The following is a 54,859-nucleotide window of genomic DNA, read 5'->3' as shown; positions in this document are numbered from 1 at the left end:
TGCCGGGCGTCCTGCTCGGGGTGGCCATCGGCGCCGCCTGCGGCCTGCTGAACGGGCTGCTGGTCAGCTTCTGCCGGGTGCCCGCCCTGGTCGTGACGCTCGGCACGCTGTACGTGATCCAGGGCGTCGGCCACTATCTGGCCCACGGCCGCCAGATCAACGCCGTGGACCTGCCGCCCGGGCTGCTCTCCCTGGGCAACGGCGCCGTGCTCGGCATCCCGTACCTGCCGCTCATCACGCTCGTGATCATGCTGGCGATCGGCTACTACCTGCGCTCCTACCCCAGCGGCAGGGAGTTCTACGCGATCGGCTCCAGCCCCGAGGCGGCCCGTCTGGCGGGCGTGCCGGTCAGGCGCCGCATCCTGGTGGCCTACCTGGTCAGCGGCTGTCTCGCCGGCCTGGCGGGGGTGCTCTGGCTGGCCAGGTTCGGCACCGTCATCGCCGACTCCGCCAACGGCTGGGAGCTGCTCGTGATCAGCGCCGTGGTGGTCGGCGGGGTCGCCATCACCGGCGGCGTCGGCAGCGTGTACGGGGCCGCCCTCGGCGCGCTCCTGCTCACCACCATCGGCAGCGCGCTGGTCGTGCTCCGGGTCAACCCGTTCTGGCAGCAGGCCATCACCGGGGCGCTGCTCCTGCTGGCCATCAGCGTCGACCGGGTGCTGGCCCTGCGGGTCGCCCGGCTGCTCAGGAGGAGGAGCCGCCATGGCTAGAGTGCTGCGCTGGGACGTGCTGGTCGGCGTGCTGCTGGTCGCCGTGTTCGCCGGCGGCTCGCTCACCTCGCCCGGGTTCGCCACCGTCGGCAACCTGTCGTTCGCGCTCGGCGACCTCGGCGAGATCGCGCTCATCGCGCTGACCATGACCATGCTGGTGGTCGCCGCCGAGGTGGACCTGTCGGTCGCCTCCGTGCTGGGCCTGTCCAGCGCCCTGGTCGGCGCCCTGTGGGACGGCGGCCTGGCCATCGAGACCATCATCCCGCTGGTCGTGCTCGTCGGCGCGGTGTGCGGGCTGGTCAACGGCCTCCTGGTGACCCGGCTCGGGCTGCCCTCGCTGGCCGTGACGATCGGCACCCTCGCCCTCTACCGGGGGCTGGCGTACGTGGTGCTCGGCGACAAGGCCGTGGCCCAGTTCCCGCCGCAGTACGCCGCGCTGGCGGTGGGCGACGTGCCGGGGACGTTCATCCCGTACCCGGTCGCGCTGTTCGTGCTGCTCGCCGTGGTCGTCGCGGTCGTGCTGCACGCCACCGGCTTCGGCCGGGCGCTGTACGCGATCGGCGCGCAGGAGCAGGCCGCGTTCTTCGCCGGGATCCGGGTCAAGCGGATCAAGCTCGTGCTCTTCGTCCTGTCCGGCACGGTCGCCGCCTTCGCCGGTGTCGTCTTCACCCTCAGGTACGGCTCCGCCCGCGCCGACAACGGCCTCGGGATCGAGCTCGCGGTCATCGCCGCCGTGCTTCTCGGCGGCGTCGACTTCGACGGCGGCAAGGGCACGCTCGGCGGCGTCATCGCCGGCGTGCTGCTCATCGGCCTGCTGCGCAACCTGCTCATGCTCAACGACGTCTCGACCGAGATCCAGTCGATCGTCACCGGGCTCCTGCTCATCATCTCGGTGCTCACCCCCCGACTCGTCACCCTCCTCAAACCGGCGCTCAGCCGAGCCCGAACCGGCACAGGCCGGCCGGCACTGAAAGGATCCCCATGAGACCGATGCGCCTCGCCGCCCTGACCGCGCTCCTCGCCCTCGGCGTCGCAGCCTGCGGCGGCACCACCAAGTCGACCGTCACCTCGGCGCCCCCGCAGGCCCCCGCCTCCTCCGCGGCGGCCAAAGCCGACCCGAACGCGCCCATCAAGCAGGGCCTGAAGCTGGCGTTCCTGCCCAAGCAGATCAACAACCCGTACGAGACCATCGTCGACAAGGCGGGCATCGAGGCGGCGGCGGAGTTCCAGGGCGAGGCCAAGGAGGTCGGCCCGTCCGACGCGTCGGCGTCGTCGCAGATCTCCTACATCAACACGCTCACCCAGCAGGGCCACGACGCGATCCTCATCGCCGCCAACGACGCCAACGCGGTCTGCGGCCCCCTGCAGCAGGCCCGCGCCAAGGGCATCAAGATCGTCTCGTACGACTCCGACGCCGCTCCTGAGTGCCGCGACATCTTCATCAACCAGGCCAGCTCCGAAGAGGTCGGCCGCAGCCAGGTCAAGCTGCTCGCCGACATGATCGGCAGCAAGGGCGAGATCGCGATCCTGTCGGCCACGGCCAACGCGACCAACCAGAACACCTGGATCGAGTTCATGAAGGACGAGCTCGCCAAGCCCGAATACAAGGACATGAAGCTGGTCAAGGTCGCCTACGGCGACGACGACGACCAGAAGTCCTTCACCGAGACGCAGGGCCTGCTGCAGGCGTATCCGGACCTCAAGGGCATCATCTCGCCCACCACGGTCGGCGTCTCGGCGGCGGCCCGCTACATCTCCGGTTCCAAGTACAAGGGCAAGGTCGTCCTGACCGGCCTGGGCACGCCGAACCAGATGCGGCAGTTCGTCAAGGACAAGACCGTGGAGAAGTTCGCCCTGTGGAACCCGAAGGACCTCGGCTATCTGGCCTCCTACGCCGCGGCCGCGCTGGTGTCGGGCCAGATCACCGGCGCCTCGGGCGAGACGTTCAAGGCGGGCAAGCTGGGCGAGCGCACCGTCGGCGAGAACGGTGAGATCATCCTCGGTCCGCCGTTCACCTTCGACGCCTCCAACATCGACCAGTTCGACTTCTGACCGAAGCGACACATCCGCACGCGCGCTCCCCAGGGGGCGCGCGTGCGCTGGGAAGGAGACTCTTGTGGAGCGGGTGTGCTTTCTGCTGAAAGTCCGGCCCGAGCGGTTGGACGAGTACCGCGAGCGCCACCGCCATGTATGGCCCGACATGCGGGACGCGCTGCGCGCGGCCGGGTGGCGCAACTACTCGCTCTTCCTGCGTGACGACGGGCTGCTCGTCGGCTATCTGGAGGCAGAGGACTTCGAGGCGGCGCAGCGGGCGATGGCCGACACCGAGGTCAACACCCGCTGGCAGCGCGAGATGGCGCCGTTCTTCGAGGTGGGCCGGCCCGACGAGGGGCTGGTCAGGCTGGCCGAAGTTTTTCATCTGGATTGATTCGGGGAATCTTATGATCAAGGAATTGCTGCGGAAGCAGCGGATAGAGACGCCCTCGTGGGCCTACGGGAACTCAGGGACCCGGTTCAAGGTGTTCGCGCAGCCGGGCGTGCCACGGGACCCGTACGAGAAGCTGGCCGACGCCGCCCAGGTGCACCTGCACACGGGGGTGGCGCCGACGGTGGCGCTGCACATCCCGTGGGACAAGGTGGACTCCTACAGTGACCTGGCCAGGCACGCCGCCGAGCTGGGGGTGGAGATCGGGGCGATCAACTCCAACGTCTTCCAGGACGACGACTACATGCTCGGCAGCGTCACCCATCCCGATCCCGCGGTGCGGGCCAAGGCGCTGGGCCACCTGCTCGAGTGCGTGGACATCATGGACCAGACCGGGTCCGACACCCTCAAGCTGTGGTTCTCCGACGGGACGAACTATCCGGGGCAGGACGACATCCGGGCCCGGCAGGACCGGCTCGCCGAGGCCCTGTCCGCCGTGTACGAGCGGCTGGGGGAGGGGCAGCGGTTCCTGCTGGAGTACAAGCTGTTCGAGCCCGCCTTCTACACGACCGACGTGCCCGACTGGGGGACCGCCTACGCGCACTGCATGAAGCTCGGGCCGAAGGCGCAGGTCGTCGTGGACACCGGGCATCACGCGCCGGGCACCAACATCGAGTTCATCGTGGCGTTCCTGCTGCGCGAGGAGAAGCTCGGCGGGTTCGACTTCAACTCGCGCTTCTACGCGGACGACGACCTCATGGTGGGCGCGGCCGACCCGTTCCAGCTCTTCCGGATCATGTTCGAGGTGATCGGGGGAGGCGGGTTCACCGAGCGGACGGCGTTCATGCTCGACCAGTGCCACAACATCGAGCCGAAGATCGCCGGCCAGATCCGCTCGGTGATGAACGTGCAGGAGGCCACCGCCAAGGCGCTGCTCGTGGACCGGTCCGCGCTGGCCGAGGCGCAGCGGGCCGGTGACGTGCTCGGTGCGAACGCCGTGCTGATGGACGCCTACAACACCGACGTACGCCCGCTGCTGGCCGAGCTGCGGGAGGAGATGGGGCTGGCGCCCGACCCGATGGCCGCCTACGCCAAGTCCGGATATTTCGCGAAAATCGCCGCCGATCGGGTGGGCGGCGCCCAGGCAGGGTGGGGAGCCTGATGAACGCCGTCGAGGAACTGCTCGCAAGGGCGCACGCGCTCGGATCCGATCCGCGCAACACCAACTTCGCCGGCGGCAACGCCTCGGCGAAGGCCGCCGCGAACGACCCGGTGACCGGCCGGGACGTCGAGCTGATGTGGGTCAAGGGATCCGGCGGCGACCTCGGCACGCTGACCGCCGCGGGGCTGGCCGTACTGCGCCTGGACCGCGTCCGGGCCCTGGCCGGCGTCTATCCGGGGGTGGAGCGCGAGGACGAGATGGTCGCCGCGTTCGACTACTGCCTGCACGGCAAGGGTGGCGCGGCCCCGTCGATCGACACCGCCATGCACGCCCTGGTCGACGCCGCGCACGTGGACCACCTGCACCCCGACTCCGGCATCGCGATCGCCACCGCCGCCGACGGCCCCGCGCTGACCGAGCGGATCTTCGGCGACCGGGTCGTGTGGGTGCCTTGGCGGCGGCCGGGCTTCCAGCTCGGCTTGGACATCGCCGAGATCAAGGCCGCCCACCCGCAGGCCATCGGCTGCGTGCTCGGCGGCCACGGCATCACCGCCTGGGGCGAGACCAGCGAGGAGTGCGAGCGCAACTCGCTCGACATCATCCGCACCGCCGAGCGGTACATCGCCGAGCACGGCCGCCCCGACCCGTTCGGTCCCGTCTTGCACGAGCCGCCGGCGGAGGAGGCCCGCCGTCGCAGGGCCGCCGAGCTGTTCCCGGTGGTCCGCGGCCTGGCGAGCACCGACGCCCGCCAGGTCGGCCACTACACCGACACCCCTGAGGTGCTCGACTTCCTGTCCCGGGCCGAGCACCCCAGGCTCGCCGCGCTGGGCACGTCCTGCCCGGACCACTTCCTGCGCACCAAGGTCGCCCCGCTGGTGCTCGACCTGCCGCCGGACGCGCCGCTCGACGACGTGCTGGCCAGGCTGCGCGAGCTGCACGCCCGCTACCGCGAGGAGTACGCCGCCTACTACCGGCGCCACGCGACGCCGGAGTCGCCGCCGATGCGCGGCGCGGACCCGGCCATCGTGCTGGTGCCGGGGGTCGGCATGTTCAGCTTCGGCAAGGACAAGCAGACCGCCAGGGTCGCGGGCGAGTTCTACGTCAACGCGATCAACGTGATGCGCGGGGCCGAGGCCCTGTCCACCTACCGGCCCATCGACGAGTCGGAGAAGTTCCGGATCGAGTACTGGGAGCTGGAGGAGGCCAAGCTGCGCCGGCTGCCCAGGCCCAAGCCGCTGGCCGGGCGGGTCGCGCTGGTCACGGGCGGCGGCTCCGGCATCGGCGCCGCCACCGCCCGCCGGCTGGCCGCCGAGGGCGCGTGCGTGGTGGTCGCCGACCGCGACCTGGCCGCCGCCGAGAAGGTCGCCGCCGAACTCGGCGCGGCCGCCCACCGGCAGCAGGACGTCGCGATCGCCGCCGGCGCGGACGTGACCTCGGAGGAGCAGGTCCAGGCGGCGGTACGGCAGGCGGTGCTCGCCTTCGGCGGCGTCGACCTGGTGGTGAACAACGCGGGCCTGTCCCTGTCGCGCTCCCTGCTGGAGACGACGCTCGACGACTGGGACCTGCAGCACGACGTGATGGCGCGGGGCTCGTTCCTCGTCTCCCGGGAGACCGCCCGCGTCCTGATGGATCAGGGCATCGGCGGCGACATCGTGTACATCTCCTCCAAGAACGCCGTGTTCGCCGGGCCCAACAACGTCGCCTACGGCGCGGCCAAGGCCGACCAGGCGCACCAGGTCCGCCTGCTCGCGGCCGAGCTCGGCGGCCACGGCATCCGGGTGAACGGCATCAACCCCGACGGCGTGGTGCGCGGCTCCGGCATCTTCGCCTCCGGCTGGGGCGCCAACCGGGCGGCCGTGTACGGGGTCGAGGAGGACAAGCTCGGCGAGTTCTACGCCCAGCGCACGCTGCTCAAGCAGGAGGTGCTGCCGGAGCACGTGGCCGCCGCCGTGTTCGCGCTCACGGCCGGCGACCTGCCGGTCACCACCGGCCTGCATGTCCCCGTGGACGCCGGGGTCGCGGCGGCCTTCCTGCGCTAGCCGCGCCGGATGCCCGCCCGTACAAGCACACCCCACAGGAAGGGAGAGCGTCATGACTCTCGAACCGATCGTCACACCACGCACCAGGGTCGGGCTCGTCGCGGGCGGGCTCGGCGCCTACTGGCCGCAGTTCCCGGACCTGCTGCCGCAGCTCCAGCGCTCCTCCGCCCGCGTGTCGGAGCGGATGCGGGCGCTGGGCTGCGAGGTGGTGGACGCCGGGTTCGTCTCCGACGCCCAGGAGGGGGCGGCCGCGGCGGAGAAGCTGCGCGCGGCCGGCTGTGACCTGATCGTCGGTTTCCTCACCACCTATATGACCGCCACCATGCTGCTCCCGGTCGCCCAGCGCACCGGCGCGCCGGTGTTGCTGATCAACCTGCAGCCGACCGAGTCGATGGACCACGAGACCTTCGACACGGGGCAGTGGCTCGCCTACTGCGGCGCCTGCCCGTTGCCCGAGATGGCCAACACCTTCACCAGGGCCGGCATCCCGTTCAGGTCGGTGTCCGGCTATCTGGAGGACGAGCGGGCCTGGGCGCGGATCGGCCGCTGGGTGAAGGCGGCGGGCGTGCGCGCGGCCCTGCGCCGGGGCCGGCACGGGCTGATGGGCCACCTCTATCCCGGCATGCTGGACGTGGCCACCGACCTGACGCTGGTGCCGGTGAACCTCGGCGGGCACGTCGAGGTGCTGGAGTTCGACGACCTGCGGGTGCGCGTGGAGAAGGTCACCGACGCCGAGGTGAAGGAGCGGATGGAGCTGGCCCGCGAGGTCTTCGAGCTGGACGGCACCGTCGCCGCCGACGACTTCGAGTGGGCGGCCCGGGTGTCCGTGGGCCTCGACCGGCTGGTGGCCGACTTCGAGCTCGACAGCCTCGCCTACTACCACCGCGGGCTGGAGGGGGAGATCCACGAGCGGCTCGGCGCCGGCATGATCCTCGGCGCGTCGCTGCTCACCGCGCGCGGCGTGCCCGCAGCCGGAGAGTACGAGCTCCGTACGTCCCTCGCGATGCTGATCATGGACCGGCTGGGGGCGGGCGGCTCGTTCACCGAGTTGCAGGCGCTGGACTTCCTGCGCGGGCACGTGGAGATGGGCCACGACGGCCCCGCCCACCTGGCGATCAGCGCCCGCAAGCCGTTGCTGCGCGGCCTCGGCGTCTTCCACGGCAAGCGCGGCTGGGGCGTGTCGGTGGAGTTCGACGTGGCGCACGGGCCGGTGACGGCGTTCGGGCTGCTGCAGAAGCGCGACGGCACGTTCGGCTTCGCCGTGTCGGAGGGCGAGACCGTGGACGGGCCGCACCTGAAGATCGGCAACACCACCTCCCGGGTGGACTTCGGGCGCGACCCGGGCGAGTGGACCGACGCGTGGAGCGCCACCGGCATCTCCCACCACTGGGCGCTCGGCACCGGGCACCGCGCCGACGAGCTGCGCGCCCTGGCGGACCTGCTGGAGGTGGAGGTCGTGCGGGTTTGACGTCCTGTCGGTGCCGTCCGGCATGATTCCGGCCATGACCGCCTCGCTCGACGACCTGATCGCCCGCGACCGCGCCATGGACGACCTGCCGCTCACCGCGCACGACCAGCGGCAGGAGCTGCGCCGGCAGGCGGAGCCCGTGCGGCGCGCCGTCATCCGGGAGCTGGCGGACGCCGACGGCGACGCGTGCCGGCGGGCGGCTGCCGGCCTCGCGCGGCTGTCCGCCGACGACTACACTCGCGAGCTGGCCGTCGCCGTCCACCGGGCCGATGGCTGGACCGCCGCCGAGCTGGCGGAGCTGTTCACCGCCGTCGGGCGGCGCGGCCTCGGCCACACCGACGTCGAGTGGGTGTGCGAGCTGGCCGGCCGCATCCGGGAGCTCGGCGTGGACGAGCGCCGGGAGCTGTGGCGGCCGGTGGAGGCGCTCCTGCGCTCGATGCGGGAGGGCTATGTGGGCGGCGAGGACAGCAGGCGGATGCAGCGCGCACTCGCCCGGGCCAACCCGAGCCCGCTCGCCCTGCCCCTGGCCATCGACCCCTGGGGCAAGGCCGTCCGGGGCCACCTGGGAGAGGCGCCTGGCGCGCACCTCGTGGAGCTCGTGGATCACCTGAGCGAGGCGGGCGGCCCCAGGCCCACCAAGACCTGGCGCAGGCGCTGCACGGAGCTGCTCGCCGGCGCGGGCGCCGCCGAGCTGGTGGCGGCGGCCCTGGACGCCCTGCTCGGGCTGCCGCGCCACGATTCGCTGACCCACGTGGTCATGACGGAGGCCAACCTCGACGTGGCCAGAGGCGTCGCGTGGGCCGCCGCCCTGGCGGAAGGCGCGGGCATCCGCCTCGCCCTGACGGAGCCGGCGGGCGCCGGGACGGGCGTGGCGCCCGCCCTGGAGGAGCTCGTGCTGATCGCGGCCGGCCACCGGGGCCGCGTCACCGACGAGGCCAGGCTGGCCAGTGCCGCGATCAACGCCCTGGGCGAGTGCGAGGGCGCCGTCGAGACGCTGCGCCGCCTCCAGCATGCGATCAAGGGCCGGACGCAGCGCAAGCAGATCGACACCGTGCTCGCCACCGCCGCCGGCAGCCACGGCCTGACGGCCGCCCAGCTCGTCGAGCGTGCCGTCCCCGGCCACGGGCTCGCCGCCGGCGGCACCCGGGAGTGGCGGCGCGGCGAGTGGACGGTCACGCTGGCGATCGAGGACGCGAGAACCGTGCGGATCACCGCCAGGCACGCGGACGGCCGGACCAAGCGGGGCCTGCCGACCGGCCTTGACGGAGCCGACGAGATCAAGGCCGTCGCCAAGCAGGTGCGGCAGACGCTCTCGGCCGAGCGTGCCCGCCTGGAGGCGCTGTTCGCCGTCGAGCGATGCTGGCCCCACGACGAGTGGGCCCGCCACTACCGCGACCATCCCATCACCGGCGCCATCGCCGGAGCCCTGATCTGGCGGGCGGCGGACGGCACCGCCTTCCTGCCCCGGGCCGGCGGCCGGGTGCTCGACGGCGACGTCCGGCTCTGGCATCCGGCCGGCGCGTCCCCGGAGGAGGTGCGCGCCTGGCGTGAGACCGTCGCCGAACTGCGCCTGCGCCAGCCGTTCAAGCAGGCGTACCGGGAGGTCTACCTGCTCACGCCCGCGGAGGAGGAGAGCGCCGGCTACTCCAACCGGTTCGCCGCCCACCTGTGCGACCACTCCCGCCTCTACGCCCTCGCCAAGGAGCGCGGCTGGCGGAGCACCTGGCTCGGCGGCCACTTCGGCGGCCACGAGGCCGACGCCAGGAAGGAGCTCGCCGAAGGGGCCTGGCGGGTGCGCTTCCGCTACGAGCGGGCCCACGCGGACGCCACCCTGCTGGCCGCCACCGACCGGGTCCGCTTCGAGCGCAGGGCCGGGCGCCAGTGGCGGCCGGCGGCCCTGGCCGAGGTGCCGAAGCTGGTGTTCAGCGAGGCCATGCGCGACATCGACCTGTTCGTCGCGGTCACCTCGATCGGCACCGACCCCGACTGGTCCGACAGGGGCGACGGCAGGGAGCGGGCCTACTGGCGGGAGGTGTCGCAGGCGGAGCTGCCGCCGTCGGCGCAGGTGCGCCGCGACGCGCTCGAGCGCATCCTGCCCCGCACCACCCTCGCCGGCCGCTGCACGCTCACCGACCGCCACCTGGTGGTCCGCGGCGACCTGCGCACCTACAAGATCCACCTGGGCAGCGCGAACATCTTCATGGACCCCGGCGACGTCTACCTGTGCATCGTCGGCGGCAAGACACCCGGCAAGGTGTTCCTGCCGTTCGAGGAGGACGGCCGGCTGTCGCTGATCCTCAGCAAGGCGTTCCTGCTCGCCCAGGACACGAAGATCACCGACGAGAGCATCCTGCGCCAGATCAAACCTCCGAATCCCCTGTGAAGCCGCCGCTTGGGCCTTTGCGGCGGCTGCGGGCAGAGGGATCGTGGGCCGCATGAGACCAGCGATCCTCAAGACCGCGCTCTGCGCAGTGCTCGCCTGCTTGCTGACGGGTCCGCTGACCGGTCCCGCGCGGGCGGCCACGTTCCCCGACACCTTCGCGCTGCCCAACGGGTTCCAGCCGGAGGGGATCGAGATCGGGCCGGGCCCCGCGGCCTACTTCGGGTCCCGCGCGACCGGCTCCATCTACCGGGCCGACCTGCGCACCGGCAAGGGCAAGATCATCAGCACCGGTCCCGGCACGCCCTCGCTCGGCCTCAAGTCCGACCGGCGCGGCCGGCTCTTCGTGGCCGGCGGCAACGCCGGCAACGCCCGCGTGATCGACCTGCGCACCGGCGCGGTGATCAAGTCCTACACCCTGGCGACCGGCACCTCGTTCGTCAACGACGTCCTGCTCACCGCGGACGCCGCCTGGATCACCGACTCGGCCAACCCCGTGCTCTACAGGCTGCCGCTGGGCCGCCGCGGCTCACTGCCCGCCCAGGCCGACACGATCCCGCTCACCGGCGCCATCCAGTACGCCACCGGCACCAACGCCAACGGCATCGCGCCCACGCCGGACGGCAGGAACCTGCTCGTCGTGCAGTCCAACACCGGCAAGCTCTTCAAGGCCGACCCCCGCACCGGCGTCACCACCGAGGTGGACCTCGGCGGCGAGGTGCTCACCAACGGCGACGGCCTGCTGCTGTCCGGCCGCACGCTCTACGTGGTGCAGAACCGGCTCAACACGGTCGCGGTGCTCAGGCTGAGCGCCGACGGCTCCTCCGGCCGCGTCACCGACCGGCTCACCGACGAGCGCTTCGACGTCCCGACCACGGTGGCGGCCTTCGGCAACCGCCTCTACCTGCCCAACGCCCGCTTCACCACCCCGCCCACCCCCGACACGACGTACGACGTCGTCTCGATCAGGGCCAGGCGCTGATCCGCGGGTGGCTCCCCGCGAGCCACCCGCCGACCGCGAACCTTCAGCCGCAGTGTCCCCACGAGCTCAGCGACTGGAAGCGCTGACCTGCCCGGTCCGAGGCGATGCCGCCGTACTGCACGCACTTGCCGGCCGCGTTCACCCGCACGGGACCGGCGTAGGTGGTGAAGTTGCCGCGGTCGCGGTGGATGGTGCTGGATCCCGACACCTGGATGCGGGCCTCGGTGTAGGTGGCGGTGCCGAGGTCCGTCGCCTTCATGGTGACCACGCAGTTGTAGCCGTTGCCGCCGTTGTAGAGCAGGTAGACCGTCGCCCACAACTTGCCCGTGCTGATCGGCAGCGAGTCGATGACCCGGTACCCGGAGCCGCACACACTCTGCGGCGTGGCGGCGGCGGTGGGGGTGGCCCCGGCCGGAACGGCCTGGAGGAGGAGCGCGGCGGCGGCCGCCGTCACCAGAGCCCGAGCGGAGATGCGTCCTACGTCCACGGTTGACACCTTTCGATAGGGCGGCCGCATCACGGCCGTCGCCGTAGACGATCATGGGGGCGGCTGGGCTGGTCAACCCCCTCCCAGAGCGATGAATCGGACTATCGACGCAATCGGGGATGCGGACAGGCGGCGGAAACCGTACGGAAAGATCGCCTGTCGGATCGGGCCTTTCGCTGCGAGGATGAGGGTTCACATTTGCCGCTCTTCCTACGATCATGGTCAAGTCGGGCGTCAAGTAATTGGGCTTCTGGGTTGTCCTGATCGTTTATGTCCGCTGTAATCGTTGTCAGTTCGGAGAACGGGCACAGATGAGCGAAGAGTACGTCGCAGTGCTGGGCACGGTCGGCCTGATGAGGGACGGAGTTCTGCACAGCCCGCAGGCTCCGTTGCTCCGGGCCCTGCTGGGACTGGTGGCGGCGGCACAGGCGCCGCTGTCCCCCGAATACCTGATGGGCGTGCTGTGGCGGCACGACCCGCCGCACGCCCCGCGAAGCGCCCTGCACCTGGCGATGTCCAGGCTGCGCAACTACCTGCGCGCGAACGGGACGCAGGTCGGGATCGCCACGACGGACGCCGGCTACCGCCTCGACGCGGACCGCACCGACCTGGTGCTGTTCCGCGAGTGGACGGCCGGATCCGGAGCGTCGTTCGAATCGCTGTCAAAGGCGCTGGCCCTGTGGCGCGGGCGCCCGTTCGCCAACGTCCCGGGCAAGCGGTGCGACAGCCGCCTGGTGGACGCGCTCCTCAGCGAGCGCGACGCGGTGACCATCCGCGCCGCCCGCGCGGCGATGGACCAGGGGTCTCCCGCGGCCGCGGTCGCGCTGGCCGAGCCGCTGTGCCATGCCGAGTCGCTGGACGAGGCGGCGCACGCGATCCTGATCGAGGCGCTCGTGGCCGCCGGCAGGCAGGGCGCGGCGGCACTGGTGTACGACGGGATCCGGCGGCGGCTGGCGACGGAGCTGGGCATCGGGCCGGGGACGCTCCTGCGACAGGCGCACCTGGCCTGCCTGGACGAGCCGCCGCAGCACGACAGGCGGGGCGCCGGCGCCCTCCGCACGCGCCGCCCGGGCCCCGACCACCTGCTGGGCCGGCAGGAGGAGCTGGCGCGGATGGCCGAGCTGCTCGCCGAGCATCGCGTCGTCACGGTCATCGGGCCGCCCGGCGTGGGCAAGGCCAGTTTCGCCGCGAGGTTCGCGGCCGACGCCGCCGGGAGCGGCTTCGCCGGCGTCCGCCACCTGCGTCTGACCGCGGACGGGCCGGCGCCGGAGGCGGTCCCGGAACCGGAGAACGCCATGCTGGTGATCGACAGCGGCCCCTGCGCCTCCGGCCGGGTTCGCGGTGTCGTCGAGCAGCTGATCCGGGAGCGCCGCCCGCAGGCCGTCCTGGTGGCCGCGGCCCGCCCGCTCGGCATCTCGGGGGAGGTCATCTGGGCACTGCGGCCGCTCGATCCCGCCCCGGCGGAGCTGCTGTTCCGCCGGCGGGCCGGCGAGGCCGTGCCGGGGCTGGTCCTGTCGGCGCGGGAGCAGCCCTATGTGCGCGAGCTGTGCCGGCAGGCGGACGGGCTGCCCGCCGTCGTCGAGAGCCTCGCCTCCCTGCTGCGGACCTTCCCGCTGCGGGAGCTGGCCCGGCACGCGGCCGCGGATCTGGGCGCGCTCGTCGACGGCGCCAACCCGTCGGCCGTACGCTTCACCGCCGGCCTGGACCTGGTCTGGCGCGAGCTCATCACGCCCCAGCGGGCCATGCTGCTCAGGCTGACCGGCCTGCGCCGCGACTTCGCCCTGGAGGACATCGGCGCGGACTGGGTGGAGGAAACCGGCGGGCCCGGTACGCCGCGGCCGGTCGAATGGGGGACGGTGCTCAACTCGCTGGCGGCGTTGGTGGACCGCGGCCTGGTGCTGCCCTTCGAGGCCCGGGCGGGCCGCAGGTACCGGCTGCTCTGCCCGATCAGAGCGATGATCGCCCACCGGTACGCGGAGCCGGTGGCGCTGACGGCCGTGAGACCGCGAGACGGTACGCCGCGACCGGCTCTCACATGAAGTTGCGGGTGTGCAGGGCGGCCAGGTCGGCGGCCTCGTCAGGCGGGAAGCCGAGACGGATCAGGCGGTTCCTGCGCCCTTCGAACATCTCCGTCTGCAGCAGCTGGACCGCCGCGTGCCCCCGGGCGATCGCGGCGGGACTCCACTCGCCGGCCGCCAGCACCGTCAGGGCGTCCAGCACGTCCGCGTTGATGCCGGCGGTGTCGGCCAGCGCGTCGTGCCGCCGTTCGATCGCTCCTCTGAGCTTGCCCCGGAAGGCGGGATCGGCGCGGGCCTGCTCTTCCAGATGGGCGATGCCGAATGCCACGTGACGGGCCTCGTCCTGGTGGGCCAGGGCGACGATCCGCCGGGTGACCGGGTCGGGCGCGTGCCGGTCCAGGAAGGACAGCAGGTTGAGGAAGCTGCCCTCGCCGAGCACCGACAGCAGGAACGAGGCGAGGGAGAAGTCGGGCTCGGCCAGCAGCGACATCAGGGAGGCGCGCCCGCCGGCGGAGGAGGTCCCGAGCTCCTCGCCTCTCAGCGTCGCCCGGCGGGTGAACACCTCGACATGCCGGGCCTCGTCCGCCGCCTGCACGGCCAGCAGCTGCATCACCTCCCGGAAGTGCGGGTGCACCCGGGCCAGCAGCCGTGCCGGGATGACCAGGGCGGCCTGTTCGTTCTCCACCAGGTAGGTCATCACCTGGACGACCGCCGCCTCGATCTCGGCGGGCAGCTCGAACGGGGTGTCCCAGGCGACGGCCGCCACCGGATCCCACTGCCGGGCCACCGCCTGCAGGTACAGTTTCGGCGCCAGCTCGGACCACACGGTCTCCTTGCGGTCGAAGTCGAAGGGGACCGCCGGGCCGCCCGACTCGACCAGGGCGCCACGGGCCGCCAGTCCCCAGTGGGAGGGGGGGCGGGCGACCAGGCCGGCGGGTGAGGATCCACCGGCCCGTTCCGCGCCGGCCCACCGGTCGTGCCCGGCCCGGCCGCGGACGACCCACGCGCGCACCCGGCCATCACGTTCGTCCCCCGGGAGCAGGTCGTGGCCCTCCCGGCGGCACCACGCGGCCAGGTGCACGACGAGCGCCTCGTGCGTCCCGGCGACCGCGAGCCGGCCGCCGACGGGCAGCAGTGCCAGCTCCCGGCGCAGCAGGAGGTGCGCGCCCCGATCGAACCCCACGTCCCGCAGGTCGAGGGCCGGGCCTGTCACGGCCGGTAACCGTCGGCGGTGATCCGGCCGGCCCGGTCGTAGAAGCCGCTCGCGTCCACCGCGGCCTCCAGCGCGCCGTATCCGCTCGTACGGCCCTCTTCCCAGGAGGTGAGGCCCTCCAGATCGAGGAGGGGACGCACCTCCGGGTCGGCGTAGGACATGCCGGTGAGCAGCTCGCCGAACCGGCGGACGGGTTCCTCCGGCGCGGAGTCGGCGACGGTCATGTTGCAGTGGTCGTAGGCCGCCGTGCCGGCGAGGATCCGGGTGGCGCCGGGAGGCAGCGTGCCCTCGCGGCTGAAGAGCAGGTGGTTGGCGTCGACCATGCAGGCCGCGGCCACCTCGCCGGACAGCAGCGCCCGGGCGGCGTCACGCTCTCCGCCGATGTGGTCGCCGTGCAGGCCCACCCCCACCTCGAAGCGGCGTACCTCGAACCGCGCCCCCGCGTCGCGCAGGTGTTGCAGCGGCAGGAGTGTGGCCTGCGGCGAGTCGACGGCTCCGGCGCCCACGACCTGCCCCTTGAGGTCGTCCACGGAGGCGATGCCGGAGTCGGCGCGCACGACCACGACGGAGCGCAGATCGCGGTCGGTGTCGCGCATCACCAGGGGACGCACCGAGCGGCCGGCGGCGGCGGCCAGCCGCCGGGCGCGGACCCAGGCCAGCGGCGAGTTCCAGGCGGCGTGGATGCGTCCGGCGACGAGATCCTCGACCTGCCGCTCGTAGTTGGAGTAGAGCACGAAGTCGAACGGCAGGCCGTTGCGCACGAGCCAGGAGCGGAACCCCGTCCAGATCGGCACCACCTTCGCGTCGTAGGCCACCGCTCCCATGACGAGCGTCACGACGCGCCTCCGTCGAGCAGCGGCAGGCCGAAGGAGATCCTGCCCACGAAGTCGTGCAGCGCCTCCGTGGTGGGAGCCATGACCCGGGCGGCCAGGGCGTCGCGGAAGTGCCGCTCGATGCCGAGGTCCCGCCGCAGCGCCGATCCGCCGCAGAGCCGCATGACCTCGTCGCCGATCTCGACCGCCGCCTCCGCCGCGACGGCCTTCACCTGCAGGACTCGTAGCATGGCGTCCTCGCGCCCGGACTCGAGCGCGGTGAGGGTGTCGTTCAGGAACGCCCGGGTCTGGTCGGCCCTGGTGCGGATGCGGGCGTACGAGGACCTGGCCGGGAGCTGGTCCGCCAGCCGCTGCCCCAGGTGGGCCAGGTTGGTCGTGGCCAGGTGCTCGTGGGCCCTGGCCGCCAGCGCCTCGATGACGCCCAGGGAGCAGGCGGCGTTGAGCACCAGGAAGGTGGGCAGCACGGTGGCGAGCGCGATGTCCAGCCCGTCCCCGTCCGTGCCCAGCATGGCGCCGGCTGGGACGCGAACCCCCTCGGCCGCCATCGGGCTGGAGGCGTTGGCGCGCAGGCCGAGACCGTCGTAGGAGCCGCTGACCGTCAGCCCGGCCGCGTCGCGGGGCACCAGCCACAGCGTCATGGGGCCGTCGCCGGACAGGGGCCGGCTCGACCAGACGTACCCGTCGGCTTCGCCCGCCGCGGTGACGAAGCTCTTGCGCGCGTCGAGCCGGATCTCGCCCCCGTCGTCCTCGGCGGTGCTCAGCGGCGCCCAGAAGTGGCTGCGCGAACCGGCCTCGGAGAACGCCAGCATGGCCAGGAAGCGGCCCTCCGCGATGGCCCGGCGCACCTCGGCCGGGCCGTGCGCCTCGATCGCCGCGGTGGCCGAGTAGTGCATGAGGGTGATCATCGCGGTGGATCCGCAGGCCGCGGCGAGCTCGGTGACGACCTCGGCGGCGGCCCTGAGTCCCTGCCCACCGCCGCCCACCTCCACGCCGCTGGTCAGGCCGAGCAGCCCGGCCTTGGCCAGGGCCTCGACGGAGGCGCGCGGGAACTCCCCGGTCCGGTCGGCCTGGGCCGCGGAGGGAGCGACCACGTCCGCGATCACGCCGGAGACTGCGGTGTGCATATAGTCCCTTTCACTCATGTTCGGTGTGTTCCGCCACGAAGCGGCGGATCGGTTCGAGGATTCGGTACCGCCGCCCGTGCGGGTGGTCGACGGGCTGCACGAAGGACTGGTCGACGAGCCTGATGAGGCCGCGGACGACCGCGCTCGCGCTCAGGGGCTCGGAGGCGCAGCCGGACTCCGCGTCGGCCAGGCCGAACTCCTCGGGCAGCCGCGCGAAGCGGGCCAGCAGGAGCTGTTCACGCTCCGCCAGCGTGCGGTGCGCCCGCTGGATCCGCGCGGCCAGCGTGGTGCCGGTGGCGTCCCTGCCGTCGAGCAGCACCCGGGCGTCCCTGGTCAGGACACCGGCGAGGCTGTCAGGCGCGAGCGTCCTGAGCAGCGAGGCGGCGATCTCGATCGCGCTGGGCAGGCCGCCCGTCCTGGCGAGGATGAGATCGACCCAGTGCCGGGCGTCCGGACCGTGGAACGTGCTGGGCAGGAACGCGGCGGCCCGGCGGATGAGCAGCTCCTCCGCGGCAGCCGGTTCGAGCGGCCCGACCGCCACGGGGACCTCGCCCGGCATGCCGAGCACGCCGGCGGCGGTGGCGAGCACGACGAGGCCGGGAGCGGACCCGGTCAGGGCGTGGATCGCCCGCTTCACGTCGGCGACCTGCCCGTCGCACCTGGCGAGCAGGAGGATGTGCGGCCCGCCGGGGAGCTCGCCCAGGTGGCTGACGCTCTGCGCCTCCAGGTCCATGACCGTCACCGCGCACTCCAGCCGGAGCGCCGCCGCGTTCGCGGCCGCCAGCGCGAGCGCGGACTTGCCGGCACCCGGTGGCCCGGTGAGCGTGACGATCCGCTCACGGCAGAGCCCGCCGGCGAGCGACTCCAGGGCTTCCCGCCGTCCGGTCAGGAACACCGGAGCAGGGCCGCCGGGCGAGCCGGACCCGTTCGCCGGCCGGTTCAGCACCCGCTGGTGGGCCAGCCGGAGCTGGCTGCCCGGGCTCATCCCGAGCTCGGCGGACAGCCGCCGCCTGACGCGGTCGTAGACGGCCAGGGCCGCGGCCGTCCGGCCCAGTCCGGACAGCGACTCGATCAGCAGCGCGTGCGCCTCCTCGTCGAGCGGGTCCGCCTGGCACGCCGACCTGAGCAGCGACTCGGCCGACGTGAGCCGCCCCGCGCCGAGCGCGGACCTGGCGTACCGGCGGATCACCGCCTGGCGTTCGGCCAGCAACGCCTCGACCAGCTCGGTGTCGACCCGGTGCCCGGGGACGTCGGCGAACGGGCGCCCCCGCCAGAGTGCCAGCGCCCGGTGCAGGCCCGCCTCGTCGCCGCCGGGAGTCGCCGTGAGCGTGCGGAACTCGGCCAGATCCGTCGTGCCGCCGTTCAGGTCGAGCCGGTAGCCGTCCGAGCCGGTGACGAGGGCGACCTCGCCGGGCTGCTCCTCCAGCCATCGGCGCAGCCGGTGGACCGCCAGATGGAGGGTCGCCTTCGGATGGGCCGGGCAGTCCTGCTCCCAGATCGTGCTCGTGAGGAGAGCCGCGGGCACCGGCTCCGGCGCGTGCGCGGCCAGCGTGCCGAGCAGCGCCCGGAGGACCGGGGGCCGGGGACTGACCAGCCCGCCGGAGGAGAGCAGACCCACGGGGCCCAGCACGCCGACGGAGCCCGAGGCCATCAGAACGCACCCCCCGGCCACGAAACCGCGGCGACGGGAACGGCGGGCGTGACGATCATGCCGAGCCGGCACACGCTCCTGCCGGCGGCGTCGCCTGGCCGCACCGCGGACCGGACCGTGAGCGCCGTCACCCTCTCCAGGCCGGACCGCGGCGCTCGGCTCCCGTCCGGCCCGGCGATGACGCAGCCGGGAGGCAGACGCCGCCGGTAGCAGTGGGCGTTCCTCGTTCCCCGCCGGACCGGCGAGGTCAGCAACCCTGCTGAGGTGCGGCTTCAAACCGAGCCCGACGTCGCGTGGCCGGCGACCGTCCCGGCCAGGACGAGCGCAGTCATGGATCCGCCCGGGAAGACGAGGGCGCTCGCCCAGCCGCGCGCGACGCCTGCTGTGGATCTCATGGGGGCATCATCGACGCCCGCGCTTTCCTGCTTCTTTCCTCGCCCTTTCCTCCGGCCCCACGGTGGCGGCCACCGCGCGGGAGCACGGAGAACTCGAACAGGCGCCGCCCGCTCGCCGCCGCGGCGGCCTCGAACTCGTGCGGGGGGTTCTCCTCGTCCTGGCGGGCGCTGCCCGTGATTCACATGCCGGGCTTTCCATTCGATTTCATCGGCCTTCCCAGACCGGCGGCCCCGGCGGCCACGCCCTTCCCGGGTCTTGCTCGGGGTTTGACCCTGATTTACGATCAGCGCAAAGTTACGGCTTACACCGATTTGTAAGCGCTGAGTGCGCCGACCACACCCTCCCGCCCCGGACATTTCTCCTCGCTTTCCCATGCCGGAAAAGGTGCTCAATTGGGTCTGAATGAATGGCTTCTGACCTGCGCGAACGCGGCGGCAGCCGCCCTGTTGCTCAATTCCGGACTGGCCAAGGCGGTCGCGCCCGACGTGCTGCGCCGAGCGCTCACCGAAGTGGTTCCGTCATTCGCCGGGGCGAACGCGCCGGTCATGGTGCGCGTGCTGGCGGCGGTCGAGATCGCCGCGGCGGCGGCGCTCCTCCTCGCCCCCACGCGGATGGCGGCCGCGCTCCTGGCCACGCTGCTCGGTGCCGGCTTCGCCGCCTTCGGCCTGCTCGGCAAACTGCGCGGCAGCAGCACACCGTGCGGCTGCTTCGGCGCGTCCGACAGGCAACCGCTCGGCTGGACGAACGTCGCCCTGGGCGTCCTGCTCGCCACCGTCCTCCCGCTCAACGCGGCGAACGGGCCGGCGACCCCTACCGACTACACAGCCGGCGCGCTGATGCTGGCCGCCACGGGCACCCTGCTGCTCTGCGGCTACACGCACCGCCGGGTCGTGCGCCGTCATCTCGTGGTACGGCTTCGCCGTCCGAAGCCCACCCACTGAATCCGGAAAGGAAGCGGATCCATGCTGGTCGTATTCGGCTTCGCGCTGCTCGTGATGGCGGCGGCGATCGTGGTGCTGTTCGCGATGTTCGGCGAGCTCGCCTCACGAGTGCCCGATCCCGCGTCCGCGCACCGGCGCGACACACGGGTCGAACCGCTGGAGGACGCGCAGATCGGCCGGGCCGTCGACGTATGGCCCACCGGGATGCCCGACTCCGGCGACGCGACCCTGCTGGTGCTCAGCACGTCGTGCGAATCCTGCCGCGACGTCGCCACGCAACTGAGCTCCGACCCCGGTCACTCCGACTGGGAGGGAGTCGGCCTGGTCATCTCCACCGCGGGCCGGCAGACCGGAGAGAGCTTCATCGCCGACTTCGATCTGCAGGGCTTCCCGCACTTCGTCGACGAGGGCGGTGACTGGTCCCGAGAGGAGCTCGGCGTCCAGCAGAGCCCGACGGCAGTGGTCGTGCGCTCGGGGCTGCTGGCCTCCGCGTACGTCTTCAACGATGTCTCGTCGCTGCGGAGCAACCTGCAGCAGCAGAAGGAGGTCGTATGAGATTCACCCGCGACAGGACCACCGAAGGCGGTCCCAGAGAACCGGTGCGGCGGCGGCGCTTCCTGGGCGGAATCGGCGCCACCGGGCTCACCACCGCCGCCGTGATCTTCGGCCGGCCGGAGGCGGCGCAGGCGGCGGTCGCGTGGAGGTGCTGCCACCTGTGCAAGTCACCGTCCATCTCGCTCAACTCGTGCAAGAGCTACAGCGGCCACTACCTGTGGTACTGCACCGCCGAGGCACGCATCCAGTGCCAGTGCTGCGAGACCAAGAGCGGCGGCTGCCCGTCGGGCGTGAAGTCCGCCGGCGGCTGCTTCTACGTCTGACGGAGGATGGCGAGCCGTGACCCGCTGGATCATCATCGGCGCTGTGGGCGCCATCTTGCAGGTGCTCAGCCCTTGAGGCCGTTCGATGGCCGGGGTGGCCGGTCCCATGCTGCGCCGCGACAGGGCGCATGGGATTCGCTTCCTGGCCGGTCTCGCCGTGGGCGGGACCGCGGCTGGAGCGGTACTCGCCGTGCTCGCCTACATCGCGGGCAGCGCCGTACAGGCGATCCTCCCCATGTCCGTCCGCCTGTGGTCGCTGGCGGCGGTGAGCGCCGGGTTCGGGCTGGCCGACCTGGCCAACAGAACCCCGCACGTGTGGCGGCAGGTGCCCCAGCGGTTCGTGCACCGGCTCTCGCCGGGGATGCTCGGCCTTACCTGGGGCTTCGACCTCGGCCTCCTCGTCACCACGCAGAAGGTGGCCTCGCTGATCTGGGTGTCGGTCACGGCGGTCGTCCTGCTGGAGCCGACGGCGGCGGCGGGCGTCCTGGTGGGAGTCGCTCTGATCGCGTCCGTCGTGGTCACGGCGTGGAGCATGAGCGAACGCACGTCAGACCTGCTGGTCAGCAGGAAGGAGCACCAGTGGGTGACGATCATCAGGCGGGTGTCCGGGGTGGCCTTGCTGATTCTGGCTCTCCTGACGGCGATCCAGGCGTGGGGAGGGTAGATCCACTACTAGAGATGCGGCCCGATCTGGGCCAGGTGATCGTCACCCGCTTCGAATGCGGCAGCCGGATGAAGCTGGTGGCGATGCTCCTGCTGCACGGGCGCGTGAAGCGCCACGCGCGGCGCCTGGCCGGCGGCCTGATCGGAGTCAAGACGCTGGTGGACTGGCGCGACGCCACCCTGCTCAGCATCACGCTGTGGAAGGACCTCGACAGCGTCTACTCCATGGGGGAGGTCCGCCAGCATGTGGCGGCGGTGCGGGTCCCCGGCTCCCTGGGAGTCAGGACCAGCTCCGGAGTCTTCTGCTTCGCCGGCGACTGGCGGCGGGTGATGTTCCGCAGCCCCTCGGAACCACGCTCGCCGCTTCACCCCCTACCTTCGCGATCCGATCGAAAGGAAGGCTGAGATGCCCTCAGGAACCGAACGCGGCCATGCCGTACTGAGCAGGAGAGAGGACGGGACGACGACGGTGGCGATCTGCACCGCCATCACCAACGGGCAGCCGGACAACATCTACGCCAGGTTCTTCGGCATGGAAACCGTCAACGTGGATCCGGCTCTCCAGCTCACCAGCGGCGAGTCGTTCCAGTACACCAACGAGATCGTCGAGGTGTACGCCGACGAGAGCGGCGTCGTGCACGTGAGCGCCATCAAGCCCCAGTACGGGCTGACGCTCGCCAACTGAACCCGGTCCTCGGGGGCGCGGCCGTCCGGTCGTGCCCCTCGCCGGTCATGAGGAGCGGAAGGCCCGCAGGTCGTTGCTGACGCGCCGGGTGACGCCCCGGCTGTCGAGGCATTCCAGGACGGGCAGCACGACGCGGCGGCTGGTCGCCAGGGCCAGGCGCGCGTCGCTGACGGTGAAGGGCGACGGCAGCCGCGCCAGCGTGCCCGCCGCCCTGTCGAGCGCGTCCGGCAGGAGCACCACGTTCTTGCCGATCGACACCAGCGCTCCGGAGCGGACCGCGGCCGCCAGCGCCTTGCCGGTCAGGCCGAGCTCGGCCAGCCGCTCCGCCGTCGGGGCGTCGAAGGGACGTTCGGCGAGTTCCGCGGCCAGCTCGGCGACCGCCGCCGCGATCGCGGCGGGCAGGCCGGCGCCGGCGGGCACGATCCGCCCGGCCCGGACGGCCAGCGGCGGCCCGGTCAGCGCTTCGGCGAGCCCCCGGTCGGGCAGGCCGAGCAGCTGGGCGGCGGCCTCCAGGGTGATCCCCGGATCGAGCGGCGGCCGCCGGCTGACGAGATCGGCGAGGCGATGCCGCAGCGCCGACCAGTGCTCCGGGTCGGCGAACCAGTCGCCCACCACCGGCTCGCCCGCCGGCGGGCAGCCCATCGCGGTCAGCTCCGAGCCCGTCAGCAGACCGTGCCAGCGCAGCAGGGCGGCCGCGTCGGGCACGTCCACCCCGGCGAGCTCGGCGGCCCTGGCCGCCGCGGCGCCCCGGCGCCGCAGCGGAGCGGGGCGGACGTCCAGCACCCGCACGCCGGCGACGATCTCGTGCCTGCCCGGTTCGCGCAGCAGCCCCCGATCGCCCACCCTGAGCGGGAGAGGGCGGCTGAGGGTGAGCCGTGCCGTGTCGGCGCCCAGGGCGCGGACCCGGACGGGAACCGCCGCCGAGCCGGCGTGCAGGGTGGCGTCGTTCCTGCGGCCCACGTCCGGCGCCAGCCGCACGTCGACGACCTGCGCCGGCAGCCAGGCGTCAGGTGTGACCAGCGCCATCCCGCGGGCCAGGTCCGCCCTGCCGACCCCCCGCAGGTTGACGGCCACGCGCGCGGTCGCCCCGGCCGCCTCCACCTCCTCGGTCAGGCTCTGCAGCCCGCGGACCCTGACCCGCCGGCCGCCGACGTCCAGCTCGTCGCCGGTGCGGAGGGTGCCCTGGGCGAGCGTCCCGGTGACGACGGTCCCGGCTCCCGTGACCGTGAACACGCGGTCGATCCACAGCCGGACCGGTCCCTCCCGGTCCGGTCCGGGCAGGGCGGCCGCCAGCCGGGCCAGCGCGGCTTCCAGCTCGGGCAGGCCCTGCCCGGTCAGCCCGCTGACGGTCACGACCGGCGCTCCCGCCAGCCCCGTGCCGTCGAAGTGCTCCCGGGCCTGCTCGGCGGCCGGCCCCGGATCGGCCAGGTCGGAGCGGGTGACGACGATCAGCCCGTGCCGTACGCCCAGAGCGTCGAGCGCGGCCAGGTGCTCTGCCGACTGGGCCTGCCAGCCGCCGTCGGCGGCGACGACGAACATCACCGCCGGGCACGGCCCCACGCCGGCCAGCATGTTGGAGACGAACCGCTCGTGCCCGGGCACGTCGACGAAGGCGATCCGCTCACCGCCGGGCAGGGTGGTCCAGGCGAAGCCGAGGTCGATCGTCATGCCCCGGCGGCGTTCCTCGGCCCAGCGGTCGGGCTCCATCCCGGTGAGCGCCCGGACCAGGGTCGACTTGCCGTGGTCGACGTGGCCGGCGGTGGCGATCACCCGCACAGGCGCTCCACGGCCGTCGCGATGACCTCGTCCTGATCGGGCTCCACCGCGCGCAGGTCGAGGATCAGCCGCCCGCCGGAGACCCGGCCGATCACGGGCGGATCGCCGGCGCGCAGCCGCGCGGCCAGCCGTTCGTCGACCGCGATTCCCGCGCTGGGCAGCTCCACCCCGGGCGCGCCGCCACCGCCGACCCGCGCCTGCGTCGCGACCGCCTCGGCCCGGTCACCGAGGCGCCGGGCCAGGCGCCGCGCGCGCTCGGTGAGCTCGCCGACGCCGGCGTGCAGCGATCGGTGCACCGGCGGCCGCGGGCCGCGCAGGGTCGCCTCCAGCGCGGCGAGGGTGAGCTTGTCCACCCGCAGCGCCCGGGCGAGAGGGTGGCGGCGCAGCCGTTCCACCAGGTCCGCGTCGCCGAGCAGGAGACCCGCCTGCGGGCCGCCCAGCAGCTTGTCGCCGCTGGCGGTGACCAGCGCGGCCCCGCCACGCAGCGCGCTCGCCGCGTCCGGCTCGCGGGGCAGCAGCGGCTCCGGCCGCAGCAGCCCCGAGCCGATGTCGGCGACCACCGGCGGCCCGACCGTGGCCAGTTCCTCGACCGGGACCTCCGAGGTGAACCCCTCGATCCGGAAGTTGGACGGGTGCACCTTGAGGATGAAGCCGGTCTCGGGGCCGCAGGCGTCCGCGTAGTCGCGCAGGCAGGTCCGGTTCGTGGCGCCGACCTCGCGCAGCCTGGCGCCGGTCGTCTCCAGGAGCTCCGGCAGCCGGAACCCGTCGCCGATCTCCACCAGCTCGCCGCGGCTGATGACGATCTCCCTGCCCCGCGCCAGGGCCGTGGCGGCGAGCACGAGCGCCGCCGCGTTGTTGTTCACGACGTGCACCGCCCCCGCCTCCGGTACGGCCTGCGCCAGCGCGGCGAGCGCCGTACGGCCACGCCGGGCGCGCCCGCCCCCGGCGAGGTCGAACTCGACGTCGGCATAGCCGGCGGCGGTGCTGATCGCCACGACGGCGGCGCCGGAGAGCGGAGCCCGGCCCAGGTTGGTGTGCACGATCACGCCGGTCGCGTTGACGACGGACCTGAGGCCGCAGGCGGTGGCCGGCAGCAGGGTCAGCGCCGCCTCCACCGCCTCGTCGGAACGGATCGCACCCTCGCGGACCCGCTGCTGGGCGCCCGCGACCGCGGTCTTGACGAGGTCGCGCCCGAGCACCGCCTGGGCGGCGGCCAGCCGGTGGTCGGCCAGCATGACGTCGGTCCGCGGCACAGAGCTGCGTCGATCCACTCGCGAGAACTCCCGGCTCCTCGATCAGCGGAGGCGGACGGGAATCGAACCCGCCGCGCCGAGATACTCAGCGCCACTGGTTTTGAAGACCAGGAGGGCCACCAGACACCTAAACGCCTCCAAGCGTGATCATAGTCTCATGAACAACATCAGACTCACGCAATACGGCAACGGTGGCGGCTGTAGTTGCAAGATCCCGCCAGACGAGCTGGAGTCCCTGGTCGCCGGGCTCGGTTCTGCCGGGCCCGGCGAGTTACTGGTGGGGATCGACCACGGTGACGACGCCGCGGTGATCCGGATGGGAACCGACAGCCACGCCACGGTGGCCACGACCGACTTCTTCACCCCCGTCGTGGACGACGCCTACGACTTCGGCAGGATCGCCGCCACCAACGCGCTCTCCGACGTGTACGCCGTCGGCGGCGAGCCCGACATCGCGCTGAACCTGCTCGGCTGGCCCCGCGGCGTGCTGCCCCTCGAACTGGCCCGGGAGGTGCTGCGCGGCGGCTTCGCGGCCACGCAGGCGGCCGGCTGCCATCTCGCGGGCGGCCACAGCATCGACGACCCCCACCCCAAGTACGGGCTCGCCGTGACCGGCCGGGCCGACCCCCGCCGCCTGCTGCGCGTCGACGCGGGCGCACCCGGCATCCCGCTCACCCTGACCAAGCCCCTCGGCATCGGCGTGCTGAACACCCGGCACAAGGCGACCGGCGAGGTGTTCCCCGAGGCGGTCGCGGTGATGACGACGCTCAACCGGGACGCCTCCCGCGCGGCCCTCGCCGCCGGCGCGGTGTGCGCCACCGACGTCACCGGCTTCGGCCTGCTCGGCCACCTCTACAAGCTGGCCCGCGCGAGCGGGGTCACGGCCGTGATCGACAGCGCCGCCGTCCCGTACGTGGCGGGCGCCCGGGAGGCCGTCAGGGACGGGTTCGTCAGCGGCGGATCCCGCAGGAACCTCGACTGGGTGGCGCCCCGATGCGACTTCGGCGACCTCCCGGAGACCGAGCGCCTGCTGCTCGCCGACGCGCAGACCTCGGGCGGACTGCTCGTCGCCGGCGAGGTCCCCGGGTTCCCGGTCATCGGCGAACTCGTCGTACGTCGCGAAGCCACCCTGATCGTGAAATAACCCGCAGAGGCGCTGATCTTGGCAACGGTACCGAAACGGCTCACAGTGACTCCATAACCCGAACGAGATTCAGGGAGTGCCATGGCCGTCATCGTGACCGGAGCCGGATCGGGAATCGGGCGGGCCACCGCCCTGGCGTTCGCCGCCCAGGGCGCTCCCGTGCTCATCGCCGACCTCAACGCCGAAGGCGCCGCGCAGACGGCGAAGCTGGCAGACGGCCCGACGGTCACGGTCGTGGGCGACCTCAGCGAGCAGGCCGTGGTCGACCGCGTGGTCGCCACGGCCGCCGAGGAGTTCGGCGGCATCACGACGCTCATCAACAACGCCGGGGTGATGGACTCCATGTCGCCGGTCGGCCAGGTCGGCGACGCCGAGTGGGAACGGATCATCCGGATCAACCTGACCGCCCCGTTCATGCTCACCCGGGCCGCCCTCCCGCACCTGCTGGCCGGGGGAGGCGGCACGATCGTGAACGTGGCCTCCGAGGCGGGGCTGCGCGGCAGCGCGGCCGGAGCCGCGTACACGGCCGCCAAGCACGGCGTGATCGGCCTCACCAGATCGCTGGCCGTCACCTACCGCGAGCGCGGCCTCCGCACCAACGCCGTCGCGCCCGGCGGCGTCGTCACCTCGATCATGTCCGGCCTGTCCCTGAACCAGGAGGGGATGGACGTGCTGCTGCCCTTCCACGGCGCCGCGGGCCGGATCGCCGAGCCGGAGCAGATCGCCGCCGCCATCATGTTCCTCGCCTCCGACGCGGCGGCCCACGTCAACGGCGTCATCCTGCCGGTGGACTGGGGCTGGTCGGCGATCTGACGGGGGCCGGCCGTACGGACAGCTCGGTGAGGTGGGCGTCCGGCGGTGCGGTGACGGCCGTCAGGACGAGCGACGCGACCGTCTCCGGACGCAGGCAGCGGGCCGGGTCGTACGGCACGCCCGCGGCGGCACGGACCTTGCGCAGCAGCTCGGTGGCCGTGCCGCCCGGGTGGACGGTGGTGACGCCGATGCCGTGGCACCGCTCCTCCTCCCGTACGGCGTCCGCCAGCTCGCGCAAGGCGGCCTTGCTCGCCGCGTACGCCGGCCAGCCCGCGGCGGCGAGACCGGGGGCGGCGTTGACCAGCACCACCCGGCCGCGGCGGCGCCGCAGCGCGGGCAGGAGCAGGCGGAGCAGCTCGGCGGCCGACACGACGTTGACGTTGAGCGTCTCCTGCCACAACCCGACCGGGCTGTCGGCGGTGGCCGCGACCTCGGCGATCCCGGCACAGTGGACGAACGCGTCCAGCTCGTCGATCGGCGGCAGCGCGGCGGCCAGCTTCTCCGGGCGGGCGAGGTCGGCGCGGATCGCGGTGACATCGCCCAGCTCTTCCAGCCTGGCCCTGCCCAGGGCCAGCACCCGGTAGCCGTCCTGCCGCAGCGCGCCGACGACCGCGGAGCCGATGCCGCCCGCCGCTCCGGTCACGAGGGCCGACTTCCCATCACGCATGGCCGCGATCCTGGCAGAGACCGGGCCCTGTCGTCAGGGGCGCAGCGCGGCGAGTTGCTGTTCGAAGGGGATGACCTCGTCGAACTCCCGCCCCTGGCCGGAGGGCGCGCCGTCGGTCTGACCCGTGGTCACGTCCTGCTGCTCGCCCCCGGCCTGGCCAGGAGCCCGGCGCAGCATGAGGTCCGCCAGTTCGGCGGCCGCGCGGGAGATCCTTTCCGACAGGCCGTCGGTGAAGGCGTCACCGCCTCCGCCCCAGTCCTCCGACGCCGCGTACACGGCCGTCGGCGCGACCACGGCGCGCAGGTAGGCGAAGAGCGGGCGCAGCGCGTGCTCCAGCGCCAGCGAGTGGCGGGGCGTGCCGCCGGTGGCGGCGATCAGCACCGGCTTGCCCGCCAGCGCGGTGTTGTCGACGACGTCGAAGAACGACTTGAACAGCCCGCTGTAGGAAGCGGTGAACACCGGGGTGACCGCGATGAGCCCGTCGGCCTCCTCCACGGCCGCGAGGGCCTCGCGCAGCCGGGCGTTGGCGAACCCGGTGACGAAGTTGTTCGCGATGTCGACGGCGAGCTCGCGCAGCTCGATCACGGTCGTGCCGGCCGCGCCGTGGAGCCGCTGCCCGGCCGCCTCGGCGAGGCGGTCGGCGAGCAGGCGGGTGGAGGAGGGCTGGGTCAGTCCCGCCGTGATGACGACGAGCTTCATGGAAGATCTCCTTTCGGGCCCTGACGGGTCAGGCGCCGGCGGGCTCGGTCGTGCGGGCGGCCAGCAGGGAGGCGTGGCTCGGGGCGTCCGGCACGGTGGCGGGGCGGTTCTTGGCGAACTCCTCCCGCAGCACCGGCACGACCTCCTCGCCGAGGATGTCGAGCTGCTCCAGCACCGTCTTGAGCGGCAGCCCGGCGTGGTCCATGAGGAACAGCTGGCGCTGGTAGTCGCCGAAGTGCTCGCGGAAGCGCAGGGTCTTGTCGATGACCTGCTGCGGGCTGCCCACGGTCAGCGGAGTCTCCGCCATGAAGTCCTCCAGCGACGGCCCGTGGCCGTACACGGGGGCGTTGTCGAAGTAGGGGCGGAACTCGCGGACGGCGTCCTGGGAGTTCTTCCGCACGAACACCTGGCCGCCGAGCCCGACGACGGCCTGCTCCGCGGTGCCGTGCCCGTAGTGGGCGTACCTCTGCCGGTAGAGGCTGATCAGCTTGATGAAGTGCTCCTTCGGCCAGAAGATGTTGTTGGCGAAGAAGCCGTCACCGTAGTAGGCGGCCTGCTCGGCGATCTCGGGGCTGCGGATCGAGCCGTGCCACACGAACGGAGGCACGCCGTCGAGCGGGCGCGGGGTGGAGGTGAAGCCCTGCAGCGGGGTGCGGAAGCGGCCCTCCCAGTCGACCACGTCCTCACGCCACAGCTTGTGCAGCAGCGCGTAGTTCTCGATGGCGAGCGGGATGCCCTGCCGGATGTCCTGGCCGAACCAGGGGTAGACCGGCCCGGTGTTGCCACGGCCGAGCATCAGGTCCACCCGGCCGTCCGCCAGGTGCTGCAGCATGGCGAAATCCTCGGCGATCTTGACCGGGTCGTTGGTCGTGATCAAGGTGGTGGCTGTGGAGAGCTGGAGCCGTTCGGTCCTGGCCGCGATGTAGCCGAGCATGGTCGTCGGCGAGGACGGCACGAACGGCGGGTTGTGGTGCTCGCCGGTCGCGAACACGTCGAGCCCGACCTCTTCGGCCTTGAGCGCGATGGCCACGATGGCCTTGATCCGCTCGGCCTCGGTCGGGGTTCTGCCCGTGGTCGGATCAGTGGTCACATCGCCGACACTGAAGATCCCGAACTGCATCTTAGTCACCATCCCATACTGTTGAACTTTCAACAGCCATATAAGCGACAGGGCCTGCCTGGTTATTCCGGATGTCAAAGGGCGTTGATGTCCGCCGCGCCGAGGACGCGCTTCGGCGCCCCGTGGTCGGCAATCGCGATCATAGCCCGCCCGATCTGCTCGGTCGTGGTCACCGCCGACGGCAGCAGCCGCCGCAGCACAGGGTAGAAGGGTCTGGCGACCACGTACGCCAGCCGGTAGAAGGGGGTCCGCGAGGTGGCGCCGTACATGGGCTGGATGTAGCCCGGCCGCAGCATGTACGCCTCGAACGGCAGGGCCAGCAGCGCGTTCTCCGTCATCCCCTTCACTCTGGCCCACATGCGGCGGCCCTGCGCGTCGGTGCCGGCCCCGGACACGTACACGAACGTCGAGCCGGGGTTGAGCCGCGCCAGCGTGGTCCCGGCGGACAGGGTGAAGTCGTAGGTGATCCGCCGGTAGGACTCCTCCTCCATGCCCGCGGAGGAGACGCCCAGGCAGAAGAAGCACGCGTCGAAGCCCGCCAGCTCGGCCTCGACGGGGGCCAGGTCGAGCAGGTCGGCGTGGACGATCTCGCGCAGCTTGCCGTGCGCCCGGCCGGTGGGGGAGCGGCCCACCGTCAGCACGGCCCGCACCCGGTCGTCGGCCAGGCACTCGCGCAGCACACCCTGCCCGAGCATGCCGGTGGCGCCGAATATGATCACCTTCATGCTGGCTCCGTTCTCCTGGCGGGGATCCTAACTCCCGGCCAGGTCCCGGGCCGCTTCGCGCAGCACCGACGGCGCCCACGGCGGGACCTCCAGCCCGAGGGCGGAGATGCCGACCGCCCACCGGCCGCCCGGGGCGTCGCCGGGGACCACGATCCCGGCGCACGACACCTCCTCCCTGAACTGGCCGTGCTCCTCCACCACCTGGCCTGGGCGCAGCCCCCACAGCTCCGCCTCGACGTCGTCGGCCGTGGCGGGCGTCGCGGAGGTGAACCGGGGCAGGCGCGACTCCCCGAGCACGGAGCGCCGCCCCCGCGGAGGGAGCGTCAGCAGCAGCGCCTTGCCGAGCGCGGTCGCGTGCGGCGCCGCCTCCAGCCCCGCCTGCAGGTCCTCCAGCCAGGGCGAGTACGGCCCCTCGGCCACCTCGGCGACCACCAGCCGCTCGTCGGCCAGCCGCGCCAGGTAGGCGGTGTGGCCCGTGGTGGCGGCCAGGTGGTTGAGCACCGCCCCGGCGCGGGGCGGGCGCTGGAAGGCGCCGAGCATCTCGTGGAAGCGCTCGGCCACCTGCGAGCCGAGCAGATAGTCGCCGCTGGGCAGCCGGTGCAGGTAGCCCTCGTAACACAGCGTGCGGACCAGGTGGTAGGACGTCGACAGCTTCAGCCCGCAGCGGCGCGCGATCACCTTGACCGTCATCGGCCGATCGGACTGGGCGACCTGTTCCAGCACGCGCAGCGCGCGCGAGACGCTGCGGATCAGGTCGCTGGGTTCTTCGCGGGTCATCCCTCCAGCATCCGCCCGCCCACGCACGTGCGCCATCTGAAAACGGGCGGGCTACCCCGGGCGGCACCCTGGGCCGACGATGAGGCCATGCCGGACATACCGCAGTGGGCCAGGCAGGCGCTGGAGGGGGTCTACGACCCCTGCTGCAGGGAGAAGGGCATCTCGGTGGTGGAGATGGGCCTGGTCAGGTCGGTCGAGCTGGACGGCGGACGGGCGCGGGTCGAGCTGCTCCTCACCTCCGGCCTCCATGCCGCTGCCGCTCACCGACCTCTTCCACGACGGCCTGTCGCCCTGGCAGGAGTGCGCCGAACTCGCGGCCCGCGACCCCGGCCGGACCGTCTTCTGGGGCTCGGTGAACCCACTCGAAGGCCGTAAAGCCCTCGACCTCATGGAACGCCAGGTCGGCGAGCACAACGCGCGGGCCTTCAAGCTCTACAACGTCCGCTACGACTACGGCTCCCCCTACCCGTGGCGGATGGACGACCTCCGCATAGCCTCCCCATCTTCGAGAAGGGCCGCGACCTGGGCGTCAACCTCATCGGCGTGCACAAGGGCGTGCCGCTCGGGCCGCAGCCGATCGAGGCCACGCAGACCTGGGACATGGACGGGGCCGCCGCGAACTTCCCCGACATCAACTTCGTCATCTTCCACGTGGGCCTGCCGTTCCTGGACGAGACCTGCTGGCAGCTCATCCGCTACCCGAACCTGTACGCCTCGCTGGCGGCCACGATCAACTTCGTGGTGCGCGCGCCCCGGATGTTCGCCGAGATCATCGGCAAGCTGCTCTTCTGGTGCGGCGAGGACAAGATCGTGTACGGCTCGGAGGCGCCGATCTTCCATCCGCAGTGGGCGCTGCGCGCGTTCAGGGACTTCTCGATCCCGCAGGACCTGTGCGACGGCTACGGCTACCCGCAGCTCACCGACCAGGCCAAGCGCAAGATCCTCGGCGAGAACCTGCTGCGCCTGCACGGCCTGGCCCCGCACACCGCCTAGCTCACCGGCCCACTCACCGATTCACTCACCGGCTCACTCACCGTGGAACGGGGTGGAACGCGACGGCACGCCTAGAGAGGTGACGCTCGACCATCCCGGAAGGAAGGACCACACGGTGAAATCTCTCCGAGCCGTGCCCGCCTGGCTGCGGCCCCTCGTGGTGACAGCCGTCCTCGGCGCGGCGGTGATCGCCGGCACTCAGCCGGTCGCGGCCGCCACCGCCACCTCCACCGCCGCGGCACCGCTCTGCGCCACCCAGAACGGCGTCAGGTACTGCGAAATGCCCGACGTCCGCGGCCTGCGCGTGCCCGCGGCCCGTGCGACGCTGAGCACGTACGGGTTCACCGTCGGCACGCAGAACTCGGTCGTCGACCACATCTGCAACCACATCGGCGAGATCCAGCGGCAGTCGCCGAAGGGCACCGTGGGCGCGAGTCCGCGCGTCCTCTACCCCCAGGGCACGGCCGTGGCGGTATGGGTCTACGTGCTGCCGTCGCACCCCTGCCCCTGACCGCGAGTGCGCGAACCGGATGGGTGACCCGCCGGCCGGGCTCGAACCGGCGTCCACCCGGTCCCGAGCCGGGAGCTCTACCGCTGAGCTACGGGGGTCACACCATCCGGTCGCGGCCCCGCCGACCGGGCTCGAACCGGCGTCCACCCGGATGAAGAGCCGGGAGCACTACCACTGTGCTACGGCGGGGCCGCGACCAGTCTGCTCGCCCCTGAGGCGATGACGCCACGCATTTACCGCGGCGCCACGCAACCGTCACGGTTCACGGCGTCGCCGGCGGCTTGACGACCGGCAGGTCACTGATCACGACGCCGGACGCGAGCCCGTGCGCGGCGTCCCCGGCCAGCTCCGGATCGACGTGCTTGCCGCTGAACACGCCGGCCCGGCGCAGCAGCGACGCCCACACCGGGTCGGCGATGCTGACCCCGTGCACCAGCTCGGGCGTAGGCCGGAACACCGCCACGCCGCGCTTGGGCGCCGGCGCGGTCCAGCCGGACCGCTCCGGATCCAGGCCCGCGGCCAGGCAGGCGGACTCCACGTCCGCCCGCGTGCAGCTCGCCGAGCCGTCGAGCACCTCCCAGGGCAGCGGCAGCGCCGCCCACACCCTGGTGTTGGGTTCGACGTCGCCACCGGTTTCTCGATGCCAGGCGGCCAGGTCGCCCGCCATCAGCCGCATCACCTTGCCAGGGCAGGCCGCGTCCAGCAGCGCGAGCGCGTTCAGCGACCCCAGGCAGGCGAGCCAGCCGGAGCGGGCGGCGTTGTAGGCGACGGCCAGGTTGTTCCACGTCGTGGAGTCGTCACCGCGCCGCACGATCATCGTCTCGCGGTCGGTGCCGGACTGCCACCGGGCGCGCAGCAGCTCGGCGCTGCGGCGCATCACGGCCGACCACTGCCCGAGCAGCCGCCCGCGATCCGCCTGCGGAAGCCGCTTCAGCACGTCGGGCGTGGCCCGCACCTGGGCGATCATCCACCAGTCCGCGTCAGCGCCGCAGCGCCTGTAGAGCATCTCGGCGATCTCGTCGAACGGGTTCTCGCGCCCCGACAGGCCGAACTCCCGGCGCGTCTTGCGGCGCGCGGTGTAGTAGGCGACGAAGCAGGCCCCGTTCACGTCGGCGGCGAACCGCTCGAACGGGATGCCCGCCGCGAACCCGGCCAGCCCGACCAGCAGCAGGGACCGCTTGTCCTGCTCGGTCCCCAGCGTCCCGGCCTTGGCCGCGACCCTGCGCAGCACCCGGAAACGGCGGTTGTACTGCCGCTTGGACAGCTCCAGCCCGGCGGCCTCGCGAGCCTCCCGGTTCAGCCGGTCGCGCAGGAAGTCGGCCCGCTCGGGCGTCCACCTGATCGCCTCCCCGGTGCCGGCGGCGAACTCCAGCAGCGCGGCGGGATCGTCGGCGTCCACGGGCAGGTCCTGCTCGAACAGCCGGTTGGCCGCCGCCACCTGCCGGGCGCCGCCGACGGGCTGCGCGAAGTCGGCCGGCATGGAGGAGAACGACTCCTGACGGCGGGCCGAGTGCCGGGCGGCGCGCTCCAGCACCACCCGCTCCCGCCGCGTCAGCCGCCCCGCCATTGCCCGCAGCACCAGATCCGCGACGTCCTCGGGCCGGTAGCGCCGGTCCAGAGAGGCGTGCAGCTCGGCCAGGACGGCGTCTCGCGGGAGGTCCTTCTCCTTCCGGAAGATGTTCATGCACCCCATCATCCGCGCCGGGCTCGCCGAATCTCGACCGGATTTCCGAGCGCTGTCTCCGCGTGGTGCGGGGCGGCCCGCGCACGACAGAAGCCCCAGACTCTGTGAGCTGGGGCTCCCCTCGGGGTGAAACCTCTGGAAATGGAAGTGGTGCACGGGAATGACAAGCGCCGCGTCGTCCTCCGCTGTCAGTCCCTCGAATACGTGCACAAGGTGACGCTTGGCCCTGTCAGACATTCCCCTGACCGCCGTCGACCGTCGTGCGGGAGCTGGGCGACCAAGGCTTGATCGACTGGTCGCGAGCGGTGATCGACGCGGCGTCGGTGCGCGAAAAGGGCGACATGACCGGTAGCGCCCCCCACGGCGCACAGGCCCCACAACGCAGCAGCGCCGCATCCGGAACCGGGTGCGGCGCTACAGGCAACCACGCGGCCTCACCGGCAGCCCCAGCCTTCTGCGGCCGAGGCTCTGGTGAGACACCTATGGTGGACGATACTGGGATTGAACCAGTGACCTCTTCCGTGTCAGGGAAGCGCTCTCCCGCTGAGCTAATCGTCCGTGTCGAGCCGGGAGTCAGAGCGGAAGACGGGATTCGAACCCGCGACCCTCACCTTGGCAAGGTGATGCTCTACCACTGAGCCACTTCCGCGCCCGCCCGGCTGTGCGTCGGGCGACGAAGAGAACTCTAGCGAATTCCGGCCGAGTCCCCAAACCGGATCTCGCCCACCTGTTCGGCGTACCAGGTGATCCCGGAGACGTGCTCGGCGATCGCGCGCAGCGTCCAGTTGGGGTCGCGGGGGGTGTCCCAGGCGTCCGGGGCCATGGCGTAGCGGTGCACGTACGACTGGGCGAGGCGGGGCCAGCGGGCGCGGGCCTCGTGGATGTCGAGCTCGGTGAAGCGGGCCCAGTCGGAGTCCAGCGTCACCGTGCGGCCGTGCCACGGGCTCGCGAGCGGCGGCTCGCCCGCCAGCAGGGCCTCCACCTCGGCCAGGTGGTCGATGAGGTGGTCGGAGATGCGGCGGGCGGCCTTGGCGGGGGTCCAGATGTTCGCGCCGTCGGTGACGACCGGCCGGCCGTCCCAGGCGAGCCAGGTCTCGGCGAGGGCCAGGCAGCGGTCGGCGGCGGCGGTGATCGCGTGTGCGGGGTTGGTCATGAGGTGATCGTGGCCGCCCGACGCTCAACCCCCGCTCGAAATATGGCCGTACGCCCAGCTTCGGGAGCACCTGGACGTGGTGAAATGTGGCCGTACGCCGAGCTTCGGGAACGTCTGGGCACGGTGAAATGTGGCCGTACGCCCAGTCCGGAAATATCCGGACACGGTTAGGTGTGGCCGCCGTTGACCGTGATGCGTTCGCCGGTGATGAACGCCGCCTGGTCGGAGGCGAGGTAGGCGACCATGGCCGCCACGTCCTCGGGCGTCCCCATGCGGCGCAGTGGGACCTCGGCCCGGTAGTCGTCGACCTCCAGGCCGGCGTGCCGTTCGACCGGGATCCAGCCGGGGGCGACCAGGTTGACCGTGATGCCGTGCGGGCCGAGCTCGCGGGCCCAGGACCGGGTGATGGACTCCTGGGCCCCCTTTGCCGCGATATATGCGGACATGAGAGGGAGTGCGCGGTCGACGATGTCGGAGCCGATCTGGATGACCCGGCCGCCCCCGCGGGCCTTCCAGGAGGGCAGGCACGCCTGCACCAGCAGCGTCGGGCTCTTGACGAAGAAGGTGAGCTGGTCGAGATGGGCCTGCCAGGTCAGGTCCTCGACCGCCACCTCGGGCTGCGGTCCGGTCGCGTTCAGCACCAGCGCGTCGACCGGGCCGAGCCGCTCGGCGACCTGGCCGACCAGTCCCGCCGTGGCGGCCTCGTCGGTGATGTCGGCCGCGAACGCCTCGGCCCGGCCGCCCGCCGCACGGATGTCCCCGGTCACCTGCGCGGCCCCGCCGGAGTCGGCGTGGTAGTTGACCGCGACGGTCCAGCCGTCGGCCCCCAGCCGTCGCGCGATCGCGGCACCGAGGCCGCGGGACGCGCCGGTGACCAGCGCGACCTTCACCTCAGATGTCACAAGTAACCCCAAAGTCCGTACATGCGCCTCAGCCTAGCGGGCATGCGGTGACCGGAAAGGGGTAGCAGGTCAGAGCCGTTTCCGTGCTCTACGGGGGGAGAGGGTCCCATGATCACCCCGAAGTCACATACGCGGACGTCACGGACGCCCATCCAGACCGCCGCGCTCTGCGTGGGTGTGGTCTTCCTGCTGGTCGGAGTGCTCGGGTTCATCCCGGGCGTCACGACCAACTTCGACACCATGCAGTTCGCCGGCCACCACTCCGAGGCGATGCTGCTGGGCGTTTTCCAGGTGTCCATCCTGCACAACATCGTCCACCTGCTGTTCGGGATCGCGGGCGTGCTCATGGCCCGCACCGTCGCCGCCGCGCGGCTGTTCCTTATCGGCGGCGGGATCATCTACCTGGTCCTGTGGCTCTACGGACTGTTCATCGACCAGGGGAGCGGCGCGAACTTCGTGCCGGTCAACACGGCCGACAACTGGCTGCACTTCGTGCTGGGGGTCGCCATGATCCTCCTGGGCACGGTGCTGGCCCGCCTGACGAGTCACGCCCGGCACCGGTGACGCTTCGGCGCAGGGCCAAACATGGCTGGGTTAACGTCGCGGTATGGCTGTTGACCAGGCTGACCACAGTGCACGTGATGCCGACATCGCCCCGGTGGCGGCGCTGATCGCCGATCCGACCAGGGCTGCCATCCTGACGGCGCTGCTCGGCGGGCGCGCGCTGGCCGCGGGGGAGCTGGCCCGGCTGGCCGGGGTGAGCGCCGCGACCGCGAGCGCGCACCTGGCCCGGCTGCTCGACGGCGGGCTGGTGGACGTGATGCGGCAGGGCCGCCACCGCTACTACCGCCTGGCCGGGCACGAGGTGGCGGAGGTGCTGGAGGTGCTGGCCAGGGTCAGCGGCCGGCCGCCCGTGCGGTCCCTGCGCCAGTCGCGGCAGGCCCGGCTGCTGGAGGAGGCCCGCACCTGCTACGACCACCTCGCGGGCCGGGCCGGGGTGGCGCTGCTCGACGGGCTGCGGGCGAGCGGCTGCCTGGACGGCGAGGAGGTGACCGCGGAGGGTGAGCGGCTGCTGTCGGGTCTGGGCGTGGACGTGGCGGGCGCGCGGAAGGCCAGGCGCAGGTTCGCGCCCGAGTGCCTGGACTGGACCGAGCGCCGGTCCCACCTCGGCGGCGCGCTCGGCGCGGCGATCACCGGGGTGCTGCTGGAGCGCGACTGGTACCGGCCGGGGACGACGCCTCGCGCGGTGACCCTGACCGACGAGGGCAGGAGGGGGTTGGCGGCGCTGTTCTCCAGTAAGGAGCTAACATCGCATACGCCAGTTACCTAAGCGGGAGAGTCAAACATGCGCGACACCGGAGTCGTGAACGTCGGTCCCGAGCCCCTGACCTTCGACGATGTCATCAAGGTGGCGCGCCACGGCGCCCCCGTGCGGCTCACGGACGACGCGATGGCCGCCGTCGCGGCGGCGCGGCAGCGCGTGGACGAGCTGGCCGAGAGCCCGGTCCCCGCGTACGGCGTCTCGACCGGATTCGGCGCGCTGGCCACCCGGCACATCGACCCGGCGCTCCGTGCGCAGCTGCAGCGCTCGCTGGTGCGCTCGCACGCCGCGGGCAACGGTCCCGAGGTGGAGACCGAGGTCGTGCGCGCCCTCATGCTGCTGCGCCTGCACACCCTGGCGACCGGCCACACCGGCATCAGGCCGACCACCGCCAAGACGCTGGCCGCGGTCCTCAGCGCGGGGATCACGCCGATCGTGCACGAGTACGGCAGCCTGGGCTGCTCGGGTGACCTGGCCCCGCTGTCGCACGTCGCCCTCACCCTCATGGGCGAGGGCGTCGTACGGGACAGCACGGGAAACGTCACGGAAGCCGCCGAGGCGTTGAAGCAGGCCGGGATCGACCCGGTCGAGCTGGCCGCCAAGGAGGGCCTGGCGCTCATCAACGGCACCGACGGCATGCTCGGCATGCTCGTCATGGCCATCGACGACCTGAACAAGCTCGTCAGGACCGCCGACGTCAGCGCCGCGATGAGCGTTGAGGCCCTGCTCGGCACCGACCGGGTCTTCGCCCCCGAGCTCCAGGCGCTGCGCCCGCACCCCGGCCAGGCGGCCGCGGCCGCGAACATGACGCGGATCCTGGCCGGCTCCGGCATCATGGCCAGCCACCGCGACCCGGAGAACTGCACGCGCGTCCAGGACGCCTACTCCCTGCGCTGCGCCCCCCAGGTCGCCGGGGCGGCCCGCGACACGATCGCGCACGCGACGACGGTCGCCACCTGGGAGCTCGCCAGCGCCGTCGACAACCCGGCCGTGCTCGCCGACGGCCGCGTGGAGTCCAACGGCAACTTCCACGGCGCCCCCATCGGCTACGTCCTCGACTTCCTGGCCATCGTCGCCGCCGACCTGGCCTCGATGTCCGAGCGCCGCACCGACCGCTTCCTCGACGTGGCCCGCAACCACGGCCTGCCCGCCTTCCTGGCCGACGACCCCGGCGTCGACTCCGGCCACATGATCGCCCAGTACACGCAGGCGGCCATCGTGTCGGAGCTGAAGCGCCTGGCCGTCCCCGCCAGCGTCGACTCCATCCCCAGCTCGGCCATGCAGGAGGACCACGTCTCGATGGGCTGGTCGGCCGCCCGCAAGCTGCGCCGGTCGGTCGACGGGCTCACCCGGGTGCTGGCGATCGAGGTGCTCACCGCCGCCCGCGCCCTCGACCTGCGCCGCCCCCTCACGCCCGCCCCCGCGACGGCGGCCGTGGTCGACGCGCTGCGCGAGACGGTCCCCGGGCCCGGGCCCGATCGCTTCCTCGCACCGGAGATCGACTCCGCGGTCCGCCTGGTCGCCGACGGCGCGGTGGTGGAGGCGGTCGAGTCGGTGACGGGCCCGCTCGCCTAGCGGGCGGCCGGCAGCGCGACGATCGCGTCCATCTCCAGCAGCAGACCGGGCATGAACAGCCGCGACACCTCCACCGTCGTGCTCGCGGGCGGCGTGCCGGTGATGTACTTCCTGCGGACCTGCCCGTACTCCATGCGCTGGTCCATGTCGACGAGGTACGTGCGCAGGAAGGCGATGTCGTCGAACGTGGCGCCCTGGTCGGCCAGGATGCGCGACAGGCACCCGAAGACATGCTCGGCCTGGGCCGTCATGGAGCCCTCACCGACCAGCTCGCCCTGCTCGTCGAAGGCCGCCTGGCCGGACACGTAGAGCATGTCGCCGACCCGCACCGCGTGCGAGTAGAAGCCGTTGGTGGCCGGGACCGTCGGCGGGTTGAGCGGGACCGCCCGGCTCTTCGGCGGCGCGGGGCTCACGTGCTCGGCGATGGCCGTCACGTCGCGCTCGCCCAGGCCCGCCGCCTCGGCCTCCCGCAGGCGCTCGCTAGCGGCGCCCGCCAGCGAGGCGCCCGGCCAGGCGGCCAGGCCGAGGTCCTTGGCCGCCAGGCCGAGCGCGTAACGGGTCTCCGGCGCGGGCGCCCGCAGGCGCTCCGCCAACGCCCCGAGCGGGGTGCCCGACAGCACGTCGGCCAGCGCGTCTCGATCGATCCCGTGCGCCTGGCCGTACGCGAAGGTCTCCGCGAGCAGCACCTGGGCGGGCACGAGCGCGCTCATGACGGCGATCTTCATCGCCGCGCCCGCGCCCAGCGGGCCGAGCTCGCGCACCGTCCCGAACACCTCGAGCACCTCGCGGCAGCCCGACACGTCACCGCCCGCGAGCACCGTCAGGGTGCCGTCCGCCGCAGGGGCGACGCTGCCCAGCACGGGCGCGTCCACCAGATTCACCTCCGGGGGCAGCAGCTCGCGCAGCTCGTGCACGGCCTCGGGGCCGATCGTGGACATCTCCACCACCGTCACGCCGGGCCGCAGCCCCGGCAGCGCCGACGCCAGCACCTCGCGCACCGCCGCCGGGTCCCGCAGCATCGTGATGACCAGGTCGGCCCCGTCCACCGCCGCCGCGGGGGTGACCCCGGTGCCGCGCCGCCACGTCGTCGTCTTGTGCCCGGCCTCGCTGAGCCGCCGGGCCATGGGGACGCCCATGCGTCCCTGTCCGAGAAATGCAATCACGTCCCACAGTGAAGCGGAATGCGTGGTATTCCACCAGCGACTATCCTGCATGTCAGCCATGCCTGATGTGAATGCCTTCGATGCCAGCGCCCTGCGCCTCTTCGACGAGGTCGCCAGGAGCGGATCCTTCACGGCCGCAGCCGAGCTGCTCGGCTATACCCAGTCGGCGGTCTCCCGCCGCGTCGCCGCGCTCGAACGCGCCGCGGGCGGGCCGCTCTTCGAGCGGCTGGCCAGAGGTGTACGTCTCACGCCCGCCGGAGTCGCGCTGCGGAGGCACGCGGCCGAGGTGCTCGACCGGCTCGACCGCGCGGGCGAGGAGCTGGCCGCCATCCACGCCGGCAGCGGCGGGACGCTGCGCGTCGGCGCGTTCGCCACCGCCAACGTGGACCTGGTGCCGGCCGCCCTGAAACGGTTCGCCGAGCGGCATCCGCGCGTCGAGCTGCGGCTCGTCGAAGGGCTCAGCCCACGGCTGACCGACCGGCTGCAGGCCGGGGCGCTGGACCTCGCGGTGATCAGCGACTACCCGGCCGGGCTGCCCGCCGCCGGAGGGCGGATCGTGCCGCTGGGCGAGGACAACCTGCTGGTCGCGCTGCCGCGCGGGCACCGGCTGGCCGCCGACGACGCCGTGGACCTGCGCGACCTCGCCGGTGAGCGGTGGATCGAGGCGGCGCCGCGCGGCCAGCCGACCCTGCTCCAGACCGCCTGCGCCGCCGCCGGGTTCACGCCCCGCAGCGGGCTGCGGGTGGCCGAGTGGTCGGGCAAGTTCGGCTGCGTCGCCGCCGGGCTCGGCGTCACGCTCGTGCCCGGGCTGGCGGCCCGCGCCGTGCCGGCCGACCTGGTGCTCCGGCCGCTGCGCGGCCAGATGCCCGTACGCAGGGTGTACGCGGCCCTTCCGGACCTGCCGCTGCCGGCCGCGCTGGAGCTCACCGGAATGCTGGGAGAATGGCAGGTGTGTACGACGGCTACGCGCACCTGAGTCACCGGCTCGCCACCGGCCTGCGGGACGTGACGAGCGACCTCGCCGCGCTCGACGGCGAGGGCTGGTGGGCTGTCGTGGTCGACTTCGAGGGCAAGGTGACGTGCGCCCGCTTCGACCAGGTTCGTCGTGCCCCGCTGCCCCGGCCGCGAGGCGCCTGGCACGGCCCGCGCCCCGGCGAGTGGCGCAGCTCCCTCGACCAGGCGGCCTACGAGCGCGGCGTCCAGGCCATCCGCGACGAGATCGAGCGCGGAGAGGTCTACCAGGCCAACCTGTGCCGGGTGCTGACCGCGCCCGTCGCCCGCGACGCCGATCCGCTGGCGCTGGCCGCGCGGCTCGCGACCGGCAATCCGGCCCCCTACTCCGCCGTCATCCAGGTGCCCGGGCTCTCCGTGGTGTCGGCCTCGCCGGAGCTCTACCTGTCGCGCGACGGCGACCTGGTCGAGTCCAGGCCGATCAAGGGCACCGGCGTCACGGCCGGCGACCTGCTGGAGAAGGACTACGCTGAAAACGTCATGATCGTCGATCTGGTGCGCAACGATCTCGGCAGGGTCGCGGCCGTCGGCTCCGTCGAGGTTCCCGAGCTCTGCGCCGTCGAGGAGCACCCCGGCCTGGTCCATCTCGTGTCCACCGTCCGGGCCAGGCTCGAGCCGGGGGCCGGATGGCCGGAGCTGTTCGCCGCCACGTTCCCGCCGGGCTCGGTGACCGGCGCCCCCAAGTCGTCGGCGCTGCGCATCATCGATGAGCTCGAACCCGAGCCGCGCGGCCCCTACTGTGGGGCAGTGGGCTGGGTCGACGCCGACCGTGGCACGGGCGCGCTGGCCGTGGGCATCCGGACGTTCTGGATCAGCGGCGGCGAGATCCGCTTCGGCACCGGAGCAGGCATCACCTGGGGCAGCGACCCCAGGCGGGAGTGGCTCGAAACCGAGCTCAAAGCGTCCAGGCTCATAGCACTGGCATCCTCAGGAGGAAATTGATGAACATCCCTGTCTGGGTAAACGGGGAGCTGCTCGACCCCGCACGGGCCACCGTCTCGGTGTTCGACCACGGGCTGATGGTCGGCGACGGCGTCTTCGAGACGGTGAAGATCGTGCACGGCAGGTCGTTCGCCCTCACCAGGCATCTCGACCGGCTCAAGCTCTCCGCCCAGCGCATGGACCTGCCCGAGCCCGACGTCGACGCGATCGCCGACGGCATCGGCCAGTGCCTGGCCGCCGCGCCCGACTGGCCGCTCGGCCGCATCCGCATCACCTACACCAGCGGCCCGGGCCCGCTCGGCTCCGACCGCGGCGACCAGGGCACCACCTCGGTCGTGATCGTCGACGAGCAGAAGCCGTTCCCCGCAGCCGCGAACGTCACGGTCGTCCCCTGGCCCCGCAACGAGCGAGGCGCCCTGTCCGGCGTCAAGAGCACCTCCTACGGCGACAACGCCAAGGCCCTCGCCTACGCCAAGGCGCGCGGCGGCGGCGAGGCCATCTTCGGCAACCTCGCCGGCGACCTGTGCGAAGGCACCGGCTCCAACATCTTCATCGTCCGCGACGGTCGGCTGCTCACCCCTACCCTCGCCTCCGGCTGCCTGGCGGGCGTCACCCGGGCGCTGGTCGCCGAGTGGTTCGGGGCCGACGAGACGGACGTGCCGCTGCAGGCGCTCTACGGCGCCGAGGAGGCGTTCCTCACCTCCACCACCCGCGACATCCAGCCGATCGCGCTCGTCGACGAGACCGAGCTGCCGGTCGCGCCGGGCCCGATCACCCTCAAGGCCATGCGCGTCTTCGCCGAGCGCTCCGCCGCCGACCTCAACCCCTGACCCCGTTGCCGGCAGGCCCGCTGCGCCCGGGGGATCCCGAGCGGCTCGGCGACCATCGCATCCTGGGCCGCCTCGGCGAGGGCGGCCAGGGCATCGTCTACCTGGGCACGACGCCCGGCGACGAGCGCGTGGCCATCAAGGTGCTGACCGGCGGCCTCGACCGGTCGTTCGAGCGCGAGCTCGCCGCCGCCCGGCAGGTCGCCGAGTTCTGCACGGCCCGTGTCATCGCCGCAGACCTCGACCACCGGCCGCCGTATGTCGTCAGCGAGTTCATCGACGGCCCCACCCTGCACCAGGTCTCGCCCCTGCGCGGAGCCGCCCTGACGCGGGTGGCCATCGCCACCGCGACCGCGCTCACCGCCATCCACCGGGCCGGCGTGGTGCACCGCGACTTCAAACCCGCGAACGTGCTGATGGCCGCCGACGGGCCGCGCGTCATCGACTTCGGCATCGCCAGGCTCGCCGACTCCACCACCGCCGGCAGCGGGATCGTCGGCACGCCGCGTTACATGGCGCCCGAGCAGTTCGGCGACCGCCCGGTCGGCTCCGCCGCAGACGTGTTCGCCTGGGGGTGCACGATGGTGTTCGCGGCGACGGGCCACACGCCGTTCGGCGGCGACAGCATCCCGGCCGCCATCCATCGGATCTTATCCAGCGAGCCCGACCTTTCCGGCCTGGCCGAGCCGCTGCGCTCCATCGTGCTGCGCTGCCTGGACAAGGATCCGGCGCGCCGTCCCGCGGCCAGGGACGTGCTGTTCGACCTGCTGGGCGAGAGCCGGCCGGCAGGGGAGGCCGAGGCGCTGCGGCAGGGCGCCATCGCCGCCGCGCCCGCCTCCGTCTCACGCCGCAACCTGCTGGTCGGGGCGGGAGTCCTGAGCGCGGCGCTGGCCGCCACCGCCGCCATCGTGTGGCGGCAGGCGTCAGGAGGGCCGGTGACGGTCACCGCCTCACGATCGGCGACGAGCACGCTGTCGCCCACCGGGACACCGACTGGGAACACCAGCGAGACGCCCGTGGCCGGGACGCCGCCGCCCGCCCAGCCGCAACCCCTCGCGGCGGCGCTGCAGGCCGCCCTCGCCGTCACCCCCATGGCCGACTTCGTCCATGACGGCGGCCTGTCCCAGAGCGACTTCTACGCCACCGCCAAGGGCCGGCTCGTCTACGATCCCGTCTCCCAGGACGGTGCCAACAGCGTGAACTTCGCCATGACCATCACCACGTCAAGCGGGGACGACGAGGTCGTGGTCATCGGCGAGGGCGATCGTGAGGGCGTCTACCTCAACGGGCGCAAGGCCAAGGGCGCGGGCGAGGACGGGATCGAGCTGCACGCCCGCTTCGTCGCGTCGGCGTCCTCCGTCGGCGTCCTCGCCGACGTGGTCGCGCTCACCCCCAAGCTGAGCGCGAACGGCCGCGTCTACGCTGGCTCCCTCGTCGCCACCGGCGTGCCCCAGAGCCTGCAGGACATCCTGACCGAGATCGCCGGCGGCTGGAGCAGGGAGGAGCTGGCGCAGAGCACTCTGAGCTGGCAGCTCACGCTGGACGGGCAGGACCGTCCGCGCGCGTTCAAGCTGGTGTGGAGAGCGCCGATCCAGGAGGCCGTGCTCACGTCCTCCTGGACCACCACCTACAGCGGCTGGCGCACCGGCACCATAAGGGCGCCCCAGTAGCCGGCTCTCAGTAGGTCTTCTGCGTCTGGACGTTGAAGTCGTCCATCTTGACCTGCTTGGCCGGGTCGGTCAGGGGGTCGTTGATCTCGATGACGTCCAGGCCCAGGCGGATGTCGGACGAATACACGTACCCGTTGTAGTAGTAGGCCGACCAGGAGCCGGCGATGCCGCCCTCTTCACCCTCGAACGGGCCGCGCTCGAAGAAGCCGATCTCCTTCGGGTTGGCGGAGTCGGTGAAGTCGATGAACGACACGCCGCCCTGATACCAGGCCTGGACCATGATGTCCTTGCCCGGCACCGGCAGCAGGGACCCGTTGTGGGCCACGCAGTTCTCGTCCGGCTGCTGCTCGCGCGGGATCTTGAAGTAGCCGCGCTTGTGCAGCTGGCCGTCGGTCAGGTCGTAGACGGCGTTCGCGCCCTTGGTGACCGGCGTCTTGCCATCGCACGTCGGCGAGGAGCCGCCGCCCAGTTCGTCGCCGAACAGGACCTTCGTCGCGTCGTTGTTGAACGTCGCGGAGTGCCAGATCTGGAAGTTCTCCTTGTCGCTGATCTGCTGCAGCAGCTTGGGCTTCACCGGGTCGGCGATGTCCAGCAGCACGCCGTCGCCGAAGCAGGCGCCGGCGGCCAGGTTCTTCTCCGGGTAGGCGGTGATGTCGTGGCAGCCGGAGCCGCCCTCCTGGCCCTCGATGGGGATGTCAGGCGAGGCCACGACCCTGGCGGACTTCGGGTCGTCCACCGGGACTTCCACGATCTGGAGCAGCTTGTGCGGCGGCGGGCACGTCGTGGAGTCCGGCTCGGGGCCGGGGGAGGAGACGTACACGTAGAGCTTGTCGTCCTTGGGCACCATCGTGTGCGTGTGCGAGCCGCACTCGGTGGCCACGGAGGAGACGTACTGGGGGCTCTTCTTGTCGCTGATGTCGAAGATGCGCAGGCCCTCCCAGGTGCGCTCGTCCTCGGTCGAGTCGCAGCCCTCGCCGCTGCGCGGCTCGTCGACCGACAGGATCAGCAGGTTCCCGTGCACGGAGACGTCGTTCTGCTGGGCCGGGCAGGCCACCTTGCTCACCGTCCTGGGCGCGGCCGGGTCGCTGATGTCGAAGATCGAGAACCCGCCGAAGTTGCCCACGAACGCGTAGTCGCCCTGGAAGGCCAGGTCGGTGTTCCAGTCGGACTCGCCGTCGAGCGGCGCCGAAGGGGGGACGTTGACGACGTGTTTGACGTTGTCACTGGTCATGACCTCGCCGGGCGGAAGGCTGCTCGACGGCGTGTCCGATCCTTGCGTCGGTGGCGCGGCCGTCGGTTGGGCCGGGCTCGCCGCACACGCGGCCACCAGCAGAAAGGCCGCACACAGAGCTGCCCCACGTAGCCTGCCGAAGATCACGCCTGTCCCCCTCGTCGCATAGCTCAGTATGGAAGGTATGCCAGAGACGTCCCGAGTGCGCGCGCTATTTGTCACAGTTCTGCTGATATCTGCGCTATCGGGATGCGGGCAGGAGCCGGAGCGGCCGTCAGCGGTGGGCACCGACGCGCCCGTGATCGTCCCGAAGGGACCGGGGGAGACGGGCCGGACGGCGACACCCGGCGAGCGGGTGGGACGACTCCCGGCGACCCCGGCGGCGGCCGACGTGCGCTTCGCCGAAGGCATGATCCCGCACCACCGGCAGGCCCTGGAGATGACCGGCCTGGCGCCGAACCGCACCACCACCCGGTCGATCCGCACCATCGCCGACCAGATCGCACTCACCCAGCAGCCCGAGATCAAGGTCATGTCGGACTGGCTGACGACCGTCGGCCGCCCCGTCCCCGGCACCCACGCGCACGGCGAGGACGGCTACGGCATGGCGACGGAGGCACAGCTGACGGCCCTGCGCGCGGCCAGGGGCGCGGCCTTCGACCGGATGTTCCTGGAGCTCATGATCAGGCACCACGAGGGCGCGGTGAAGATGGCGGGGGAACAGATCGCGGGCGGCCGGGACCAGCGGATGCGCCTGATGGCCAGGGATGTGGCCGCCGGCCAGAGCATCGAGATCACCAGGATGCGCGAGACCCTGGACGGGCTGCCCGGCTGAAGGAGGACGCTCTAGGAGGGCCAGAGCATGTTGGTCAACTCCGCGTCCAGATCCATGTAGTCGGCCTCCCGGCCCGCGGGCACCTTCTCGTACGTCCTGTGCAGGAACTCCGTCAGCGGAGCCAGCGGCACCTCGAACAACGCCTGCCCGAACGGGGAGGTCAAACTGATGTGCAGCGTGCGCTCGCCGTCGGCGCGCGCGGGCCACACCTGTACGTCGCCGTCGCCGACGCGCCTCACGATGCCCACAGTCAGCAGTTCGCGGGCGAAGATCCACTCGACCGGTTCGTCGTTCCCTACGTGGAAAGCCATGCGGATGGCGTACGGATCGTCGGCTGTGTAGCTCAGTCCGGCGAGCAGGGGGACGGTAGTACGGTCGGGGACCACAAGCCGAAGGCCAAGCTCGGCGGAGACGGTGGTGCTGTTCATCGTCAGCCAAACCTTTTCGTCGTAGGTCCCCTCTACGGGGCTTTCACTGCTCTTGCGGACTTCGGTCCATGAGCTATGACGCGGAACGAAGAAACCTGTAGGAAAGATTCCGCTCCGAGGCCCTTCTGTAACGCAACTCACAGCTGGACATTTAGGCATCTACCTGGCTAAACGGCATCAATCGGGTCGTATTTGCAAGGGTTTTGCGTGTTGCGGAGCCTGGTCCCGCGAGGCTCCAAGAACGTTCTCAACATGGATCACGATCGGCGTCTACCCGGGACAGGACGATGGTATGCCACCCGGCCGCTACACCGGTGGGCAACCGCCGCCTTTAACCCGAATCATCCACCCCGACCGCCCTCGCCGTTTCGCCACCGGGTCCCGCGATGCGGTATGGTTTTCTCCGTCGGCACCGCGAGGAGCTGGCAGGGCTGGGCGATTAGCTCAGGGGGAGAGCGCTTCGTTCACACCGAAGAGGTCACTGGTTCGATCCCAGTATCGCCCACCAGCTCGAAGGCCGCCTCCCAAACGGGAAGGCGGCCTTTTTGATCTTGTTCAGGTCCGACGCCCGATAGGTGCCGGCGGTGTCGCCCTCGTTGTTCCACAGGTACTGGCTGCGGTTCCAGTACCCGCTGGACGTCCCGTCATTCCCCGAGCCGGAGCGTACGGTCACGGTCTTGCCGGGCTTCAGCAGGAAGCCAAGGAAGCGGTACTTGTAGCCCGTCTTGTCCCTGAGGACCCAGTCCCGACTGGAAGCTCTTGCGGGTGGTGTTCTTCAGCACCACGTACTCCGCGTCGAGGGAGGTGTTGGAGCGGCGGTCGGCGCCGGGCTGTCGTACTAGACCTTCACGATCTGCACCGCCGGGGCGGCGGCCTGAGCCGGCGCAGCGGCGAGGGTGGCGAGCAGGGCCGTCCCGGCGACGGCGGCGGGAACGAGACGTGCGAGCACAGCGGCTCCTGTGAGTTCGGGGGATGGAACGTGACAGAAGTGAGACGACGGAACCTGTGATCGAGTTGTCATGCAGCGCTGTCCACATGCGACAACAGAGGCGGGGGCGTGCCCACGACCATGCCGATGCCAAAGTGCAGCAGGTGGCTGACCGCCTGCCGTCATCCGTGGCGGTAGCGGCCGGAGAAGCGACCGTGCAGGAGTGGCAGGACGCCCGAGACGAACGCATGCGCTGCCTGAGTGCGATGAGGGATCATCCCGTGGTGGGTGGAGGCCGGCGATCCGATCGCGGCCGAGAAGGCGTTGCGGGAGGCGGCCCGCTCCTGACGTGGCGGTGGATGGCACTAGGCAACGCGGCGGCGGAGCGGGATGATCTCGACCAGGTCGGCGAGATCGACGTGGCGGGCCACCTGGCAGACGGTGGCGCGGTAGTCGAGGAGGTGGCGGCGCCCGTGAACGGTCTGGGTGACGCGGAGGCGTGGCCGGTCGTCGAGGATGATCGGCTCGACTTCGATGCCGTTGGGGCCGTGCCATATTGCCGCACCCGGAATCTATACAAACCGGACGAAGCGTCCTAATCTGGTCTCGCCCCAGTCCGGGGGACTGGGGCCCAAACGCGAAGGCAAGCCTCTGCCCGCAGGGGAGCGGGACCGGGGCTCTCACGCTCTAGTACTCCAGTGACACTTCGCGATCATGGTTCCGATCTGCGCTGGTAGTGGCAGCGCCGGGCTGTGGCCTGGTGTCGGCGGCGCCAGTTCGACCAGCGCAGAACGTGCGCGATGGGACGGCTCCGGGTCAGCGCGAGTTCGCTCAGCAGCCGGCGGATTTCGGGCAGTGTCAGCGGAATGCGGTCGGTGTCGGTGTTGGCCGGCTGGGCGGCGGCGATGGCGGACAGGAAGGCCAGGGCGAGCATCGCCAGCGTGATGTGCCGATGCCAGGCCGTCCAGCCGCGTACCTGGTAGTGGTCCAGCCCGACCTGGCCTTTGGCGGCTTGGAAGGACTCCTCCACCGCCCACCGGACACCCGCGATCTTCACCAGGGCCATCAGCGGCATCGGTGTGGGCGCGCCACAGCGGTAGAAGGCGAGCTCACCGGTGGTCAGGTTGCGGCGGATCAGTAGCCACCGGTATCCCTGCGGTTCGGCTTCGATGCACGCCCATGCCCAGGCATACCAGCGCGGGCCTTTGGCGCCTTGTCCGGCGCGGTAGCGGTGCCAGTGCCGATCGGCCACGTCGGCGGCGATGTCGGCCGCGCTGCGGTCGGCCCCATCCAGGTTCACCCGCCGGTTGCCCGCGATCGCCAGCACGTAGCCGACGTGGCGCCGCTCCAGCAGGGCCCGCAGGCGCGGGTCTTGGCCGTAGACCTCGTCACCGCTGACCCAGCGTGCGGCCAGTCCGGCATCCAGCGCGGCGGCGATCATTTCGGCGGCCAGGGCGGGCTTGGTGGCGAAGGTGGCCTGCTCGGGCACTCCGGCCTCGGCGCATCGGCCGGGGTCGGCCAGCCAGGAGTGCTGGGGCAGGTAGAGCCGCCGGTCCAGCAGCGTGCGCCCGCGAGGGGTGGCGTAGGCGAGGAACACGCCGACCTGGCTGTTCTCGATCCTGCCCGCCGTACCGGTGTATTGCCGCTGTACCCCCGCCGAACGGGCGCCCTTCTTGAGGAAGCCGGTCTCATCCACGATCAGTACTCCGCCCTCGCCGAGCTGCTCGATGACGTAGTCGCGCAGGTCATCGCGGACGGCGTCGACGTCCCAGCGCGCGGTGCGCAGCAGGCGTTGCATCGTCTGCGGGCCGGTCAGCCCGGCGTGCTCGGCCAGGTTCCAGCAGTTCTTGCGGTCAAGGCCGGACAACAGCCCGCGCACGTAAGCGGTGGCGGCGCGGCGTGGCTCGATGCGGCCGAACCTGCCCGCGATCCGGCTCATCAGGTCGTTGAAGGTGACCATCCAGCCGTCGGGGTCTACAGTGTCGGCCACGGCCATCACGCGATCTTCAGATGTCTTCACAAACTCCGAATGATCACGTGGTGGCCGTCTTCATGCCACCTCCAGACCCAAGATCGCAAAGTGTCACTGGAGTACTAGGTGATGGGCCTGGACGGATGTGTGACGTTGTGGCGCGAGATGAGTTGCTGGACCACCCGCGCGTGGGTGTCGTCATCGAGAGGCTCCAACGCCTCCACCAGCCCCTCGATGGCGTGCAGCTCCGCGTCGTCGCTTTTCTTCATACCCATTGTCCTCTCACGTGGTCGTCTCGGTGCTCCGGTTGGAGAACAGTGACAGGTCCAGCAGCGGTTGGGTGAGCCGCCGCTGCCGGCGGACGAACAGCACGCCGACAACCAGTCCAAGGACGATGGCGGCCGCGGGGACCCACGTGAAGCCGTCCTTGGCCATCTCCTTGATGCCGTACACCACCGCCAGCGCCGCCATCAGCGACATCGCCGTGCTCGGCAGGTCCAGCCGGGCGGGCTGCGGATCGCGGTACTCAGGCAGCAGGATCGGCCCGAGGGCCACCAGCAGCACCATGACCGGCACCGCCGCCAGGAACACCGATCCCCACCAGAAGTACTCCAACATCACGCCGCCCACCAGCGGGCCCACGGCTCCGCCGGCCATGAAGCTGGCCATCCAGATGGTGATGGCGGTCGTGCTTTGCCGCGGGTCGTGGAACATGACGCTGATCAGCGAGAGGGTGGAGGGGCCCAGCGCCGCCCCGGCGAGGCCGAGCAGCGCGCGGGCGGCGATCAGTGTCTCGGCGGTGGGGGCGTAGGCGGCCAGCACGGAGGCGGCTCCGAACGTGGCCGCGCCGATCAGCAGGACCCGCCGCCGGCCGACGCGAGCCCAGGGCGCCCATGGGGATCAGCGCGCCGGCGATGAGGAAGCCGTAGATGTCGGTGATCCACAGCAGCTGGGAGGCGCTGGGATCGATATCGGCACTCAGGCGCCGGTGATGGCGCAGTCGGCGCCGACCTGGGGTGGTTCGACGGCCTCGGCGATGAGGACCTCCTGGCGGGTGTTGCAGCGGTCGCGGTCGGCGTCGACCCAGTGGCGGAAGGCCGAGCGTAGGTAGCCGTCGCGGGTCTCGCCCGCGGCGGGCAGGGCGTCCACGGCGTTCCACAGCATGACGATGTCGGCTGGCGCGGCGCCCAGGCGGCGGGCGGGGAGGCGGCGAGGAGGAGCGTCGCGCCGGCCGCGACGGACAGGAGAGTGCGCTGCTGGGGGAACGGCATGAAAGCCTCCAATGATAACTACTGAGCGTTGCGATCTTGTGCGTAAGGTAGTCATCGTTGGCTGTTGGGCTGTGGCGATGCGGTGACAGCCTCGTATGCTCAGCCGTCCCCTTCAGGGACCGCTCGCCCGTATGCGAACCCGTGCAGGCTGCGTCCGGTGAGAAGGAAGTACGTGGCCAAGCGGATTCCCGGCCCCTGTGCCGTGGGCCACGGCTCCCGTGGCTCCGGCAGGTGGACGCGGCAGCCGTGTCTGCCTTCGGGCAGTGCGTGTGGTGCGAGCTAGCCTGGCAACGTGGACATCACCGCTGGTAGCTACACGTTGGGACCCGAGTCCGGTCGGCTCCTCGTCCATACCAGGCGTACCGGGTTGGGCGCGAAGGCCGGCCATGATCTCATCATCGAGGTCACCCGTTGGCGCGGCGACGCCACGGTCGACACCGCCGACCCGGCGAACTCCTCGGTGATCCTGGAGATCGACGCCGAGTCGCTCCACGTCCTAAAAGGAACCGGTGGCGTCAAGCCGCTCACGGATTCCGATCGTGGGGAGATCGAGAAGATCCTTCGGGAGAAGATCCTCCACACCGCTCGCCACCCAACGATCACCTTCCGATCGACGACGGCCGGTGGGACCGCCGAGTCGTTCCAGGTGGAGGGCGATCTCACCATTGTCGGCGTCACACGACCCGTCGCGGTACAGGCCTCGCTGGCCGAGGGCCGCGTACACGGCTCTGCGACCATCGTGCAGACGCGATGGGGGATTCGGCCCTATTCGGCGTTGTTCGGCGCACTCAAAGTCAGCGACGAAGCCGAGGTGCGCTTCGACGTCGGCCTCGTATCGAAGCAGTGATCCCGCGGCCGGGCGTCAAGTGCAGGGGGACGAGCGATTCGCGACCGCTCACGCTCGGTTGAGCAGCGCGGGCCGAGGCCAGTGACACCTAAGCCGCCGAGTGTTTGGAGCATCTGCTGACGGACTGCGCGAGCAGGGTGAGTTGCGGGAGCGGATCGCAGCCGGTGACGCGCATGCCGCCGCGTGGCTACCCATCGTGCTGGGCCCGGCTGGCGACCGACATCAAGTCTGTGTAGGCCCGCTGACGAAGTCTCCACGCTGAACTACCACTCGCGTTGGGGTTCACTGGCTGCCCGTAGCTCACCGTGGGCGTTATGTATGCCCCAGCGAGCCGGTTGACCGGCCTGCCGCATGAGGCCTTCGGCTAGGCCCAGGGATGTGATGCCTGACGTCGAGAGGAAGCGGAGCAGCTACGCGGGGTCGCCGGTCGCGTGATTGAGCAAGCAGGAGTTGACGTGTCCCGCGCATGGCAGGAGAACTGAAGCGACTCGGTCCCTCGACGAAGGAGCGCGGTTGTACCTCCACAGCAGGCCTGCCCGCGCCGACAAGCCGAACGAGGACTATGTGGCCGCCGCTGGCGGCACTCTGACGCAGGCCATCCTGCTCGACGGCGCCGGCGGACCATCGGAACTTCCCACCGGCTGCCGCCACGGCACACCTTGGTATGTCGCCCAGCTGGCTGACGCCGCCATGGCCCACATGCGCAACCCGATGATCGGGCTGAAGAGCGCACTGCAACGGGCCATCGCCACGGTCACCGACGAGCACCGCGACTACTCCTGCGACCTTGACCATCCCGGTACGCCGTCCAGCACGGTGGTCATGGTGCGGCACATGGCCGACACGGTGGAATACCTGGTGCTCGGCGACTCCACCTTCGTCGCCGACGTCAACGGCGAGATCGTCGCTGTCTCAGACAAGCGCATCGACCAGGTGGGCGCCGACCTGAGGAAGGCCATGGCAGCCTCACCCACAGGGATGCCTGAGCACCAGGCGGCGCGCATCCGGTTCGTCGAGCACCAGCGGCGGATGAGGAACAAGCCCGGCGGCTACCCTTGCGTCGGCACCGTCCCCGAGGTCGCCCACGAGGCGCTGACCGGAACACTGCCATCCGCAGAAGTGCGGCGCATCTCGCTGCTGTCTGACGGTGCGACGCGGTTCGTGGAGTTCGGGCTTGGCTTGTGGACCGACCTTTTCGACATTCTCGGGTCGGCCACGCCCGGCCGACTTTTCGACCAGGTGCGGGAGGCCGAAGCAGAGGACCCTAAGGGTGAGCGTTGGCCGCGTGCGAAGCGGCACGACGATATCGCAGCCATCTACGTGGAAGGCGCCGAGCTGTGATGAACGGCCTCGGCCGTCCCTAGCCAAGGCCTGGCAAGAAGATCGTCGGCCGCAAGCGGGGAATCCTGACCGACAACCTCGGCCTACTCCTGGCCATCACCGTCGTCGCCGATCTGTCCGACAACGCCATCGGCAAGACCCTGCTCACCCAAGCCAGCCGTACCTATCCCACGATCGCCAAGTGTGATTGTCCGTTCGTTCGTTCGTCCGTCCGCGTCTGTCGCGTCCACTACACGCGCAGACGCGCGGACGGACGCGGATGGTGGACGCGGACGATTACGGATCGTGTACCTCTGGGAGGGCGCGCCAGCGTCCCCGCGCCACCTGTTCGACCTGACGGGCACGGCTCAGATCCTGGAGTCCTTGTGGAAGGATCTATATCCGAACGAGTTCCCGTTCTGAGGAGGTGTGTAGATGGATCATCGAGCACTCTTCCAGTCGGTCGCACATCGGCCTCACGTCCATGGCCTGGACGGATCCTATGAGGGCGCCGTAGCCTTCGTCCTCGGGTTCGACGCGGCCACCGAAGGGGGTGTCCTCTGCGGTCTCCGGGAATGGCTTATTGTCCGCACTGGCGGTGGAAATAATCTCGCGTGGCCAGCTCTAATAGCGAGAGCTATCAAAGATGAATCTCCAGGCGAAGCAGCGGCGGGAACCAGAAGCGCACGGCTCTTCGGACTCTTGGATGAGTTTTTCGAGGAGCGAGCCGGCCCGAATGGTCTTCTGCGCATCCATGGGCGCTACATCGAATGGCTGAGAAAGCAGGATTGGTTTCGGCCTGAGATGCTTGACTAGCTAATGCGTTGAGGCTCGGAAGCCTTCTTTGATACATAAAGAATCCCCCGATGGGTTCAATTCCTGCGAGGGATTCTCGGCTGTTGACGGCTACAGCGGTCGTGATCTTTTTCTGACGGCTACGTCTCCGGCTCGTCACCGAGAGCCCCCGGCATGGTTCGATGGCGTCGCGCTGGAGGCGGAGTCGGACGTGGGCGTAGACGTCGGCGGTGATGGCGATGTGGGCGTGGCCGTTCGCACTCAGCAGGTAAAGAATGGACGCCCTATCAAGAGGCCGAGGTCAATCCATCAGGCTCAGGCGGTCGACTTTCTACTAAAGGAAAGACGCGCGATCGAGGCGTCAGGCGAAGAGCCCGTCAAAAACCGACTCGTCCGACCGATCGCTCGCTGCAATCGGCGCCGTACTGGGAACGACGGGAGCGACACTCAC

General features: G+C 71.5%; 54 protein-coding genes, 6 tRNA genes and 2 pseudogenes (1 of these 62 cut by a window edge). 34 read left to right on the top strand and 28 right to left on the bottom strand.

All coding sequences use genetic code 11. The annotated features are described in order from the left end of the window. The 9 genes from V5E28_RS37615 to V5E28_RS37575 form a co-directional block, all read left to right on the top strand. Window positions 1-710 carry the 3' portion of an ABC transporter permease gene (locus V5E28_RS37615; protein WP_336214216.1) on the top strand. Its footprint begins 316 nt before the window's first position, so 710 of the gene's 1,026 nt are visible here — the last part of the coding sequence; its start codon lies beyond the left edge, outside the window; the stop codon is at window positions 708-710. Beyond that, window positions 703-1,695, top strand: coding sequence for an ABC transporter permease (locus tag V5E28_RS37610; protein WP_336214214.1), 993 nt, complete (start codon window positions 703-705; stop codon window positions 1,693-1,695). Before V5E28_RS37615 ends, V5E28_RS37610 begins: the two co-directional genes overlap by 8 nt. Then, window positions 1,692-2,762, top strand: coding sequence for a rhamnose ABC transporter substrate-binding protein (gene rhaS / locus V5E28_RS37605; RefSeq protein ID WP_336214212.1), 1,071 nt, complete (start codon window positions 1,692-1,694; stop codon window positions 2,760-2,762). The genes V5E28_RS37610 and rhaS overlap by 4 nt, the downstream gene beginning before the upstream one ends. A 64-nt stretch (window positions 2,763-2,826) precedes the next feature. After that, window positions 2,827-3,138 (top strand): L-rhamnose mutarotase, encoded by a 312-nt coding sequence (locus V5E28_RS37600; RefSeq protein ID WP_336214210.1) that lies wholly within the window; start codon window positions 2,827-2,829, stop codon window positions 3,136-3,138. 13 nt (window positions 3,139-3,151) lie between these two features. Next, window positions 3,152-4,297, top strand: a complete 1,146-nt coding sequence (gene rhaI / locus V5E28_RS37595) for an L-rhamnose isomerase (RefSeq protein WP_336214208.1) — start codon at window positions 3,152-3,154, stop codon at window positions 4,295-4,297. After that, entirely contained in the window at window positions 4,297-6,336 is a 2,040-nt protein-coding gene (locus tag V5E28_RS37590) for a bifunctional aldolase/short-chain dehydrogenase (protein ID WP_336214207.1), read from the top strand. The genes rhaI and V5E28_RS37590 overlap by 1 nt, the downstream gene beginning before the upstream one ends. Window positions 6,337-6,388: 52 nt before the next feature. Next, window positions 6,389-7,804, top strand: a complete 1,416-nt coding sequence (locus V5E28_RS37585) for an L-fucose/L-arabinose isomerase family protein (RefSeq protein WP_336214206.1) — start codon at window positions 6,389-6,391, stop codon at window positions 7,802-7,804. 34 nt (window positions 7,805-7,838) lie between these two features. Further along, the gene (locus V5E28_RS37580; protein WP_336214204.1) at window positions 7,839-10,187 is read left to right on the top strand and encodes a DUF4132 domain-containing protein; all 2,349 of its coding nucleotides are present in this window, start codon (window positions 7,839-7,841) and stop codon (window positions 10,185-10,187) included. A gap of 52 nt (window positions 10,188-10,239) precedes the next feature. Further along, entirely contained in the window at window positions 10,240-11,166 is a 927-nt protein-coding gene (locus V5E28_RS37575; RefSeq protein WP_336214202.1) for a superoxide dismutase, read from the top strand. Between the two features lie 43 nt (window positions 11,167-11,209). Here the strand turns inward: V5E28_RS37575 and V5E28_RS37570 are convergent, their stop codons facing one another. Continuing rightward, window positions 11,210-11,653: a spore-associated protein A gene (locus tag V5E28_RS37570; protein WP_336214200.1), complete on the bottom strand. Its 444-nt coding sequence runs from the start codon at window positions 11,651-11,653 to the stop codon at window positions 11,210-11,212. A gap of 311 nt (window positions 11,654-11,964) precedes the next feature. Between V5E28_RS37570 and V5E28_RS37565 the strand changes: the two genes are divergently transcribed. Then, window positions 11,965-13,692: an AfsR/SARP family transcriptional regulator gene (locus V5E28_RS37565; protein ID WP_336214198.1), complete on the top strand. Its 1,728-nt coding sequence runs from the start codon at window positions 11,965-11,967 to the stop codon at window positions 13,690-13,692. Here V5E28_RS37565 and V5E28_RS37560 read toward each other — a convergent pair. From V5E28_RS37560 to V5E28_RS37540, 5 genes are all read right to left on the bottom strand, one after another. Beyond that, window positions 13,685-14,884, bottom strand: a complete 1,200-nt coding sequence (locus tag V5E28_RS37560; RefSeq protein WP_336214196.1) for a ferritin-like domain-containing protein — start codon at window positions 14,882-14,884, stop codon at window positions 13,685-13,687. The two genes, V5E28_RS37565 and V5E28_RS37560, sit on opposite strands and share 8 nt — an antisense overlap. Next, on the bottom strand, window positions 14,881-15,720 hold the full coding sequence (locus V5E28_RS37555; protein ID WP_336214194.1) for a phosphate/phosphite/phosphonate ABC transporter substrate-binding protein: 840 nt from the start codon (window positions 15,718-15,720) through the stop codon (window positions 14,881-14,883). The genes V5E28_RS37560 and V5E28_RS37555 overlap by 4 nt, the downstream gene beginning before the upstream one ends. Then, the gene (locus tag V5E28_RS37550; protein ID WP_336214193.1) at window positions 15,717-16,841 is read right to left on the bottom strand and encodes an acyl-CoA dehydrogenase family protein; all 1,125 of its coding nucleotides are present in this window, start codon (window positions 16,839-16,841) and stop codon (window positions 15,717-15,719) included. Before V5E28_RS37550 ends, V5E28_RS37555 begins: the two co-directional genes overlap by 4 nt. A 10-nt stretch (window positions 16,842-16,851) precedes the next feature. Further along, complete coding sequence (locus V5E28_RS37545) at window positions 16,852-18,492, bottom strand: AfsR/SARP family transcriptional regulator (RefSeq protein WP_336214191.1); 1,641 nt, start codon at window positions 18,490-18,492, stop codon at window positions 16,852-16,854. A gap of 272 nt (window positions 18,493-18,764) precedes the next feature. After that, entirely contained in the window at window positions 18,765-18,887 is a 123-nt protein-coding gene (locus V5E28_RS37540; RefSeq protein WP_336214190.1) for a hypothetical protein, read from the bottom strand. Between the two features lie 393 nt (window positions 18,888-19,280). On the opposite strand from V5E28_RS37540, the gene V5E28_RS37535 reads away from it, so the two are divergent. The 6 genes from V5E28_RS37535 to V5E28_RS37510 all read left to right on the top strand — a co-directional run bounded on the left by V5E28_RS37535 (window position 19,281) and on the right by V5E28_RS37510 (window position 22,055). Then, window positions 19,281-19,829, top strand: a complete 549-nt coding sequence (locus tag V5E28_RS37535; protein WP_336214189.1) for a MauE/DoxX family redox-associated membrane protein — start codon at window positions 19,281-19,283, stop codon at window positions 19,827-19,829. Window positions 19,830-19,850: 21 nt separating this feature from the next. Continuing rightward, window positions 19,851-20,384 (top strand): hypothetical protein, encoded by a 534-nt coding sequence (locus tag V5E28_RS37530; protein WP_336214188.1) that lies wholly within the window; start codon window positions 19,851-19,853, stop codon window positions 20,382-20,384. Next, a complete protein-coding gene (locus tag V5E28_RS37525) occupies window positions 20,381-20,707 on the top strand; it encodes a hypothetical protein (RefSeq protein WP_336214187.1) in 327 nt (108 codons plus the stop codon). Before V5E28_RS37530 ends, V5E28_RS37525 begins: the two co-directional genes overlap by 4 nt. A 94-nt stretch (window positions 20,708-20,801) precedes the next feature. Then, entirely contained in the window at window positions 20,802-21,371 is a 570-nt protein-coding gene (locus V5E28_RS37520; protein WP_336214185.1) for a hypothetical protein, read from the top strand. A 14-nt stretch (window positions 21,372-21,385) separates the two neighbouring features. After that, window positions 21,386-21,775, top strand: a complete 390-nt coding sequence (locus V5E28_RS37515; RefSeq protein ID WP_336214184.1) for a hypothetical protein — start codon at window positions 21,386-21,388, stop codon at window positions 21,773-21,775. Between the two features lies 1 nt (window position 21,776). Beyond that, on the top strand, window positions 21,777-22,055 hold the full coding sequence (locus V5E28_RS37510; protein WP_336214182.1) for a hypothetical protein: 279 nt from the start codon (window positions 21,777-21,779) through the stop codon (window positions 22,053-22,055). A gap of 45 nt (window positions 22,056-22,100) precedes the next feature. Here the strand turns inward: V5E28_RS37510 and selB are convergent, their stop codons facing one another. From selB to V5E28_RS37495, 3 genes are all read right to left on the bottom strand, one after another. Beyond that, window positions 22,101-23,831 carry a selenocysteine-specific translation elongation factor gene (selB, locus tag V5E28_RS37505; RefSeq protein ID WP_336214181.1) on the bottom strand — a complete coding sequence of 577 codons (1,731 nt, stop codon included), beginning with the start codon at window positions 23,829-23,831 and terminating at the stop codon, window positions 22,101-22,103. Beyond that, a complete protein-coding gene (selA, locus tag V5E28_RS37500; RefSeq protein ID WP_336214180.1) occupies window positions 23,822-25,084 on the bottom strand; it encodes an L-seryl-tRNA(Sec) selenium transferase in 1,263 nt (420 codons plus the stop codon). The genes selB and selA overlap by 10 nt, the downstream gene beginning before the upstream one ends. Window positions 25,085-25,129: 45 nt before the next feature. Next, a tRNA-Sec gene (locus tag V5E28_RS37495) sits at window positions 25,130-25,223 on the bottom strand. A gap of 18 nt (window positions 25,224-25,241) precedes the next feature. Here V5E28_RS37495 and selD point away from each other — a divergent pair. Further along, complete coding sequence (selD, locus tag V5E28_RS37490; protein ID WP_336214178.1) at window positions 25,242-26,228, top strand: selenide, water dikinase SelD; 987 nt, start codon at window positions 25,242-25,244, stop codon at window positions 26,226-26,228. A gap of 81 nt (window positions 26,229-26,309) precedes the next feature. Then, window positions 26,310-27,041 (top strand): SDR family NAD(P)-dependent oxidoreductase, encoded by a 732-nt coding sequence (locus tag V5E28_RS37485; RefSeq protein ID WP_336214177.1) that lies wholly within the window; start codon window positions 26,310-26,312, stop codon window positions 27,039-27,041. Here V5E28_RS37485 and V5E28_RS37480 read toward each other — a convergent pair. From V5E28_RS37480 to V5E28_RS37460, 5 genes are all read right to left on the bottom strand, one after another. After that, the gene (locus V5E28_RS37480; protein ID WP_336214175.1) at window positions 27,004-27,708 is read right to left on the bottom strand and encodes an SDR family oxidoreductase; all 705 of its coding nucleotides are present in this window, start codon (window positions 27,706-27,708) and stop codon (window positions 27,004-27,006) included. The genes V5E28_RS37485 and V5E28_RS37480 overlap by 38 nt on opposite strands. 33 nt (window positions 27,709-27,741) lie before the next feature. Further along, entirely contained in the window at window positions 27,742-28,407 is a 666-nt protein-coding gene (locus tag V5E28_RS37475; protein WP_336214173.1) for an FMN reductase, read from the bottom strand. A gap of 28 nt (window positions 28,408-28,435) precedes the next feature. Continuing rightward, a complete protein-coding gene (locus V5E28_RS37470; RefSeq protein ID WP_336214170.1) occupies window positions 28,436-29,527 on the bottom strand; it encodes an LLM class flavin-dependent oxidoreductase in 1,092 nt (363 codons plus the stop codon). Window positions 29,528-29,601: 74 nt separating this feature from the next. Continuing rightward, window positions 29,602-30,252, bottom strand: a complete 651-nt coding sequence (locus tag V5E28_RS37465) for an NAD(P)H-binding protein (protein WP_336214169.1) — start codon at window positions 30,250-30,252, stop codon at window positions 29,602-29,604. Window positions 30,253-30,279: 27 nt separating this feature from the next. Then, entirely contained in the window at window positions 30,280-31,029 is a 750-nt protein-coding gene (locus V5E28_RS37460; RefSeq protein ID WP_336214167.1) for an IclR family transcriptional regulator, read from the bottom strand. Window positions 31,030-31,116: 87 nt separating this feature from the next. Here V5E28_RS37460 and V5E28_RS49760 point away from each other — a divergent pair, with 87 nt between their 5' ends. The 3 genes and pseudogenes from V5E28_RS49760 to V5E28_RS37450 all read left to right on the top strand — a co-directional run bounded on the left by V5E28_RS49760 (window position 31,117) and on the right by V5E28_RS37450 (window position 32,533). Then, on the top strand, window positions 31,117-31,404 hold the full coding sequence (locus V5E28_RS49760; RefSeq protein WP_442945930.1) for an iron-sulfur cluster assembly protein: 288 nt from the start codon (window positions 31,117-31,119) through the stop codon (window positions 31,402-31,404). 78 nt (window positions 31,405-31,482) lie between these two features. Continuing rightward, window positions 31,483-32,022: pseudogene (locus V5E28_RS37455) on the top strand (amidohydrolase family protein); the annotation flags it as partial. Window positions 32,023-32,137: 115 nt separating this feature from the next. Further along, complete coding sequence (locus tag V5E28_RS37450; protein WP_336214165.1) at window positions 32,138-32,533, top strand: PASTA domain-containing protein; 396 nt, start codon at window positions 32,138-32,140, stop codon at window positions 32,531-32,533. Window positions 32,534-32,557: 24 nt separating this feature from the next. Here the strand turns inward: V5E28_RS37450 and V5E28_RS37445 are convergent. The 7 genes from V5E28_RS37445 to V5E28_RS37415 all read right to left on the bottom strand — a co-directional run bounded on the left by V5E28_RS37445 (window position 32,558) and on the right by V5E28_RS37415 (window position 36,272). Next, a tRNA-Pro gene (locus tag V5E28_RS37445) sits at window positions 32,558-32,632 on the bottom strand. Window positions 32,633-32,649: 17 nt separating this feature from the next. Next, window positions 32,650-32,722 (bottom strand) — tRNA-Lys (locus tag V5E28_RS37440). Window positions 32,723-32,795: 73 nt separating this feature from the next. After that, window positions 32,796-34,217 (bottom strand): hypothetical protein, encoded by a 1,422-nt coding sequence (locus V5E28_RS37435; RefSeq protein ID WP_336214163.1) that lies wholly within the window; start codon window positions 34,215-34,217, stop codon window positions 32,796-32,798. 483 nt (window positions 34,218-34,700) lie between these two features. Further along, a tRNA-Val gene (locus V5E28_RS37430) sits at window positions 34,701-34,775 on the bottom strand. Window positions 34,776-34,794: 19 nt separating this feature from the next. Further along, window positions 34,795-34,866 (bottom strand) — tRNA-Gly (locus V5E28_RS37425). Window positions 34,867-34,902: 36 nt separating this feature from the next. Then, window positions 34,903-35,370: a hypothetical protein gene (locus V5E28_RS37420; RefSeq protein ID WP_336214161.1), complete on the bottom strand. Its 468-nt coding sequence runs from the start codon at window positions 35,368-35,370 to the stop codon at window positions 34,903-34,905. A 167-nt stretch (window positions 35,371-35,537) separates the two neighbouring features. Then, window positions 35,538-36,272 (bottom strand): SDR family oxidoreductase, encoded by a 735-nt coding sequence (locus V5E28_RS37415; protein WP_336214159.1) that lies wholly within the window; start codon window positions 36,270-36,272, stop codon window positions 35,538-35,540. Window positions 36,273-36,380: 108 nt separating this feature from the next. Here V5E28_RS37415 and V5E28_RS37410 point away from each other — a divergent pair, with 108 nt between their 5' ends. From V5E28_RS37410 to hutH, 3 genes are read left to right on the top strand one after another with little or no spacing between them, the layout of a single operon-like run. Further along, the gene (locus V5E28_RS37410) at window positions 36,381-36,836 is read left to right on the top strand and encodes a DUF4383 domain-containing protein (RefSeq protein WP_336214157.1); all 456 of its coding nucleotides are present in this window, start codon (window positions 36,381-36,383) and stop codon (window positions 36,834-36,836) included. 43 nt (window positions 36,837-36,879) lie between these two features. Beyond that, the gene (locus V5E28_RS37405; protein WP_336214155.1) at window positions 36,880-37,602 is read left to right on the top strand and encodes an ArsR/SmtB family transcription factor; all 723 of its coding nucleotides are present in this window, start codon (window positions 36,880-36,882) and stop codon (window positions 37,600-37,602) included. 15 nt (window positions 37,603-37,617) lie between these two features. Continuing rightward, window positions 37,618-39,168 carry a histidine ammonia-lyase gene (hutH, locus tag V5E28_RS37400; RefSeq protein WP_336214154.1) on the top strand — a complete coding sequence of 517 codons (1,551 nt, stop codon included), beginning with the start codon at window positions 37,618-37,620 and terminating at the stop codon, window positions 39,166-39,168. On the opposite strand, the gene V5E28_RS37395 is transcribed toward hutH, so the two are convergent. Continuing rightward, window positions 39,165-40,331, bottom strand: a complete 1,167-nt coding sequence (locus V5E28_RS37395) for a Rid family hydrolase (RefSeq protein WP_336214152.1) — start codon at window positions 40,329-40,331, stop codon at window positions 39,165-39,167. The two genes, hutH and V5E28_RS37395, sit on opposite strands and share 4 nt — an antisense overlap. 58 nt (window positions 40,332-40,389) lie before the next feature. On the opposite strand from V5E28_RS37395, the gene V5E28_RS37390 reads away from it, so the two are divergent. Genes V5E28_RS37390 through V5E28_RS37375 form a run of 4 tightly spaced genes read left to right on the top strand, consistent with a single transcriptional unit; the run spans window position 40,390 to window position 44,781 of the window. Beyond that, window positions 40,390-41,307, top strand: a complete 918-nt coding sequence (locus V5E28_RS37390; protein ID WP_336214151.1) for a LysR family transcriptional regulator — start codon at window positions 40,390-40,392, stop codon at window positions 41,305-41,307. Beyond that, window positions 41,274-42,284, top strand: coding sequence for a chorismate-binding protein (locus V5E28_RS37385; RefSeq protein WP_336214150.1), 1,011 nt, complete (start codon window positions 41,274-41,276; stop codon window positions 42,282-42,284). The genes V5E28_RS37390 and V5E28_RS37385 overlap by 34 nt, the downstream gene beginning before the upstream one ends. Continuing rightward, entirely contained in the window at window positions 42,284-43,114 is an 831-nt protein-coding gene (locus V5E28_RS37380) for an aminotransferase class IV (protein WP_336214149.1), read from the top strand. Before V5E28_RS37385 ends, V5E28_RS37380 begins: the two co-directional genes overlap by 1 nt. Before the next feature lie 5 nt (window positions 43,115-43,119). Next, on the top strand, window positions 43,120-44,781 hold the full coding sequence (locus tag V5E28_RS37375) for a serine/threonine-protein kinase (RefSeq protein ID WP_336214148.1): 1,662 nt from the start codon (window positions 43,120-43,122) through the stop codon (window positions 44,779-44,781). Window positions 44,782-44,788: 7 nt separating this feature from the next. On the opposite strand, the gene V5E28_RS37370 is transcribed toward V5E28_RS37375, so the two are convergent. Next, window positions 44,789-46,012: an LVIVD repeat-containing protein gene (locus V5E28_RS37370; protein WP_336214147.1), complete on the bottom strand. Its 1,224-nt coding sequence runs from the start codon at window positions 46,010-46,012 to the stop codon at window positions 44,789-44,791. 298 nt (window positions 46,013-46,310) lie between these two features. Here V5E28_RS37370 and V5E28_RS37365 point away from each other — a divergent pair, with 298 nt between their 5' ends. Further along, window positions 46,311-46,847: a DUF305 domain-containing protein gene (locus V5E28_RS37365; protein ID WP_336214145.1), complete on the top strand. Its 537-nt coding sequence runs from the start codon at window positions 46,311-46,313 to the stop codon at window positions 46,845-46,847. Window positions 46,848-46,858: 11 nt separating this feature from the next. On the opposite strand, the gene V5E28_RS37360 is transcribed toward V5E28_RS37365, so the two are convergent. Next, the gene (locus V5E28_RS37360; RefSeq protein ID WP_189143653.1) at window positions 46,859-47,275 is read right to left on the bottom strand and encodes an SsgA family sporulation/cell division regulator; all 417 of its coding nucleotides are present in this window, start codon (window positions 47,273-47,275) and stop codon (window positions 46,859-46,861) included. Window positions 47,276-47,708: 433 nt separating this feature from the next. Between V5E28_RS37360 and V5E28_RS37355 the strand changes: the two genes are divergently transcribed. Together V5E28_RS37355 and V5E28_RS37350 are read left to right on the top strand one after the other, a co-directional pair. Continuing rightward, a tRNA-Val gene (locus V5E28_RS37355) sits at window positions 47,709-47,783 on the top strand. Window positions 47,784-48,367: 584 nt separating this feature from the next. After that, window positions 48,368-48,802, top strand: coding sequence for a hypothetical protein (locus V5E28_RS37350; RefSeq protein WP_336214143.1), 435 nt, complete (start codon window positions 48,368-48,370; stop codon window positions 48,800-48,802). Between the two features lie 113 nt (window positions 48,803-48,915). Here V5E28_RS37350 and V5E28_RS37345 read toward each other — a convergent pair whose 3' ends face one another. The 4 genes from V5E28_RS37345 to V5E28_RS37330 all read right to left on the bottom strand — a co-directional run bounded on the left by V5E28_RS37345 (window position 48,916) and on the right by V5E28_RS37330 (window position 51,339). Then, a complete protein-coding gene (locus V5E28_RS37345) occupies window positions 48,916-50,142 on the bottom strand; it encodes an IS701 family transposase (RefSeq protein WP_336214303.1) in 1,227 nt (408 codons plus the stop codon). A gap of 155 nt (window positions 50,143-50,297) precedes the next feature. After that, a complete protein-coding gene (locus V5E28_RS37340; protein ID WP_336214141.1) occupies window positions 50,298-50,444 on the bottom strand; it encodes a hypothetical protein in 147 nt (48 codons plus the stop codon). A 13-nt stretch (window positions 50,445-50,457) separates the two neighbouring features. After that, window positions 50,458-51,027: an MFS transporter gene (locus V5E28_RS37335; protein WP_336214302.1), complete on the bottom strand. Its 570-nt coding sequence runs from the start codon at window positions 51,025-51,027 to the stop codon at window positions 50,458-50,460. Window positions 51,028-51,153: 126 nt separating this feature from the next. Beyond that, window positions 51,154-51,339, bottom strand: coding sequence for a hypothetical protein (locus V5E28_RS37330; RefSeq protein ID WP_336214139.1), 186 nt, complete (start codon window positions 51,337-51,339; stop codon window positions 51,154-51,156). A gap of 399 nt (window positions 51,340-51,738) precedes the next feature. On the opposite strand from V5E28_RS37330, the gene V5E28_RS37325 reads away from it, so the two are divergent. The 3 genes and pseudogenes from V5E28_RS37325 to V5E28_RS37315 form a co-directional block, all read left to right on the top strand. Continuing rightward, window positions 51,739-52,293, top strand: coding sequence for a YceI family protein (locus V5E28_RS37325; RefSeq protein WP_336214137.1), 555 nt, complete (start codon window positions 51,739-51,741; stop codon window positions 52,291-52,293). A gap of 513 nt (window positions 52,294-52,806) precedes the next feature. Next, window positions 52,807-53,634 (top strand): protein phosphatase 2C domain-containing protein, encoded by an 828-nt coding sequence (locus V5E28_RS37320; RefSeq protein WP_336214135.1) that lies wholly within the window; start codon window positions 52,807-52,809, stop codon window positions 53,632-53,634. Between the two features lie 35 nt (window positions 53,635-53,669). Further along, window positions 53,670-53,816 (top strand): annotated as a pseudogene (locus V5E28_RS37315) (IS5/IS1182 family transposase); the annotation flags it as partial. Window positions 53,817-54,859 lie beyond the last annotated feature (1,043 nt).

It is taken from the genome of Nonomuraea sp. LPB2021202275-12-8 (assembly GCF_037044575.1).
Taxonomy (GTDB): Bacteria; Actinomycetota; Actinomycetes; order Streptosporangiales; family Streptosporangiaceae; genus Nonomuraea.
Note: the sequence above shows the minus strand (reverse complement) of the source record. Positions and strands in the feature narration are given on the sequence as shown.

Excerpts from the sequence above, each read along its gene's own strand:
- V5E28_RS37610 (WP_336214214.1), top strand. The coding sequence starts at position 703 with ATGGCTAGAGTGCTGCGCTGGGACGTGCTGGTCGGCGTGCTGCTGGTC.
- rhaS (WP_336214212.1), top strand. The coding sequence starts at position 1,692 with ATGAGACCGATGCGCCTCGCCGCCCTGACCGCGCTCCTCGCCCTCGGC.
- rhaI (WP_336214208.1), top strand. The coding sequence starts at position 3,152 with ATGATCAAGGAATTGCTGCGGAAGCAGCGGATAGAGACGCCCTCGTGG.
- V5E28_RS37590 (WP_336214207.1), top strand. The coding sequence starts at position 4,297 with ATGAACGCCGTCGAGGAACTGCTCGCAAGGGCGCACGCGCTCGGATCC.
- V5E28_RS37585 (WP_336214206.1), top strand. The coding sequence starts at position 6,389 with ATGACTCTCGAACCGATCGTCACACCACGCACCAGGGTCGGGCTCGTC.
- V5E28_RS37580 (WP_336214204.1), top strand. The coding sequence starts at position 7,839 with ATGACCGCCTCGCTCGACGACCTGATCGCCCGCGACCGCGCCATGGAC.
- V5E28_RS37575 (WP_336214202.1), top strand. The coding sequence starts at position 10,240 with ATGAGACCAGCGATCCTCAAGACCGCGCTCTGCGCAGTGCTCGCCTGC.
- V5E28_RS37565 (WP_336214198.1), top strand. The coding sequence starts at position 11,965 with ATGAGCGAAGAGTACGTCGCAGTGCTGGGCACGGTCGGCCTGATGAGG.
- V5E28_RS37550 (WP_336214193.1), bottom strand. The coding sequence starts at position 16,841 with ATGCACACCGCAGTCTCCGGCGTGATCGCGGACGTGGTCGCTCCCTCC.
- V5E28_RS37545 (WP_336214191.1), bottom strand. The coding sequence starts at position 18,492 with ATGGCCTCGGGCTCCGTCGGCGTGCTGGGCCCCGTGGGTCTGCTCTCC.
- V5E28_RS37540 (WP_336214190.1), bottom strand. The coding sequence starts at position 18,887 with ATGAGATCCACAGCAGGCGTCGCGCGCGGCTGGGCGAGCGCCCTCGTC.
- V5E28_RS37530 (WP_336214188.1), top strand. The coding sequence starts at position 19,851 with ATGCTGGTCGTATTCGGCTTCGCGCTGCTCGTGATGGCGGCGGCGATC.
- V5E28_RS37525 (WP_336214187.1), top strand. The coding sequence starts at position 20,381 with ATGAGATTCACCCGCGACAGGACCACCGAAGGCGGTCCCAGAGAACCG.
- V5E28_RS37515 (WP_336214184.1), top strand. The coding sequence starts at position 21,386 with ATGCGGCCCGATCTGGGCCAGGTGATCGTCACCCGCTTCGAATGCGGC.
- V5E28_RS37510 (WP_336214182.1), top strand. The coding sequence starts at position 21,777 with ATGCCCTCAGGAACCGAACGCGGCCATGCCGTACTGAGCAGGAGAGAG.
- selD (WP_336214178.1), top strand. The coding sequence starts at position 25,242 with ATGAACAACATCAGACTCACGCAATACGGCAACGGTGGCGGCTGTAGT.
- V5E28_RS37485 (WP_336214177.1), top strand. The coding sequence starts at position 26,310 with ATGGCCGTCATCGTGACCGGAGCCGGATCGGGAATCGGGCGGGCCACC.
- V5E28_RS37480 (WP_336214175.1), bottom strand. The coding sequence starts at position 27,708 with ATGCGTGATGGGAAGTCGGCCCTCGTGACCGGAGCGGCGGGCGGCATC.
- V5E28_RS37475 (WP_336214173.1), bottom strand. The coding sequence starts at position 28,407 with ATGAAGCTCGTCGTCATCACGGCGGGACTGACCCAGCCCTCCTCCACC.
- V5E28_RS37470 (WP_336214170.1), bottom strand. The coding sequence starts at position 29,527 with ATGCAGTTCGGGATCTTCAGTGTCGGCGATGTGACCACTGATCCGACC.
- V5E28_RS37465 (WP_336214169.1), bottom strand. The coding sequence starts at position 30,252 with ATGAAGGTGATCATATTCGGCGCCACCGGCATGCTCGGGCAGGGTGTG.
- V5E28_RS37460 (WP_336214167.1), bottom strand. The coding sequence starts at position 31,029 with ATGACCCGCGAAGAACCCAGCGACCTGATCCGCAGCGTCTCGCGCGCG.
- V5E28_RS49760 (WP_442945930.1), top strand. The coding sequence starts at position 31,117 with ATGCCGGACATACCGCAGTGGGCCAGGCAGGCGCTGGAGGGGGTCTAC.
- V5E28_RS37435 (WP_336214163.1), bottom strand. The coding sequence starts at position 34,217 with ATGAACATCTTCCGGAAGGAGAAGGACCTCCCGCGAGACGCCGTCCTG.
- V5E28_RS37420 (WP_336214161.1), bottom strand. The coding sequence starts at position 35,370 with ATGACCAACCCCGCACACGCGATCACCGCCGCCGCCGACCGCTGCCTG.
- V5E28_RS37410 (WP_336214157.1), top strand. The coding sequence starts at position 36,381 with ATGATCACCCCGAAGTCACATACGCGGACGTCACGGACGCCCATCCAG.
- V5E28_RS37405 (WP_336214155.1), top strand. The coding sequence starts at position 36,880 with ATGGCTGTTGACCAGGCTGACCACAGTGCACGTGATGCCGACATCGCC.
- hutH (WP_336214154.1), top strand. The coding sequence starts at position 37,618 with ATGCGCGACACCGGAGTCGTGAACGTCGGTCCCGAGCCCCTGACCTTC.
- V5E28_RS37390 (WP_336214151.1), top strand. The coding sequence starts at position 40,390 with ATGCCTGATGTGAATGCCTTCGATGCCAGCGCCCTGCGCCTCTTCGAC.
- V5E28_RS37385 (WP_336214150.1), top strand. The coding sequence starts at position 41,274 with ATGGCAGGTGTGTACGACGGCTACGCGCACCTGAGTCACCGGCTCGCC.
- V5E28_RS37380 (WP_336214149.1), top strand. The coding sequence starts at position 42,284 with ATGAACATCCCTGTCTGGGTAAACGGGGAGCTGCTCGACCCCGCACGG.
- V5E28_RS37370 (WP_336214147.1), bottom strand. The coding sequence starts at position 46,012 with ATGACCAGTGACAACGTCAAACACGTCGTCAACGTCCCCCCTTCGGCG.
- V5E28_RS37360 (WP_189143653.1), bottom strand. The coding sequence starts at position 47,275 with ATGAACAGCACCACCGTCTCCGCCGAGCTTGGCCTTCGGCTTGTGGTC.
- V5E28_RS37345 (WP_336214303.1), bottom strand. The coding sequence starts at position 50,142 with ATGAGCCGGATCGCGGGCAGGTTCGGCCGCATCGAGCCACGCCGCGCC.
- V5E28_RS37340 (WP_336214141.1), bottom strand. The coding sequence starts at position 50,444 with ATGAAGAAAAGCGACGACGCGGAGCTGCACGCCATCGAGGGGCTGGTG.
- V5E28_RS37330 (WP_336214139.1), bottom strand. The coding sequence starts at position 51,339 with ATGCTGTGGAACGCCGTGGACGCCCTGCCCGCCGCGGGCGAGACCCGC.